Genomic DNA, 56,354 nt, shown 5'->3' on the forward strand with positions numbered 1-56,354 from the left:
TCGCGCTCGGTCACTTGCTTGACCGCTTCGATCTTGAATTCTTCGGGGTAACGCTGGTTGCTCATGGCACCTCCTAATGGGCCTCAATTATGAGGCTCGGAGGTCTCTAGGGAAGCGGGGCCTATTCAGGCATCCATCGCCGTGGAGCCACACTGGGCAGGGTTTCCGTGAACTCAATCTATCTCACTGATGCCGGTGAGGTTTGCTTTATCGACGTCCTGAACAACCATAGCGCTGGCGACGACATCGACCTCATCACCTCGTTGTTTAAACCCTTGGTCGACACTCTTCATTTGGAAATCTCCGGAAGCAACGATGCAGAAGGGCAGACGGCCTCAGAGCGCTTATCGCACTTGATCGCAAACCTGATGAGCGAGGGAGCTTCAACTGCACTTGCTGCGGCAGAAGCTCCTTTTGAGGCTGAGCCAGGTGCAGTTCTCGATAATCGTTATGAATTAGTCGAGCAGGTCGATGAGGATGCATTCTCAAGCATCTGGCGGTCTCGTCACGTCGCTGGACGCTTCGATTGCGCGGTTCAGATCTATGACGATGCAGATGAAGTTTGGGAGCTGGTGGCTGATCAATATCATCAGCTCGCTCAGATTTATCATCCTGCACTGGAGCGGGTATTCGATCTTGCTCGAATTCCCAGTACCGATGCTTATTTCATCAGTCGAGCATGGGCGAGTGGTGAGACGCTCTTTGACCAAGCGTCTATCAGTGCCGACGAGTTCCGGCACTGGCTGGAGCAATTACTCGCGGGGCTTGGCTATCTACACAGGCTGGGGTTCACCCATAGGAACATAACCCCGCTCAACATACTCGTGGATGGTGTCAGAGCTACCTTGGTCGGCATGAGTTCCCTGCCAGCCGAAGATCGTCGAATGGGTGATCTTCGATACAAATCTCCAAGTGTTATCGAACAGGGCTGGTCTGCTTTTGCAGATTTGTACGCGCTTTGGGCTTCATTGCTGGATGGCCTACAACCCGGCGTATTGAAGCAAGCAGGGGGCGATCTTGAGCGTGCGATACAGCAAGTCACTCACCCTGCACTGAATGATGGCCTGAAGGCCAAAGTAGCAAAGCTGCTGCACGAAGGCACTGCGTTCCATGCTGATGATTACGTTGCATGGTTTGGGCTGGATATCACTGCCCAGCAGACCAAAGATCTACCCGACGCGTTTGCCAAAAAATGGGGTATCAGCAAGGGCTACATGACGTTCTTGGTTGTGGACATGTTGAACGATCAACGACCCCGCATTCGTAGCCAATGGGTTATCGATGCGTTGAGAACCAGGCGTATACCGGGAAACAAAACCAACAAAGCCTCGATGAATTCGACCTTCAGCAGGATGAAATCAGCCGGAATCGTTGAGGAGCACAAGACCAAGCACCGCCTGACTGAAGCCTTCTTGGCCGACTGGAACACCGGCCAGTAGCGGCTTCAAGCTAAGCAAAAAGCCCCTGCGGACTCGCGTCAGCAGGGGCTTCTATTTTTAGGCTATCGCCAAATTACTTTGACCGAACCGCTTAACTTTGGCCGAAAGGGCAAATAACTTTGTCCACCTCCAGCAGGGTGGCAGGGTGGCAGGGTGGCAGGGTGGCAGGCACATCAGCATGCGGTTCGTTTTAAAGAAGCCGCAAGCGTGTCGCATCGTACTGCCCATCAAGTCATCACTGATGGGTGATGCCCTTTTGATTGGCATAAATTGAAGCGCCCTAGCCGCCCCGCCGAATCTCCCAGAATTCGTCCACGCCAAAACGAGATTTATCGCCTCTTCCTTGTAGCTTCACTACACAGCTCGCCTATGGGTGGTTGTGTGGCTATGCCTAAAAGCCTGATCTACAAAGAAAAACCCCGGCGCTAGGCCGGGGTAGTGACAGAAATTGTCATGACAATAACTCGTTAAATCATGCCAATTAACCTGCCCGTCGACAACCGGATCAGAAGTCCAGGTTGGATACCGCCAGGGCGTTGGTCTCGATAAAGTCACGACGCGGCTCTACCGCATCACCCATCAGCGTGTTGAAGATCTGATCAGCTGCGATCGCATCCTCGATACGCACCTTGAGCATACGGCGCACTTCAGGGTCCATGGTGGTTTCCCAAAGCTGATCCGGGTTCATCTCGCCCAACCCTTTATAGCGCTGGATGCTGTGGCGCTTGGTGCTTTCAGCCATCAGCCAGGCCAGCGCATCCTTGAAGGTAGTGACCGCTTTCTTGCGCTCGCCACGCTGCACATAGGCACCTTCTTCCAGCAGGTTGTTGAGCTGATCGCCCAGGCTGGTAACGGTCTTGTAGTCGTTACTGGCAAAGAAGTCGCGGTTGAAGATGATGTAGCTGGATACCCCATGGGAGACCAGTTCAACCTGCGGCAGCCAGAGGTGACGTTCCTGATCTTCATGCAGGCTGGTTTTGTATACCAGGCCGGATTTTTCCATCCCCTTGAGACGACCATCGAGCAGGCCCAGCCATTGTTCCATGGCGGCTTTGTCGGCCAGTTGCTCGGTCTCTACGCGCGGGATGTGGACGAAGTGTTCAGTCAGTTCGATCGGGTACAGACGCGACAGACGCTTGAGGGTTTTCATCACCAGGCGGTAATCATTGACCAACCGCTCCAGCGATTCACCGGACAGACCCGGCGCACCTTCATTGACGTGCAGGCTGGCCTCTTCCAGGGCCGACTGCGTCATGTACTCATCCATGGCGTCGTCGTCCTTGATGTACTGCTCCTGCTTGCCTTTCTTGACCTTGTACAGCGGCGGTTGAGCAATGTAGATGTAGCCGCGCTCAACCAGCTCCGGCAACTGACGGAAGAAGAAGGTCAGCAGCAGAGTGCGGATGTGCGAACCGTCGACGTCGGCGTCGGTCATGATGATGATGTTGTGGTAGCGCAGCTTGTCGATGTTGTACTCATCGCGGCCGATGCCACAGCCCAGGGCGGTGATCAGGGTGCCAACTTCCTGGGAGGAAATCATCTTGTCGAAACGGGCTTTCTCGACGTTGAGGATCTTGCCCTTGAGCGGCAGAATCGCCTGAGTCTTGCGGTTACGGCCCTGCTTGGCAGAACCGCCCGCGGAGTCCCCTTCCACAATATAGAGTTCGGAAAGGGCAGGGTCTTTCTCCTGGCAGTCAGCCAGTTTGCCCGGTAGGCCGGCGATATCCAGCGCGCCTTTACGGCGGGTCATTTCGCGGGCCTTACGCGCTGCTTCACGAGCACGCGCAGCGTCGATCATCTTGCCGACTACGGCCTTGGCTTCGTTGGGGTTTTCCAACAGGAAGTCGGAGAAGTACTTGCCCATTTCCTGCTCGACTGCAGTTTTCACTTCGCTGGAAACCAGCTTGTCCTTGGTCTGCGAGCTGAATTTAGGGTCCGGCACTTTTACCGAAATGATCGCGGTCAGGCCTTCACGAGCATCGTCACCCGTGGTGGCGATTTTGTGCTTCTTGGCCAGACCTTCCTGCTCGATATAGGCATTCAGGTTACGCGTCAACGCTGAACGGAAGCCGGCGAGGTGAGTACCACCATCGCGCTGCGGAATGTTGTTGGTGAAGCACAGCAAGTTCTCGTTGAAGCTGTCGTTCCACTGCAGGGCGACTTCTACCCCCACACCGTCGTCACGCTGCACGGTGAAGTGGAACACCTGGTTGACCGCAGTCTTGTTGTGGTTGAGGTATTCAACGAAGGCACGCAGACCACCTTCGTACTTGAACAGTTCTTCCTTGCCGCTGCGTTCATCCTTGAGCAGGATGCCGACACCGGAGTTGAGGAACGACAGTTCGCGCAGACGCTTAGCCAGAATATCCCAGCTGAAATGGATATTGGCGAAGGTCTCTTCGGATGGTTTGAAGTGGATCTGCGTACCGGTGGTGTCACTGTCGCCAACCGTGGCAATGGGTGCTGTGGGCACACCATGCACATAGGTCTGCTCCCAGATCTTGCCACTGCGGCGGATGGTCAGAACCAGTTCCTTGGACAGCGCGTTAACCACGGAAACACCCACACCGTGCAGACCGCCAGAAACCTTGTAGCTGTTGTCGTCGAACTTACCGCCTGCGTGCAGGACGGTCATGATCACTTCAGCAGCGGAAACGCCTTCTTCCTTGTGGATATCCACCGGAATACCGCGACCATTGTCACGCACGCTGATCGATTCATCCGGGTGGATGGTGATGGTGATTTCACTGCAATGACCGGCCAAGGCTTCGTCAATCGAGTTATCGACCACCTCGAACACCATGTGGTGCAGACCGCTGCCATCGTCGGTATCGCCGATGTACATACCAGGCCGCTTGCGTACGGCATCCAGGCCCTTAAGGACCTTAATGTTATTGGAGTCGTACGTTTGGTTTTCGCTCATGCCTTCACTCCCGGTGGTCGTGGGTCTGGGTGATGCCACCATGTTCCACGTGGAACATGGCAACTGGCGTATCCGTGCGCCAGCCTTCCCTCAACAATTCATGGTCTACACAGGTGATAAACACCTGGCAGTGCAAGTCTTCCAACAATCGACACAACGCACGACGGTGCTGCTCATCCAGTTCTGACGGCAAGTCATCCACCAGATAAATGCATTGGCCGTGCTTGGCCTGATTCACTAAATGCCCCTGGGCAATGCGCAGGGCACATACAACCAACTTCTGCTGCCCACGCGAAAGTATCTCGGCGGCATTGTGCGCTCCCAAACGCAACCTGAGATCAGCACGTTGGGGCCCTGCCTGGGTATGGCCCAGTTGCTGATCACGGGAGAGGGTAGAGGCGAGTACTGTGTTCAACTCACGCTCTTTATCCCACCCGCGGTAGTAGCTGAGGGTCAGCCCCTCCAGCTCAACCAACTCGTTCAGGGTACGCTCGAAAACCGGTTTCAAGGCCTGAATATAGGCGCGTCGATAACCGTCAATTTCGTCGCTGGCCAGGCATAACTCTCGGTCCCAGGCCGCTTGCGAAGCGGCGTCAAGTGTACCATGCCGCAGCCATGAGTTCCGCTGACGAAGGGCCTTCTGCAGGCGCTGCCAGGCTGGGAGAAAACGAGGTTCCACGTGGAACACTCCCCAGTCGAGAAACTGCCTACGAATCTTCGGTGCACCTTCGAGCAAACGGAAACTATCTGGATTGATCAACTGCAGCGGCAGCGTCTCAGCAAGCTGCGCAGCGCTGCGCGCATTCTGCCCATCGATACGAATCTGAAACTCACCCTGACGATCCCGTGAAATCCCCAGGTTACTTTGCCGGCCATCCGCTAACTGCACCTGACCGAAAATCGTGCAAGCCGTCTGCTCGTACTGAATGACCGGAAGCAAGCGTGTGCTGCGAAACGAACGGGCCAAACCCAACAGGTGAATGGCTTCGAGCAGGCTGGTTTTACCGCTGCCGTTGGCGCCGGAGAGGATATTGATACGCGGGGAGGGGGAGAGGGTCACCGGGTGCAGGTTACGCACCGCGGTGACGGTAAAGCGAGTAAGGGACATTCAGTGGTTACAGACGCATCGGCATAACAACATAAGAAGAGTCGTCGTTGTCCGCTTCCTGTACCAGGGCACTGCTGTTGGCATCGGAGAGGATCAGACGCACCTGGTCGGTGGTCATCACACTCAGCACGTCGAGCAGATAGCTGACGTTGAAGCCAATCTCCAACGCGCTGCCGTTGTAATCCACCGCAATTTCTTCTTCGGCTTCTTCCTGCTCCGGGTTGTTGGCCTGAATTTTCAGCAAGCCAGATTCCAGTTGCAGGCGGATACCACGGTATTTCTCGTTGGACAGAATCGCGGTACGGCTGAATGCTTCACGCAAGCCCTGACGGTCGGCGACCACCAGCTTGTCGCCACCACGCGGCAACACTCGCTCGTAATCCGGGAATTTGCCGTCGACCAGTTTCGAGGTGAAGGTGAACTCGCCAGTGGTGGCACGGATATGGTGCTGACCGAGAACGATGCTGACGCTGCCGTCCTGCTCTGTGAGCAAGCGGGCCAGTTCAAGAATACCTTTGCGCGGCACAATAACTTGATGCCGTTCGACCTGTTCAATGGCTGCCTCCATCGAGCACATGGCCAGACGGTGACCATCGGTAGCCACCGCACGGAGGATGCCGGTCTGTACTTCCAGCAGCATGCCATTGAGGTAATAGCGCACGTCTTGCTGCGCCATGGCAAAGCTGGTGCGCTCGATCAGGCGACGCAGCCGGCTTTGTACCAGGCTGAAGGTCAGCGAGCCTGGGCCTTCCTCAACTGTCGGGAAATCATTAGCGGGCAGGGTGGACAGGCTGAAGCGGCTGCGGCCGGCTTTGACCAGTAGCTTCTGCTCGTCGATACGGATATCGATCAGCGCGTCAGACGGCAGACTTTTACAGATGTCCATCAGCTTGCGCGCCGGTACGGTGATCTCACCCGGCTGCGCAGGCTCTTCCAGAGTCACGCGACCGACCAACTCGACTTCCAGGTCGGTACCGGTCAGCGACAGCTGCTGGCCTTCGACCACCAAGAGCACGTTAGAAAGAACCGGCAAGGTCTGACGGCGTTCCACGACGCCGGCGACCAGTTGCAGAGGTTTCAACAAGGCTTCGCGTTGAATGGTGAAATGCATGGTCTAGTCCCTTGCCTAGTGGAGTTGCGTATTAAGTAGTCAGCGTACGCAGCAAATTCTTATAGTCCTCGCGGATGTCCGCGTCGGATTCTTTAAGTTCAGCAATCTTACGGCATGCATGCAATACCGTTGTGTGATCGCGGCCGCCGAAGGCGTCACCAATTTCCGGCAGGCTGTGGTTGGTCAGCTCTTTCGACAACGCCATGGCCACCTGACGCGGGCGCGCGACTGAACGCGAGCGGCGCTTGGACAGCAGATCAGAAATCTTGATCTTGTAATACTCGGCCACGGTGCGCTGGATATTGTCGATGCTGACCAGCTTGTCCTGCAGGGCCAACAGGTCCTTGAGCGACTCGCGGATCAACTCGATGGTAATGTCCCGGCCCATGAAGTGCGAGTGGGCGATGACACGCTTCAACGCGCCTTCCAGCTCACGCACGTTGGAGCGAATGCGCTGGGCAATAAAGAAGGCCGCATCATGCGGCAGATCGACTTTGGCCTGATCGGCCTTCTTCATCAGAATCGCCACGCGGGTTTCCAGCTCCGGCGGCTCGACGGCTACCGTCAGCCCCCAACCGAAGCGTGACTTGAGTCGTTCTTCCAGGCCTTCGATTTCTTTCGGGTAACGGTCGCTGGTAAGAATCACCTGCTGACCACCTTCGAGCAAAGCGTTGAAGGTATGGAAGAACTCTTCCTGGGAGCGCTCTTTTTTGGCAAAGAATTGAATGTCATCGATCAGCAGCGCATCCACCGAACGGTAGAAGCGCTTGAACTCGTTGATCGCGTTCAGTTGCAAGGCCTTGACCATGTCCGCGACAAAGCGCTCGGAATGCAGGTACACCACCTTGGCATTCGGATTCTTCGCAAGCAGGTGATTACCCACCGCATGCATCAAGTGGGTTTTCCCCAAGCCCACGCCACCGTAAAGGAACAGCGGGTTGTAACCGTGCTTGGGATTGTCCGCCACCTGCCAGGCTGCCGCGCGGGCCAACTGGTTGGATTTACCTTCGACGAAGTTATCGAAGGTAAAAGTGCGGTTCAGGTAGCTGGTGTGCTTCAGGCCACCTTCTACCTGCACTGTGCGTTCAGTACGCACTGGCGCTTGCTGACTGGCCGCACCGGCCATGGAGTCGAAGCTTGCGCGCGACGGCTCACTGCCAGCGCCGTTCGCAGCCAAACCGGCAGGCGGAGTCGGCGTATCCAACGAAGGTACTGCCGGAGTAGCTACAGGTGCTGCTGCACGCGGGGCGCTGCTGCGTTTACTGCCTATTAATAAGGAAAGATCCGGAACCAGACCATTGGTCCGTTCCGTGAGCAGCTCAAGCAGGCGACTGAGGTATTTCTCATTGACCCAATCAAGAACAAAACGATTGGGCGCATATACGCGAAGCTGATCGCCTTCGGCTTCGACCTGCAGTGGGCGGATCCAGGTGTTGAATTGCTGAGCAGGCAGCTCATCGCGCAAAAGCTCGACGCACTGTTGCCAAAGTTCCACAGACACGGACATCCCCTAAAATCGAAAGGCGCGAGGCAAAAAACAGCCGTCATTGTAGCTGTCGAGGGTCGAGTTATCCACATGTAAGCATGCGTAGGCACAAGGAAAATCAAGGTCTTATCATGCATGTCAGTTATCCAACACCACAGCTAAAGGCTGTGGATAACCAAACCTAAGCTCTAGGGATAAGCCCGGGTAAAAACCAGTGGACAACCCTGCTGTGGGTAAAATTGCATTTCATCCTCAGCTTGTGCGCGGTTTCCACACAGTTGCAGCACCTCTTTCTGACAGACTTACCCTTGGAGATAAGCCTTTAAAACCGTGGCCTTCAGGTACTTATGCACAGAACCTGACATAGCTAATAGCTTCTAACGCTACTAAACATCTTTAAATATTCTCTTCTTTATATTTCTTTATTCAGGAAAAGCCTGGTTGGAAATTGACCTGACCCTCGGGTTTCTCTAGAATTGCCGGTCTCTTAAAACGGGGGCCATTCCGGCCCGTAGTCGACCACCCAGGTACCGCACCATGAAACGTACTTTCCAACCCAGCACTATCAAACGCGCTCGCACCCACGGTTTCCGTGCTCGTATGGCCACCAAGAACGGCCGTGCTGTCCTGTCGCGTCGCCGCGCCAAGGGCCGTAAGCGTCTCGCCGTCTAAATTTCGGTCTTGTGGTGAGTCGAGACTTCAGTCGGGAAAAGCGTCTGCTAACTCCCCGGCAATTCAAGGCAGTCTTCGACTCCCCTAGCGGCAAAGCTCCAGGCAAAAATGTCCTGCTGCTGGCGCGCAACAATGAGCTGGATCACCCCCGTCTGGGCCTGGTGATTGGCAAGAAGAGCGTCAAGCTCTCGGTTGAGCGCAATCGTCTGAAACGCCAGATCCGCGAATCGTTCCGCCTGAACCAGGACAATCTGGTTGGATGGGACATCGTGGTGGTTGCGCGTAAAGGCCTTGGTGATCTGGAAAACGTCGAACTGGCCCGCCAGTTTGGCAAGCTCTGGAAACGCCTCGAACGCAGCAAGCCAAGCCCGGAAGCCGTCGCAATACCCGGGGTGAACGACAGTCCCCATGCGTAAACTGGCTTTGCTTCCCATCCAGTTCTACCGCTACGCCATCAGCCCCTTGATGGCCAGCCACTGTCGTTTCTACCCAAGCTGTTCTTGCTACGCGCTTGAAGCCATTGAACATCATGGTGTCATGCGCGGTGGCTGGTTGACTCTGCGTCGGCTTGGCCGCTGTCACCCGTGGAATCCCGGTGGCTACGATCCGGTTCCCTGCGCGAAAACCTCCCGTTCCTCTTCGATGGCCAAATAATCATGGATATTCAACGCTCGATCCTGATCGTCGCCCTGGCAATCGTGTCCTATATGATGGTTCTCCAGTGGAACCAGGACTACGGTCAAGCTGCCCTGCCGACAGAAATTGCCGCGACCAGCAGCACCGTGCCTGGTTTACCGGATACTCCTGCTGCGACTTCAACCTCAGCTGGCAGCGACGATATTCCGAGCGCCACAGCTGTTGTTGAACCCAGCGCCATCAGTGCCGCACCTGCTGCTGCCAGCGATGAGCTGATTCGCGTCAAGACCGATGTGCTGGACCTGGCCATCGACCCGCGCGGTGGTGATGTGGTGCAACTGCGTCTGCCGCAATACCCACGTCGTCAGGATCGCCCGGACGTGCCGTTCCAGTTGTTCGACAACGGTGGCGAACGCACCTACCTGGCACAGAGTGGCCTGATCGGCAGCAATGCGCCGGACAAATCCAGCGGTCGTGCACTATGGAGCAGCGAGCAGAAGAACTATGCACTGGTCGACGGCCAGGATCAGCTGCAGGTTGATCTCAAGCTCAGTGAAGACGGCGTCAATTACATCAAGCGCTTTACCTTCAAGCGTGGTTTGAACGCTGAGTGTTCGGCCAAAGAGCAGCAACAGAAGAAACCTGGCTGCATTGATCCGTCTTCCTATCAGGTAACTGTCAGCTATCTGATCGACAACCAGAGCGGTCAAGCCTGGAGCGGCAACATGTTTGCCCAGCTCAAGCGCGATGGCAGCGACGATCCGTCCTCCACCACCGCCACCGGCACCGCGACTTACCTCGGTGGTGCGCTGTGGACTGCCGAAGAGCCGTACAAAAAAGTGTCGATGAAAGACATCGACAAACAAGCCTTCAAAGAAACCGTTCAAGGAGGCTGGGTTGCCTGGCTACAGCATTACTTCGTCACTGCTTGGATCCCAAGCAAAGACAGCACTAACCAAGTACAGACCCGCAAAGACAGCCAAGGCAACTACATCGTCGGTTTTACCGGCCCGGCCATTCAGGTTGCTGCCGGCGCTCAGGGTGAAACCAGTGCAGTTCTGTATGCCGGCCCGAAACTACAAGGCCATCTGAAGACGCTGTCCCCAGGTCTTGAGCTGACTGTCGACTACGGCATCCTGTGGTTCCTGGCTCAGCCGATCTTCTGGCTGCTGGAAGTTATCCACAACCTGCTCGGTAACTGGGGCTGGTCGATCATCGTCCTGACACTGATCATCAAACTGATCTTCTTCCCGCTGTCCGCTGCCAGCTACAAGTCAATGGCGCGCATGCGTGCCGTTGCCCCGAAACTGGCACAGCTGAAAGAGCAGTTCGGTGACGATCGCCAGAAAATGTCCCAGGCGATGATGGAGCTGTACAAGAAAGAGAAAATCAACCCGCTGGGCGGTTGCCTGCCAATTCTGGTGCAGATGCCAGTATTCCTCGCCCTGTACTGGGTGCTGCTGGAATCGGTAGAAATGCGTCAGGCGCCATGGCTGCTGTGGATCACCGACCTGTCGATCAAGGATCCGTTTTTCATCCTGCCGATCATCATGGGCGCCACCATGTTTATCCAGCAGCAGCTCAACCCAACACCGCCGGACCCGATGCAAGCCAAGGTGCTGAAAATGATGCCAATCATCTTCACCTTCTTCTTCCTCTGGTTCCCTGCCGGTCTGGTGCTGTACTGGGTAGTCAACAACGTCTTGTCGATCGCTCAGCAGTGGTACATTACCCGCAAGATCGAAGCTGCAACCAAGGCTGCCAACGCCTGAGTCGTACAGGCTTCTAAGCTGTAACAAACGCCCCTTTTCAGGGGCGTTTTGCTATGCCCTATTCAGGAGTGCCACATGCAAACCGTCGCCGAAACCATTGCTGCCGTTGCCACCGCCCAGGGCCGTGGAGGGGTAGGCATCGTGCGGGTGTCCGGGCCATTGGCCAATCAATTGGCGCAGGCAATCTGTCAGCGCGAACTGCAACCGCGCTATGCCCACTACGGGCCGTTCTTCGCCGATGCCAAGCAAGTAATCGATGAAGGCTTGGCCCTGTACTTTCCCGGGCCTAACTCCTTCACCGGTGAAGATGTGCTGGAACTGCAGGGCCATGGCGGCCCAGTGGTGCTCGACCTGCTGCTGCGTCGCTGTGTACAACTCGGCGCACGTCTGGCGCGACCCGGCGAGTTCAGTGAGCGCGCTTTTCTCAATGACAAGCTCGACCTGGCTCAGGCCGAGGCAATTGCCGACCTGATCGAAGCCAGTTCCGAGCAAGCCGCGCGCAATGCCCTGCGCTCACTGCAAGGCGAGTTCTCCCGTCGCGTACATGGTTTGACTGAGCGGCTGATCAGTCTGCGTATCTATGTCGAAGCGGCCATCGATTTTCCCGAAGAAGAAATCGACTTTCTCGCCGATGGCCATGTGCTGGGTCTGCTCGAGGGGGTGCGTACCGACCTCGCCGGTGTGCTGCGTGAAGCCGGCCAGGGCGCACTGCTGCGCGATGGTATGACCGTGGTGATTGCCGGCCGGCCAAATGCCGGCAAGTCCAGCCTACTCAATGCCTTGGCTGGACGTGAGGCCGCTATCGTTACCGAGATCGCTGGTACCACCCGTGACGTGCTACGCGAACATATCCATATCGATGGCATGCCACTGCATGTGGTGGACACCGCCGGCTTGCGTGACACCGAGGATCAGGTCGAACGCATCGGCGTCGAGCGTGCGCTGAAAGCTATTAGCGAAGCTGATCGCATTCTGCTGGTGGTAGATGCTACCGCGCCGGAAGCCGATGATCCCTTTGCCCTGTGGCCAGAATTTCTTGACCAACGACCTGATCCGGCCAAGGTCACCCTGATTCGCAACAAAGCAGACCTAACAGGCGAATCCGTGGCGCTGGAGGTGTGCAATGACGGCCACGTCACCATCAGCCTGTCAGCTAAATCTACAGAGGGCCTGGATCTGCTGAGGGAACATCTGAAAGCCTGCATGGGCTATGAACAGACCTCAGAGAGCTGCTTTAGCGCCCGCCGGCGTCACCTGGAAGCCCTGCGACAGGCGGCCGCTCATCTTAAGCACGGCCATGCCCAGCTAACCCTGGCCGGTGCTGGCGAACTGCTGGCTGAAGACCTGCGCATGGCCCAGCAGGCGCTTGGAGAAATCACCGGCGCGTTCAGTTCCGATGACCTGCTGGGACGAATCTTTTCCAGCTTCTGTATCGGCAAATAACCTCGCTTAGACAGGTAGGATGGGTTAGCGGCGAGACCGTTGAGCCTGGCACCACTGCCCATTCCACCGCCGCGTACCCCATCAGCTGCACAATATTTCTGATGGGTTGCGGCGCATCAAATCCTGCGCCGCATTCGCAATTCCTCCCTGCGGCTAAGCCATCCTACGTCCTGAAATCCCAACTTATGCCATCCAGGCAGGTCTTCACTTGCGCGTAATTGGTACGTCCAGCCATTCATTGGCTCACCTAAGCCCTGTGGAAAACCCGGCCTAAGCCCTGCCTATAACCCGGTGACAAAACAGAGGATAACCGCTGCTGTGGATAACCATAGGTTTCATCCACAGCTTGCGTACGGCAACTGAACAGGCAGGCGTCAGGATCAGCACAGACTTTTTAAACACTGAAAGCCTTTAATTTATTGGTCTGTAGCAATCTATCCACAGAAAAGCTGTTGCTAAGTAATAAACATATAAACAAGGCTTTATAAAAATTCATTCATTTATTCTTTATTAACCGACACACCTACACAGCCCTTTGCCAGCTGGCTATTTTTTGTGCAAAAGGCTTCATTCACACTGGCTTAGTCCCTATACTTGCCGCCTTTCCAGCTTTTCATCCCAAAAGCCCCCCAATTCTCAACAGGCACGAGGTGCGTGGTGGATTTCCCTTCCCGTTTTCAGGTGATCGTCATCGGTGGTGGCCATGCCGGTACCGAAGCCGCATTGGCGGCAGCACGCATGGGTGTCAAAACCCTGCTGCTGACCCATAACGTGGAAACCCTTGGGCAGATGAGCTGTAACCCCGCTATTGGCGGTATCGGCAAAAGCCATCTGGTCAAGGAAATCGACGCCCTCGGCGGTGCCATGGCTGAAGCCACCGACCGCGGTGGCATTCAGTTCCGCGTGTTGAACAGCCGCAAAGGTCCGGCAGTGCGCGCCACCCGCGCTCAGGCCGACCGTGTGCTTTACAAAGCCGCAATTCGCGAAACCCTGGAAAACCAGGCCAACCTGTGGATATTTCAGCAAGCAGCTGATGACCTGATCGTCGAAAACGCCGAAGTCAAAGGTGTAGTCACCCAGATGGGCCTGCGTTTCCTCGCAGATTCCGTGGTGTTGACCACAGGCACCTTCCTCGGTGGACTTATCCACATCGGTCTGCAGAACTACTCCGGCGGTCGCGCCGGTGATCCGCCTTCGATTGCACTAGCGCATCGTCTGCGTGAGTTGCCGCTGCGCGTTGGTCGTCTGAAAACCGGTACGCCGCCACGCATCGATGGTCGATCGGTGGATTTCTCGGTGATGACCGAACAGCCAGGCGATACACCGACACCGTTGATGTCGTTCCTCGGTCGCGCCGAGCAGCAGCCACGCCAGATCAGCTGCTGGATCACCCATACCAACGCGCGCACCCACGAAATCATTGCGGCCAACCTCGACCGCTCGCCGATGTATTCCGGCGTGATCGAAGGTGTTGGTCCGCGCTACTGTCCGTCGATCGAAGACAAGATCCACCGCTTCGCCGACAAAGACAGCCATCAGGTATTTATCGAGCCCGAAGGCCTGAATACCCACGAGCTGTATCCGAATGGCATTTCCACCTCGCTGCCGTTCGATGTGCAGCTGCAGATTGTGCGCAGCATTCGCGGCATGGAAAACGCGCATATCGTGCGTCCCGGCTACGCCATCGAGTACGACTATTTCGACCCGCGTGATCTCAAGTACAGCCTGGAAACCAAGGTGATTGCCGGGTTGTTCTTCGCCGGGCAGATCAACGGCACCACCGGTTACGAAGAAGCCGGTGCGCAAGGTTTGCTCGCGGGCTGTAACGCTGCGCTGCGCGCCCAGGGCAAAGACAGTTGGTGCCCGCGTCGCGATGAGGCTTACATTGGCGTGTTGGTCGATGACCTGATCACCCTGGGTACCCAGGAGCCGTACCGCATGTTCACCTCGCGCGCCGAATACCGGCTGATCCTGCGCGAAGACAATGCCGACCTGCGCCTGACCGAGAAAGGCCGCGAGCTGGGTCTGGTCGATGATGTGCGCTGGGCCGCCTTCGAAGCCAAGCGTGAAGGCATCATTCAAGAAGAACAGCGCCTGAAAAGCACATGGGTGCGTCCGGGGACGCCCCAGGGTGATGCGATTGCCGAGCAGTTCGGTACACCGCTGACCCATGAGTACAATCTGCTCAACCTGCTTTCGCGTCCGGAAATCGATTACGCCGGGCTGGTGGCTATCACCGGTGGTGGTGCGCAAGATCCACAGGTGGCCGAACAGGTCGAAATCAAGACCAAGTACGCCGGCTATATCGACCGCCAGCAGGACGAAATTGCCCGCCTGCGCGCCAGTGAAAACACTAAGTTGCCGAGCGATATCGACTATGCGGCGATTTCCGGGCTGTCCAAGGAAATCCAGCACAAACTCGGCAACAGCCGCCCGGAAACCTTGGGCCAGGCCTCGCGGATTCCCGGAGTCACCCCAGCGGCGATTTCCTTGCTGCTGATCCACCTGAAAAAGCGCACTGCCGGTCAGCAGTTGGAGCACAGCGCCTGATGTCGTTGGTCACCGCACGCCATGCCGAAGAACTCAGCCAGGGCGCTCTGGAGCTGGGTGTTGAACTCAGCGCACAGCAGCACGAGCAGTTGCTCGCCTATCTGGCCCTGCTGATCAAATGGAACAAGGCCTACAACCTCACTGCGGTGCGCGACCCGGATGAAATGGTCTCGCGCCACCTGCTCGACAGCCTGTCGGTGGTGCCTTTCGTCGCCGAGCGCGGTAACAGCTGGCTGGACGTCGGCAGTGGCGGCGGTATGCCAGGCATTCCGCTGGCCATTCTGTTTCCCGAGCGGCAGTTCACCCTGCTCGACTCCAACGGCAAGAAGACCCGCTTCCTGACGCAGGTGAAACTGGAGCTGAAACTGGCCAATCTGCAAGTTATCCACAGCCGGGTTGAAGAGTTCCGACCCGACGTGTCGTTTGCTGGCATCTGCTCACGGGCGTTCAGTTCGCTGGAGGACTTCAGCAACTGGACTCGTCATCTCGGCGACAGCAATAGCGAGTGGCTGGCGATGAAAGGTGTGCACCCGGATGACGAACTGCAGGCCCTGCCATCGGACTTCCGTCTCAGCAGCACTCATGTCCTCAAGGTTCCCGGTTGCCAAGGTCAGCGCCATCTGTTGATACTGCGTCGCTCGGTCTAGGGGGAACGGCAGCATGGCTAAGGTATTCGCAATCGCTAACCAGAAAGGCGGTGTGGGCAAAACCACCACCTGCATCAATCTGGCTGCCTCGCTGGTGGCGACCAAGCGCCGTGTGCTGCTGATCGACCTCGACCCCCAGGGCAACGCAACCATGGGCAGTGGTGTGGATAAGCATGCGCTGGAGCATTCGATCTACGACGTGCTGATCGGCGAATGCAACCTGGTCGATGCCATGCAGTTTTCCGAGCACGGCGGTTACCAATTGCTGCCTGCCAACCGCGACCTGACCGCCGCAGAAGTCTCGCTGCTGGAAATGAAAATGAAGGAAAGCCGCCTGCGTTATGCATTGGCGCCGATCCGTGAAAATTATGATTACATCCTCATCGACTGCCCGCCGGCGCTGTCGATGCTTACGGTCAACGCCCTGGTGGCTGCCGACGGGGTGATCATCCCCATGCAGTGCGAGTACTACGCACTGGAAGGTTTGTCCGATCTGGTCAACAGCATTCAGCGCATCGCCGAGTTGCTCAATCCCAATCTGAAGATCGAAGGTCTGCTGCGCACCATGTATGACCCGCGCATCAGCCTGACCAACGATGTCAGCGCCCAGCTCAAGCAACACTTTGGCGACAAGCTTTATGACGCGGTCATTCCGCGTAACGTGCGCCTCGCCGAAGCGCCGAGCTTCGGCATGCCGGCGTTGGTGTATGACAAGCAATCTCGTGGTGCGCTTGCCTACCTGGCTCTGGCTGGCGAAGTGGTGCGCCGCCAGCGTGCTAGCGCCCACACTGCAACCGCATAAGGAAATACCCATGGCTGTGAAAAAACGAGGACTGGGACGCGGTCTGGATGCCCTGCTGGGTGGCAGCAGCGTCAGCGCGTTGCAGGAAGAAGCCGCGCAGGTCGACAGCCGTGAACTGCAGCACGTGCCTCTGGATCTGATCCAGCGCGGCAAATATCAGCCGCGCCGTGACATGGATGCCACAGCCCTGGAAGAACTGGCCGCCTCGATCAGGGTACATGGCGTGATGCAGCCCATCGTGATCCGTCCGATTGGCGGCGAGCGTTTCGAGATTGTTGCAGGTGAACGCCGCTGGCGTGCCAGTCAGCAGGCCGGCCTGGACAGGATTCCAGCCATGGTTCGCGAATTGCCGGATGAAGCTGCCATTGCCATGGCGCTGATCGAGAACATCCAGCGCGAAGACCTCAATCCAATTGAAGAAGCGGTGGCCCTGCAGCGCTTGCAGCAGGAGTTCGAGCTGACCCAGCAGCAGGTCGCCGATGCTGTGGGTAAGTCGCGGGTGACCATCAGCAATCTGCTGCGCCTGATCGCCCTGCCGGAAGAGATCAAGACCCTGCTGTCCCATGGGGATCTGGAAATGGGCCATGCCCGTGCCCTGCTCGGATTACCTGCCGAACAGCAGACTGAAGGTGCGCGACACGTTGTCGCACGAGGCCTCACGGTACGTCAGACCGAAGCCCTGGTTAGGCAGTGGCTGAACAGCAAAGACAAGCCTGCGGCAGTGGCTAAAACCGACCCGGACATCACCCGTCTGGAACAGCGCCTGGCCGAGCGCCTGGGCTCGCCGGTGCAGATCAAGCATGGTCAGAAGGGCAAAGGGCAACTGGTGATCAGCTACAGCTCGCTGGATGAACTGCAGGGTGTCCTGGCCCACATTCGCTGAAACAATTGCGCATGTAGCGACTAGTCGGAAATCACTACCCGGCAGTTGAATGGGGGGGGAAGCCCCCCTATACTCTGCGCGCATTTCGTCGGCACAAAGTATGCCAAGTTATTGATTTCAAGGTGCCGACGCCCGAGTTCAGCTTTCAGGAAAACAAGATGGACGTTCGCACGCCGAATCGCCTGCCCTTCCATCGCCTTGCTGTTTTCCCGGTACTGCTGGTGCAACTCCTGGTTCTGCTGCTTCTGGCCCTGGTGTTATGGCAGTGGCAAGGCGCAGTAGCCGGTTACTCGGGGTTGTGTGGTGGCCTGATTGCCTGGCTGCCAAATCTGTATTTTGCCCACAAGGCGTTCCGTTTCAGTGGAGCGCGGGCTGCTCAAGCCATCGTCCGGTCTTTTTATGCCGGTGAGGCGGGCAAACTGGTTTTAACGGCAGTGCTGTTTGCACTGACCTTTGCAGGTGTGAAACCTCTGGAACCGCTGGCTGTATTTGGCGTGTTCTTTCTGACCCAGTTGGTCAATTGGTTTTCGCCCCTGCTGATGAAAACAAGACTTTTAAGACCTTAGCGCTCGAGGGATATATGGCAGCAGCAGAAACCGCTTCGGGTTATATCCAGCACCACTTGACCAACCTGACCTACGGTCAGCACCCGGTCAACGGCTGGAGTTTTGCCCACACCGCTAAAGAAGCTCAGGAAATGGGCTTCTGGGCATTTCACGTAGACACCCTGGCAGTCTCTGTCGTGCTGGGCCTGATCTTTATTCTGCTGTTCCGTGCCGCTGCCAAGCGTGCCACTTCCGGGCAACCGGGCAAGCTGCAGAACTTTGTTGAAGTGCTGGTTGAGTTCGTTGACGGCAGCGTCAAGGACACCTTCCACGGCCGCAACGCCCTGATCGCCCCGTTGGCCCTGACCATCTTCGTCTGGGTCTTCCTGATGAACTTCATGGACCTGGTACCGGTGGACTGGTTGCCGATGCTGGCTGCCAAACTGGCTGGTGATCCGCACCTGTACTTCCGCGTCGTGCCGACCACTGACCCGAACGCCACCCTGGGCCTGGCCCTGTCGGTATTCGCCCTGATCCTGTACTACAGCATCAAGGTCAAAGGCATTGGCGGTTTCATCGGCGAGCTGACCCTGCACCCGTTCGGCAGCAAGAACATCGTGGTTCAGGCGCTGCTGATTCCGGTCAACTTCCTGCTTGAGTTCGTCACCCTGATCGCCAAGCCGATTTCCCTGGCACTGCGACTGTTCGGCAACCTGTATGCCGGCGAGCTGATCTTCATCCTCATCGCGATCATGTTCGGCGGCGGTCTGCTGCTCGGCGCGCTGGGTGTTGCCCTGCAGTGGGCGTGGGCGGTGTTCCACATCCTGATCATCGTGCTGCAGGCGTTCATCTTCATGATGCTGACCATCGTCTACCTGTCGATGGCGCACGAAGACAACCACTAAGAGCGCTTAGGCGCTCGCAGTGGACGCCCGCAAGGGCAACCAGAAGTACCGATTTGCTTTACTGCTTTACCTTAGAAAACCTTAACCAATACGACATAAAAAGTCGGGAGGAAAGATGGAAACTGTAGTTGGTCTGACCGCTATCGCTGTTGCACTGCTGATTGGCCTGGGTGCCCTGGGTACCGCCATTGGTTTCGGCCTGCTGGGCGGAAAATTCCTGGAAGGCGCTGCGCGTCAGCCGGAAATGGTTCCGATGCTGCAAGTGAAAATGTTCATCGTCGCTGGTCTGCTCGACGCCGTGACCATGATCGGTGTTGGTATCGCACTGTTCTTCACCTTCGCTAACCCGTTCATCGGTCAAATCCCAGCCTAATCGACTCTTTCGAGTTGATTAGCTGGATAGACAACGAACGAGCGAGGTGTTGGCGTGAACATTAATGCAACCCTGATTGGCCAGTCCGTTGCCTTCTTCATCTTCGTGCTGTTCTGCATGAAGTACGTGTGGCCTCCGGTCATTGCGGCTTTGCAAGAACGTCAGAAGAAGATCGCAGACGGCCTGGACGCTGCTAGCCGTGCGGCTCGTGACCTGGAGTTGGCCCAAGAGAAAGTGGGTCAGCAACTGCGCGAAGCCAAAAGCCAGGCAGCCGAGATCATTGAGCAAGCCAAGAAACGCGGTACCCAGATCGTCGACGAAGCCCGTGAACAGGCCCGCGTCGAAGCTGACCGTGTGAAGGCTCAGGCTCAGGCCGAGATCGAGCAGGAAATCAACGGTGTCAAAGACGCGCTGCGTGCCCAACTGGGTAGCCTGGCCGTTAGCGGTGCCGAGAAGATCCTGGGCGCATCTATCGACCAAAACGCGCATGCGGAGCTGGTTTCCAAACTGGCAGCCGAAATTTAAGCGAGGGGCGCGATCATGGCAGAACTGACCACGCTGGCCCGACCTTACGCTAAGGCTGCTTTCGAGTACGCCCAGGCCCACCAGCAACTGGCCAATTGGTCAGCCATGCTCGGCCTGGCTGCAGCGGTGTCGCAAGACGACACCATGCAGCGCGTGCTCAAGGCTCCGCGTTTGACGTGTACAGACAAGGCCACCACCTTTGTCGAGGTGTGTGGTGACAAGTTCGACGCCCAGGTACGCAATTTCATTCATATCGTCGCTGAAAACGATCGTCTGGCCCTGTTGCCACAGATCGTTGAACTGTTCGAGCTGTACAAGGCCGAGCAGGAAAAGTCGATTGATGTGGACGTTACCAGTGCCTTCGCATTGAGCGATGAACAGCAAGACAAACTCGCCAAGGTTCTCAGTGCACGGCTCGGCCGAGAAGTGCGTCTGCACGCCGCGGAAGATGCCACCCTCATCGGTGGTGTTGTGATCCGCGCCGGCGACCTGGTTATCGATGGCTCAGTTCGCGGCAAAATCGCGAAGCTGGCCGAAGCATTGAAATCTTGAGTTTGAAGGGGCAGCAGAGCTATGCAGCAACTCAATCCTTCCGAAATTAGTGAAATCATCAAGGGGCGTATCGAGAAACTCGATGTCGCCTCTCAAGCCCGTAACGAAGGCACCATCGTGTCCGTCTCCGACGGTATCGTGCGCATTCACGGTCTCGCCGATGTGATGTACGGCGAAATGATCGAGTTCCCGGGCAGTGTCTACGGTATGGCACTGAACCTGGAGCAAGACTCCGTAGGTGCTGTAGTGCTGGGTGCTTATACCACCCTCGCCGAAGGCATGAGCGCCAAGTGCACCGGTCGCATCCTCGAAGTTCCGGTTGGTCCGGAACTGCTGGGCCGCGTCGTTGACGCACTGGGCAACCCAATTGACGGCAAAGGCCCGCTGAACAACGTCGCTACCGACGCTGTTGAAAAGGTTGCGCCGGGCGTGATCTGGCGTAAGTCGGTCGACCAGCCGGTACAGACCGGTTACAAGTCGGTTGACGCCATGATCCCGGTTGGCCGTGGCCAGCGTGAGCTGATCATCGGTGACCGTCAGATCGGTAAAACCGCTCTGGCCATCGACGCCATCATCAACCAGAAAAACAGCGGCATTAAGTGCGTCTACGTAGCTGTTGGTCAGAAGCAATCGACCATCGCCAACGTGGTACGCAAGCTGGAAGAAAACGGCGCGCTGGCTAACACCATCGTTGTCGCGGCTTCCGCTTCCGAATCCGCTGCACTGCAGTTCATTGCACCGTACGCCGGTTGCACCATGGGCGAATACTTCCGCGACCGCGGTGAAGACGCGCTGATCGTTTATGACGATCTGTCCAAGCAAGCAGTGGCCTACCGCCAGATTTCCCTGCTGCTGCGCCGTCCGCCAGGCCGTGAAGCCTACCCAGGCGACGTGTTCTATCTCCACAGCCGTCTGCTGGAGCGCGCATCGCGCGTTTCCGAAGAGTACGTCGAGAAGTTCACCAATGGCGCTGTGACTGGCAAAACCGGTTCCCTGACCGCTCTGCCGATCATCGAAACCCAAGCTGGCGACGTTTCCGCGTTCGTTCCGACCAACGTGATCTCGATCACCGACGGCCAGATCTTCCTGGAATCGGCCATGTTCAACTCGGGTATCCGTCCTGCGGTCAACGCCGGTATTTCGGTATCCCGCGTGGGTGGTGCTGCACAGACCAAGATCATCAAGAAGCTCTCCGGTGGTATCCGTACCGCTCTGGCTCAGTACCGTGAACTGGCGGCATTCGCCCAGTTTGCTTCTGACCTGGACGAAGCCACCCGTAAGCAGCTTGAGCACGGTCAGCGCGTTACCGAGCTGATGAAGCAGAAGCAATATGCGCCGATGTCGATCGCTGACATGTCGCTGTCGCTGTATGCCGCCGAGCGTGGTTTCCTGGTCGATATCGAAGTCGCCAAGATTGGTGCATTCGAGCAGGCCCTGATTGCTTACTTCAACCGGGATCACGCCGCACTGCTGGCGAAGATCAACGAGAAGGGTGACTTTAACGACGAAATCGACGCTGGCCTGAAAGCCGGTATCGAGAAGTTCAAGGCCACCCAAACCTGGTAAGCCGCAGCGGGGGCCGCGAGGTCTCCGCTTGCTAACCCGATAGGTGTCAAATGGCAGGCGCAAAAGAGATTCGCAGCAAGATTGCGAGCATCAAAAGCACGCAGAAGATCACCAGCGCCATGGAAAAGGTGGCGGTCAGCAAAATGCGCAAGGCACAAATGCGCATGGCTGCTAGCCGTCCCTATGCGGAGCGTATCCGCCAGGTTATTGGTCATCTGGCCAACGCCAACCCGGAATACCGTCATCCGTTCATGATCGAGCGCGAAGTTAAGCGTGTAGGTTATGTCGTGGTGAGCTCGGACCGTGGTCTGTGTGGTGGTCTGAACACCAACCTGTTCAAGGCTCTGGTCAAGGACATGGCGAGCAATCGCGAGCAAGGCGTGGAGATCGATCTCTGCGTGGTTGGCAGCAAGGGTGCGGCATTCTTCCGCAACTTTGGTGGCAACATCGTTGCTGCGATCAGCCACCTGGGCGAGGAACCGTCGATCAATGATCTGATCGGTAGCGTCAAGGTAATGCTCGATGCCTACCTCGATGGTCGCATCGATCGTTTGTCCGTGGTCTCGAACAAGTTCATCAATACCATGACGCAAAAGCCGACAGTGGAGCAGTTGATTCCGCTGGTGGCTGATCCGGATCAGGATCTCAAGCATCACTGGGATTACCTGTACGAACCCGACGCCAAACAGCTGCTCGACGGCTTGATGGTGCGTTACGTGGAGTCGCAGGTGTATCAGGCGGTGGTTGAGAACAATGCGGCTGAACAAGCGGCCCGGATGATCGCGATGAAGAACGCCACCGACAACGCTGGCGATCTGATCAAAGACCTGCAGTTGGTTTACAACAAGGCACGTCAAGCAGCGATCACCCAGGAAATTTCGGAAATCGTCGGCGGCGCTGCCGCGGTTTAAGCACGGTTCAAATATTCAGAGGAACCAAAGATGAGTAGCGGACGTATCGTTCAAATCATCGGCGCCGTTATCGACGTGGAATTCCCGCGTGATCAAGTGCCGAGTGTTTATGAAGCGCTGAAAGTAGACGGCGCCGAAACCACCCTGGAAGTTCAGCAGCAGCTGGGCGACGGCGTGGTACGTACCATTGCAATGGGTTCGACCGAAGGCCTCAAGCGTGGCCTGAATGTCGGCAGCACTGGCGCAGGTATCCAGGTACCGGTTGGGGTGAAAACCCTGGGCCGTATCATGGACGTGCTGGGCAACCCGATCGACGAAGCTGGCCCGATTGGCGAAGAAGAGCGTTGGGGCATTCACCGTGCCGCGCCTTCCTATGCTGAACAAGCTGGCTCCAACGAGCTGCTGGAAACCGGCATCAAGGTTATCGACCTGGTTTGCCCGTTCGCCAAGGGCGGTAAAGTCGGTCTGTTCGGTGGTGCCGGTGTAGGCAAAACCGTAAACATGATGGAACTGATCCGTAACATCGCCATCGAGCACAGCGGTTATTCCGTGTTCGCCGGTGTGGGTGAGCGTACTCGTGAGGGTAACGACTTCTACCATGAGATGAAGGACTCCAACGTTCTCGACAAGGTAGCCCTGGTTTACGGTCAGATGAACGAGCCACCAGGCAACCGTCTGCGCGTAGCACTGACCGGCCTGACCATGGCCGAGAAGTTCCGTGACGAAGGCCGTGATGTTCTGTTCTTCGTGGACAACATCTACCGTTACACCCTGGCCGGTACCGAAGTATCCGCACTGCTGGGCCGTATGCCTTCCGCGGTGGGTTACCAGCCGACCCTGGCCGAAGAAATGGGCGTTCTGCAAGAGCGTATTACTTCGACCAAGACCGGTTCGATCACTTCGATCCAGGCCGTATACGTACCTGCGGACGACCTGACCGACCCAAGCCCGGCGACCACCTTCGCCCACTTGGACGCCACCGTTGTACTGTCCCGTGACATCGCTTCCCTGGGTATCTACCCAGCGGTTGATCCACTCGACTCGACGTCGCGCCAGCTGGACCCGATGGTTATCGGCCAGGAGCACTACGACACCGCTCGCGGCGTGCAGTACGTACTGCAGCGCTACAAAGAGCTGAAGGACATCATCGCGATTCTGGGTATGGACGAACTGTCCGAAGCAGACAAGCAACTGGTATCCCGTGCTCGTAAGATCCAGCGCTTCCTGTCCCAGCCGTTCTTCGTGGCCGAAGTCTTCACCGGTTCGCCAGGCAAGTACGTTTCCCTGAAGGACACCATTGCTGGCTTCAGCGGCATTCTGAAAGGTGACTACGATCACCTGCCAGAGCAGGCGTTCTACATGGTTGGCAGCATCGAAGAAGCTGTCGAGAAAGCGAAGAAACTGTAATCACCCGTGCGCCCGGCAACGGGCGCTTACGGTCTGCCGATACGCGTAGTAGTGTGTAGGCAGATCGATACGTGAGGTTAGACATGGCTATGACAGTCCATTGCGACATCGTCAGCGCAGAAGGCGAGATCTTCTCCGGTCTGGTCGAGATGGTGATTGCGCACGGTAACCTGGGTGATCTCGGTATCGCTCCAGGCCACGCGCCGCTGATCACCGACCTCAAACCGGGTCCGATTCGTCTGGTCAAGCTGGGTGGCGAAGCCGAGGTGTTCTACATCTCCGGCGGCTTCCTCGAAGTTCAGCCGAGTGTGGTGAAAGTTCTCGCCGATACCGTGCAGCGTGCTGCCGATATCGATGAAGCTGCTGCTCAGGAAGCCCTCCGGGCTGCCGAGAAAGCCTTGAATGAGAAAGGCGCGGAGTTCGACTACGGTTCCGCTGCTGCTCACCTGGCCGAGGTCGCGGCTCAGCTGCGTACCGTTCAGCAGTTGCGCAAGAAGTTCGGCGGTTAATTCCGGCGCTTCATCGCAAACGAGTAAAAGGGTAGCCTTGGCTACCCTTTTTCTTTGCCTGCTGTTTTTACCTTTTCAGTGGGTCGGGCTAGGGATTTAGCCCGCCTTCGTCTGCCTGGAATCTGCTCTTATGTCGCTCGATATCGTTATCCTCGCCGCCGGCCAAGGCACCCGTATGCGTTCCGCCTTGCCGAAAGTCCTGCACCCGGTTGCCGGCAAATCCATGCTTGGTCATGTGATCGACACGGCCCGTCTGCTGAAACCGCAAGGCATTCATGTGGTGATTGGTCATGGTGCGGAGCGGGTGCGTGAGCAGCTGGCGGCGGATGACCTGAATTTCGTGCTGCAGAGCGAGCAGCTTGGCACTGGTCATGCTGTGGCCCAGGCGTTGCCGGCATTGAGCGCCGAGCGTGTGCTGATTCTTTACGGCGATGTGCCGCTGATCGAAGTGGAAACCCTGCAGCGTCTGCTGCAACAAGTCAGCGAACAACAGCTTGGTCTGTTGACCGTTAACTTGAACGATCCAACCGGCTATGGCCGTATCGTCCGCGATGAGCAGGGCGTGGTGAAGGCCATCGTCGAGCACAAGGACGCCAGCGCTGAACAACGCCTGATCCGTGAAGGCAACACTGGCATCCTCGCCGTGCCGGGGAAAAAACTCGGCGATTGGCTCGGTCGTCTGTCCAACAGCAACGCCCAGGGCGAGTACTACCTCACCGACGTGATTGCCATGGCGGTGGCCGATGGTCTGGTCGTCGCTACTGAGCAGGCGGCTGACGAGATGGAAGTGCTGGGTGCCAACGACCGCATCCAGCTGTCGCAGCTGGAGCGTCACTATCAATACCGCGCCGCGCGTCGGTTGATGGTGCAGGGCGTGACCCTGATCGATCCGGCGCGTTTCGATCTGCGCGGCGAAGTCACGGTAGGCCGTGATGTGTCGATCGATATCAACGTGATCCTCGAGGGCCAAGTGCTGATCGAAGACGGTGTGCAGATCGGCCCGAACTGCGTGATCAAGAACTCGGTCCTGCGCCAAGGCGCCATCGTCAAAGCCAACAGCCATCTGGAAGGGGCTGAAGTGGGCGAGGGTGCCGATTGCGGTCCATTCGCCCGCCTGCGTCCGGGCTCGGTACTGGGCGCCAAAGCCCATGTGGGTAACTTCGTCGAACTGAAGAACGCCAAAATGGGCGAGGGTGCCAAGGCCGGGCACCTGAGCTACCTGGGCGACGCCGAGATCGGTGCGCGCACCAATATCGGCGCTGGCACCATCACCTGCAATTACGACGGCGCCAACAAGTTCAAGACGGTTCTGGGCGAGGACGTGTTTATCGGCTCCAACAGCGCCCTGGTTGCGCCGGTGACGCTGGGTGATCGCGCCACCACCGGTGCCGGTTCGGTGATTACCGGCGACGTGCCGGATAACACCCTGGCCGTTGGCCGCGCCAAGCAGCGCAATATCGAGGGCTGGAAGCGCCCGACCAAGAAGAGCTGATGGAGTTGGCAAGGACGCCGCTACGCAAACGCTGGATAATCCCGGCGCTGTTTCTGATCTGGGCCATGCTGCCGGAATGGCCGCAGATCCCAGTGCAGGGCGCCAGTAATCGGGACTGGCATCCGCGCACCTTCTGGTTCGAGCCCTGGGGCCGCTCCGGCGTGCACAAGGGCATCGATATTTTCGCCAAACAGGGCACGCCAGTGCTTTCTGCCAGCTATGGCGTGGTGCTGTTTCGCGGTGAGATCGCGCAGGGCGGCAAAGTGGTGCTCGCCCTGGGGCCGAAATGGCGCATGCATTATTACGCCCATCTAGACACCATCGATGCTTACCCTGGCCAACCGCTGTTGGCCGGCAGTGTGCTCGGCACGGTGGGCGATACGGGTAACGCGCGAGGCAAACCGGCGCACCTGCATTACTCGATTGTCAGCCTGTTGCCGCTGCCTTGGCGGGCGGACGAGTCGACCCAAGGCTGGAAGAAGATGTTCTATCTCGACCCGAGCCAGCTTCTGCCAACCCGCTGAAATGGCTTGAGCACACATCGCCAGATGTCGATTCCCGCTTGACGGACAAGCTTCATTAGGTTTTGATTCGCGCCATTATCTTTCGAATCGAAACTTAGAATGTCGAAACGCAACACTCCGCAACGTCGACACACCATTCTTGCCCTGCTCGCCGAGCAAGGTGAGGTGAGTGTGGATGAGTTGTCGAAAGCCTTCGCCACTTCGGAAGTGACCATTCGCAAAGACCTCGCTGCTCTGGAAAAGAACGGCTTGCTGCTGCGCCGCTACGGCGGTGCTGTGCCGATGCCGCAGGAGCTGATCAGCGATATCCAGCCGATCTCCCAGTACAAGCAGGCCATCGCCCGCGCGGGCGTGGCGCGCATTCGTGAACATGCGCGGATCATTATCGACAGTGGCACCACCACCGCGGCGATGATCCCGCAGCTTGGCCACAAGCCCGGTCTGGTGGTGATGACCAACTCGATGAACGTGGCGCGTGCCATCAGCGAGCTGGAGCACGAGCCGGTGCTGCTGATGACCGGCGGCACCTGGGACCCGCATTCGGAATCCTTCCAGGGCCAGGTCGCCGAGCAGGTGCTGCGTTCGTATGACTTCGACCAGCTGTTTATCGGTGCCGATGGCATCGACCTGACCCGTGGCACCACCACCTTCAATGAATTGCTCGGCCTGAGCCGGGTCATGGCCGAGGTGGCCCGCGAAGTGGTGGTGATGGTCGAGAGCGACAAGATCGGCCGCAAGATTCCCAACCTGGAGCTGCCCTGGAGCAGCATCCATACCCTGATCACTGACGAACGCCTCAGCCCTGAGGCTCGTGAACAATTAACCGAGCGCGGCATCAAGCTGATCTGCGCGGCTGTTGAAGCTTAAGGAGAAGATTATGTGTGGCATCGTAGGCGCAGTCGCTGAACGTAATATCACCGCTGTGTTGGTTGAAGGCCTCAAGCGTCTGGAATACCGCGGCTATGACAGTGCCGGTGTGGCGCTGCTGACCGAGCAGGGCAGTCTCGATCGCCGCCGTCGTGTCGGCAAGGTCAGCGAGCTGGAAAGCGCGCTGAGCACTGAACCACTGGCCGGTCGCTTAGGAATAGCCCACACCCGCTGGGCTACCCACGGTGCGCCGAGCGAGCGCAATGCCCATCCGCACTTCTCCGGCCATGACCTGGCGGTGGTGCACAACGGCATCATCGAGAACCACGAAGAACTGCGCAGCGAGCTCAAGGGCCTGGGCTACGTGTTCAGTTCCGACACCGACACCGAGGTGATCGTGCACCTGCTCGATCACATCCTCAAAGCGCAAACAGACCTGACTGCTGCGCTGAAACAGGCGGTCAAGCAACTGCACGGCGCCTATGGCCTGGCGGTGATTAGCAGCAAGCAGCCGGATCGCATGGTCGCCGCGCGCAGTGGCAGCCCACTGGTGATCGGCCTGGGTCTGGGCGAAAACTTCCTTGCCTCCGATCAGCTGGCTCTGCGTCAGGTCACCGACCGTTTTATGTACCTGGAAGAAGGCGATATCGCCGAGATCCAGCGCGACAGCGTGCAGATCTGGGATGCCTCCGGCCAGTCGGTGACGCGTGAGAGCGTGCAGTACCACGAAGGTGCCGAGGCCGCCGACAAGGGCGAGTACCGCCACTTTATGCTCAAGGAAATCCATGAGCAGCCCAAGGTCGTGCAACGCACCCTGGAAAGCCGCCTGGGTTCCGACCACGTTCTGGTGCAGGCTTTCGGCCCGCAGGCTGCCGAGCTGTTCGCCAAGGTGCGCAACGTACAGATCGTTGCCTGCGGCACCAGTTACCACGCCGGCATGGTCGCCCGTTACTGGCTGGAAGGTCTGGCTGGCATCCCTTGCCAGATCGAAGTAGCCAGCGAGTTCCGCTACCGCAAGGTGGTGGTACAGCCGGACACCCTGTTTGTCAGCATCTCCCAGTCCGGCGAAACCGCCGACACCCTGGCCGCACTGCGCAACGGTAAGGAGCTGGGCTACCTGGCCAGCCTGGCGATCTGCAATGTCGGCATCAGCTCACTGGTGCGCGAATCTGACCTGACTCTGCTGACCCAGGCTGGCCCGGAAATCGGCGTGGCCTCGACCAAGGCCTTTACCACCCAGCTGGTGGCATTGATGCTGCTGACCCTGGCCCTCGGGCAGGTGCGTGGCACCCTGGATAAAGCCCTACAAGCCGAGCTGGTAGAAGAGCTGCGCCGTCTGCCAACCCGCCTGGGCGAAGCCCTGGCCATGGACAGCGTGGTGGAGAAAGTCTCCGAGCTGTTCGCCGAGAAGCACCACAGCCTGTTCCTCGGCCGTGGCGCGCAGTACCCGGTGGCGATGGAAGGCGCGCTCAAGCTCAAGGAAATTTCCTATATCCACGCAGAAGCCTACCCGGCTGGCGAGCTCAAGCACGGCCCGTTGGCGCTGGTGGACAGCGATATGCCAGTAGTCACCGTGGCACCGAACAACGAGCTGCTGGAAAAGCTCAAATCCAACCTGCAGGAAGTGCGCGCCCGTGGCGGCGAGCTGGTGGTGTTTGCCGATCAGCAGGCCGGCATGAGCAATGGCGAGGGCACCCACGTGGTGAACATGCCGCATATCCACGACGCCCTCGCGCCGATCCTCTACACCATTCCGCTGCAGCTGCTGTCCTACTATGTTGCCGTGCTCAAGGGCACCGACGTTGACCAGCCGCGCAACCTGGCCAAGAGCGTAACGGTTGAGTAAGCAGGCACCAGCTGATGCGTCGTGAAGACATAAGGAGCAAGCAGGCCCAGGGCTTGCTCCTGGATATCCATGTCATCGCCAACCCGTCTAATACCCGGGAGTGGATCGTGCTGTTGAAGAAAGGCGCAGGCACCAGCTTCTTTCTGGTCGATGACCAGGAGCAGGTGGAGTCCTTCGCCGACCTCAATGGCCTGATTGACGAGCTGCGTTTACTCGGCATCAAGGCTGCTGAAATCCATCTCTAGGGGCTGCTGATCTGCACAGATCACGCTGCTCGGAGGGCCGTTTCTGGTTTGTGTGAGTGCGCAGATCAGCCCTGGCACTGATTGCCTTTGCCCTTTGGGAAGCCTGAGAGGGCATTTTCCTTCAATACAGCGCATTGCGCGGCTGTCAGCCTGACGCTTCCTTTGGTTGTGCTGACAGGTGTGTGATGAATACGCTGTTTTATTCCATGGCGGGTTTTGCCCTCGCTGCTTCGATCTCTCCCGGCCCGGTCAACCTGCTGGCGCTCAGCGCTGGCGCGAGCCATGGACTGCGTAGCAGCATGCGCCATGTCACCGGGGCGACATTCGGTTTTACCGCCTTGTTGTTGGCCATGGGCCTGGGTTTGCAACAGCTGTTGCAGCAGTGGCCGGCGCTGACGCAATGGGTGGCCTGGTTTGGCGTCGCCTTTCTGCTGTACATGTCCTACGGTCTGGCCCGGGCGGACGGGCAGCTGAGTGGCAACGACGCGCAGCAGCGCCCGTCGCTGTTCAAGGGCGCGCTGATGCAGTGGCTTAACCCCAAGGCCTGGCTGGCCTCGATGGCAGGCATGGGCGCCTATGCGGCAGATGGTGATCTGTTGCGGGTGGGGCAGTTCGCGGCCTTGTATTTCGTGATCTGTTATCTGTCGATCAGTTGCTGGGCGCTGGCCGGGGTTTACCTGCGCCAGTATCTGGAGAATCCGCTGTACCTGCGCTGGTTCAATCGCGTCCTGGCCTTGCTGCTGGTGCTGTCGGCGCTTTATCTGCTGGTCTGATCAGGTGCGGCGGTATTGTCCGGGGGTGGCGGCGAGCAGCTGTTTGAAGGTGCGCTGCAAGTGCGCCTGATCGGCAAAGCCGGCGTCCAGCGCCACCTCGGCAATCGACTCGCCACGCTTCAGCCCGGCCTGGGCCACTTGCACACGGCAGTTGAGCAGGTAGGCATGCGGGGTCATACCGTAGTGTTGGCGGAAACTGCGAATCAGGTAGGAGGGCGACAGCTCGGCGGCGCTGCAGATGTCTTCCAGCTTGAGCGTCTGGGTGCAGTGCGCGCGGATAAAGTCTGCGGCCAGACGAATACGCGGGTTGTCCTCGCGCAGAGGAGCCGGTGCGGGGGCCAGGCGCTGTTGCAGGGTGCTGAAATAGTCGATCAGGGCGCACTCTTTGCGCAGATGATCCACCGATGCCGCGTTGAGCAGGTCGTACAGCTGATTGAGGCCGTTGAACAGTTCAGGGTCGCGACTGAGGATGGCAGAGAAGGGCTGCAGGGGCTGGTTATGGCTGAAGCCCAGTTGGTGTTGCAGGTCGCCCAGCCAGGTGGTGTCGATGTAGAACATACGATACGACCAGGGCTGCCCGTCCACGGGGTTGCAGGCATGCACGTCACCTGGGTTCATCAGCACCAGCGTGCCGGCGGCGACTTGCTCGCGCGCCTTTTCATTGAGGTAGGTGCTGCGGCCTTGGGTGATGGTGCCGATCGAAAAACACTCATGGGAATGCTTGGCGTAGCACAGCAGGCGGCCATCGAGGGCTTCGCGCGTTTCCACGAAGGGCAGCGCGGGGTCGCGCCAGAAGCGTGGGGTGGTGGCCTGTTGCTCAGTGCTCATCATGCATACCTGGTTAAATCGGCGTGCCGCCAGCGCTGACTATAGCGGCCGCTGGCACTTGTTCAAACAGTCGAGCGGCTGCGCACTGCGCGGCGCGGTGCTTTGTCTTACCATGCCGGCTCCGCCTTGTTGCGAGCCACGCATGTCTGCCTTTCTGCTGCGTTACCGCGTTGCCCTGATCGTCCTGCTGATTCTCCTCGGCCTGCTGGCGAGCATCTGGCTGGCCGGGCGTTATGCCGAGCAGCGCGCCTGGCAGGAGCGTAGCGTGGAGGCGCGTGGGCAGTTGCAGCTGTATGCGCAATCGATCCACACCCTGGTTGAGCGCTTCCGCTCGGTGCCCGAGGTGCTGGCGCTGGACAGCGATATCAAGTCGCTGCTGCGTGCGCCTACCGACAGTCTGCTGCGCAGCACACTCAACGAGCGCCTGGAGCAGCTCAACAGCGCCGCCGGCTCCAACGTGCTGTATCTGCTTAACGACAAGGGCGAAACCCTGGTGGCCAGCAACTGGCGCGACTGGAGTAGTTTTGTCGGCAACAACTACGCCTTTCGTCCGTATTTTCAGGATGCCGTGCGCCAGTCTGCCGGGCGCTATTTTGCCGTGGGCGTGACCACCGGCATCCCTGGTTATTTCCTCTCCCATGCGGTGCGCGATGACGACGGCACGGTGCTCGGCGTGCTGGTGGTCAAGCTGGAGCTGGAAGAGCTGCAACGTGAATGGGCCAGCCAGCCCGGCGTGCTGCTGGTGGCCGACAGCTACTCGGTGGTGATCCTCAGCAACCGCCCGGCCTGGCGTTTTCTCGCCCTCGACAGCTTGAGTGAGCAGGCCCGCGCCGAATTGGTGGAGGTGCGCAAATACGCCGAACAGGCGTTGCAACCACTGCCCAGCACGCTGCGCCGGCAGATCGACAGCGCCAGCCAGTGGCGCCGGGTCGAGGGCCCGGACGGCCCGCGTGACTACCTCTGGCAGCGCCAGCCGCTGGATGACGAAGGCTGGACCCTGCACCTGCTGCACGAGCCGAAAACCCTGGTCGACAGCGTGCGCAGCTATCGCCTGGCCGCCGCCGGGGTGTGGATGACCCTGGCGTTTCTGCTGCTTTACCTGGCCCAGCGGCGCAAGACTCAGCGGCTGCAAGCCGGTATTCGTGAGCGCCTGGAGCGTGAGGTGGCGCTGCGCACCGCCGAGTTGCGCGAGGCACAGGAAGGCCTGGTGCATGCGGCGAAGATGGCGGCGCTGGGGCAGATGTCGGCGGCCATGGCCCATGAAATCAACCAGCCACTGACCGCCATGCAGATGCAGCTGGGCAGCCTGCGTTTGCTGCTCGACAGCGGCCGTCAGGACGACGTGCGCGAAGGGCTGCAGCGTATCGATGGTCTGCTGCAGCGTATTGCCGGGCTTACCGGCCACCTGAAAACCTTCGCCCGCAAAAGCCCGGCGGGGCTGAGCGAGCGTCTGCGTTTGAGCGATGTGCTGGAGCAGGCCCTGCAACTGCTGGCGCCGCGTCTGCGCAGCGAACAGGTGCAGCTGCACAGTGAGATCGACAGCGAGGCGCGGGTGCTGGGCGATGCCATTCGCCTGGAGCAGGTGCTGCTCAACCTGCTGAACAACGCCCTGGATGCCATGGCGGACAGCACCGTGCGGCAGTTGCAGATTCGTATCGAGCGGCAGGCCGAGCAGTGCCTGCTGAGTATCGCCGACAGCGGCGGCGGTATCGCCAGCGAGGCGCTGGAGCATGTGTTCGAGCCGTTCTTTACCACCAAGCCAGTGGGCGCCGGCTTGGGCCTGGGGTTGGCGGTGTCCTACGGCATCGTCCGTGAACTGGGCGGCAGCCTGGAGGCGGCCAATAGTGAGCAGGGCGCGGTGTTTATTCTGCGCCTGCCGGCAGCGCCGAATGCGTAGTGCGGGTTATTTCCCGGATTTTATCCGGGCTACACTGCCCGCCGATTTAAAGAGGGGGAGGTGATATGACCGGGCACGTGATAGTCGTCGATGATGAAGCCGCCATCCGTGAGGCAGTGCAGCAGTGGCTGGAGCTGTCCGGTTTTAGCGTGCACAGCTGTGCCACGGCGCAGGCCGCGCTGGCGCTGGTCGAGCGTGATTACCCCGGCATCATCATCAGCGATGTGCGCATGCCCGGCACCGATGGTCTGCAGTTGCTCGACAGCGTGCTGGAGCGTGACCGCGACCTGCCGGTGATTCTGATCACCGGGCACGGCGATGTGCCGATGGCGGTGCAGGCGCTGCGCCAGGGCGCCTACGACTTTATCGAAAAGCCCTTTACCCCCGAACGCCTGCTCGACAGCGTGCGCCGCGCCCTGGACAAGCGCCGCCTGGTCTGTGAAAACCGCCAGCTGCGTCAGCAGTTCGCCCTCAAGGACCATATCGAGGCGCAGCTGCTCGGCGTGTCAAAGCCAATGGAAACCCTGCGTCGGCAGATTCTCGAACTGGCCGGCACTTCGGTAAATATCCTCCTGCGCGGTGACACCGGCAGCGGCAAGGAGCGGGTTGCCCGTTGCCTGCATGATTTCAGCAACCGCGCCGGCAAGCCGTTTGTCGCGCTGAACTGCGCGGCGATTCCCGAGCACCTGTTCGAGAGCGAGCTGTTCGGCCATGAAAGCGGTGCGTTTACCGGCGCCCAGGGCAAGCGCATCGGCCGCATCGAACATGCCGACGGTGGCACGCTGTTCCTCGATGAGGTGGAAAGCCTGCCGCTGGCCCAGCAGGTCAAGCTGCTGCGCGTGTTGCAGGAGAAAACCCTGGAGCGCCTGGGTTCCAACCGCAGCATCCAGGTCGACCTGCGGGTGATCAGTGCGGTCAAGCCGGACCTGCTCGATGAAGTCAAAGCTGGGCGTTTCCGTGAAGACCTCTACTACCGGTTGAATGTCGCCACCCTGCGCATTCCGCCGCTGCGTGAACGCCGTGAAGACATTGCGCTGCTGTTCGAGCACTTCGCCAACCAGGCTGCGCAACGCCATGGCCGCGAGACACAGAGCCTGCCGCCCAGCGAGCTGACCCGGCTGCTCGGGCACGACTGGCCGGGCAACGTGCGCGAGCTGATCAACGCCGCCGAACGCCACGCCCTGGGTTTGAGTGGTGGGGTGGAAAGTGGTGATCTGCCGCAGCAGTCACTGAGCGAGCAGATGGAGGCTTTCGAGGCGCAATGCCTGCACCGCGCGCTGCAACACTGCCAGGGCAATATTGCCGAGGTGATGACGCTGCTGCAGCTGCCACGCCGCACCCTCAATGAGAAGATGCAGCGCCATGGCCTGCAGCGCAGCAGCTATCGGCCAGCCGGCAGCAGCGACGAAGATTGATAGCCGTAGCCCGGATCTAGGCTGGGTCGGGGCGCGTAGCTGACGCTGTTTTCATCCACCATGGCAGTCGGCGGAATTTCGCTTATTTCGGTTCTTGCGCTGGCGGATATCCGCTTATTGCAACCGTCAGGATGGCTGCGTTGGTCAGGCTAAAGGCTCTAGCACGGGCTTTTCCCTCACTGGCACGGCATCTGCTATAGCCCTTGTCAGCCAGGCACTCGATTGCCCGGGCATCGATAAGAACGACAAGAGGTGAATCCCATGTACTGCCCAGCCGCACTGGCGCGTCTGTCGCGTCCCACCGCAACGCCCCACCTTTTGTGCGTCCGGCCTATGCCGCACGTGAGCGTCTGCTCCTTTCCGCTATCGCACTAGTCCCTGACGCAGCCCGCCAGCGGGCGCGTCGTCATGAAACCTCTGCATAAAGCCATAACAACGACGGAGATTCTTCCATGCGAATGACCAAACGTTTCAGCCTGTTTGCCGCTGCCGCCGCCTTGACCGCGAGCACTGCGGTACTCGCCGCGCCGACCTTTATCAACGTACTCACCGGTGGCACCAGCGGCGTGTACTACCCGATCGGCGTGGCCCTGTCGCAGCTCTACGGCAACGGCATCGACGGCGCCAAAACCTCGGTGCAGGCGACCAAGGCCTCGGTGGAAAACCTCAACCTGCTGCAAGCCGGTCGCGGTGAACTGGCCTTCGCCCTCGGCGACTCGGTAGCCGATGCCTGGAATGGCGTGGAAGACGCAGGCTTCAAGGCGCCGCTGAGCAAGCTGCGGGCGATTGCCGGCACCTACCCGAACTACATCCAGATCGTTGCCAGCAAGGAATCCGGTATCACCACCCTGGCGGATCTGAAAGGCAAGCGCATCTCCGTCGGCGCGCCGAAATCCGGCACCGAGCTCAACGCCCGCGCCATCTTCAAGGCTGCAGGCTTGAGCTATGAAGACATGGGCAAGGTGGAGTTTCTGCCGTACGCCGAGTCGGTTGAGCTGATCAAGAACCGTCAGCTGGATGCCACCCTGCAGTCCTCGGGCCTGGGCATGGCGGCGATTCGCGACCTGGCCGCGACCCTGCCGATCACTTTCGTGGCCATCCCGGCCGAGGTCACCGCGAAGATCGACAACGCCGCCTACCTGGCTACAGCGATTCCAGCCGGCACCTATGACGGTCAGGACAGTGATGTACCAACGGTGGCCATCACCAACATTCTGGTCAGCCATGACGGCGTGTCCGATGAGGTGGCCTACCAGATGACCAAGCTGATGTTCGACAACCTCGAGCGCCTGGGCAACGCCCACTCCGCGGCCAAGGACATCAAGCTGGAAGGCGCCGCCAAAGGCCTGCCGATCCCGCTGCATCCGGGTGCCGAGCGCTTCTACAAGGAAGCTGGCGCGCTGTAAGGCTGCTGAAGGGTTAACCCTGTAGGTTGGCGCTGTGCGCAGCGCCAACCGCTCCAGAACATGAGCTAGAGCTGCGAATAAAACCGGCGTGCGCGTCACGGCAGGTTTTGTTGGCGACTCTTGTGCTGGCAACGTTGTAGTGAGGGCATCTGCTCCATGAGTGACCACAATCAAGGCCTTGCCGCCAACCCAGGCGACTGGCCGAAAGCGCTGTTCTATGTCGCGCTGCTGTTCTCGACGTTTCAGATCATCACCGCGGCCTTCCACCCGGTATCCAGCCAGATTCTGCGTGCCGTGCATGTGGGCTTTCTGCTGCTGGTGGTGTTTCTCTGCTTTCCCGCCCGTGGCAAGGCGCAGCCCTGGCAGCCGTTGGCCTGGCTACTGGGCCTGGCCGGCATGGCCACAGCGTTTTACCAGTGGTACTTCGAAGCCGACTTGATTCAACGTTCCGGCGATCTGACCCAGAGCGATATGGTGGTCGGCCTGGTGCTGATCGTGCTGGTGTTCGAAGCCGCGCGACGGGTGATGGGCATTGCCCTGCCGATCATCTGCGCGCTGTTTCTCGCCTACGGCCTGTTCGGCCAGTACCTGCCGGGCGATCTGATGCACCGTGGCTACGGCATCGATCAGCTGGTCAACCAGTTGGCCTTCGGCACCGAAGGGCTGTACGGCACGCCGACTTACGTGTCGGCCACCTACATCTTCCTGTTTATCCTGTTCGGCGCGTTCCTTGAACAGGCCGGGATGATCAAGCTGTTCACCGATTTCGCCATGGGTCTGTTTGGCCACAAGCTCGGCGGCCCGGCCAAGGTCTCAGTGGTGTCGTCGGCGCTGATGGGCACCATCACCGGTTCGGGGGTGGCCAACGTGGTCACCACCGGCCAGTTCACCATCCCGCTGATGAAGCGCTTCGGCTACAAGCCGGCGTTTGCCGGCGGCGTGGAGGCCACCTCGTCGATGGGCAGCCAGATCATGCCGCCGATCATGGGTGCGGTGGCCTTTATCATGGCCGAGACGATCAACGTGCCGTTCTTCGAGGTGGCCAAGGCCGCGCTGATTCCGGCGCTGCTGTACTTCGGTTCGGTGTTCTGGATGGTTCATTTGGAGGCCAAGCGCGCCAACCTGCAGGGCCTGCCGAAAGACCAGTGCCCGAATCCCTGGACCGCGATCAAAGAGCGCTGGTACCTGCTGATTCCGCTGTTCATTCTGATCTACCTGCTGTTCTCCGGGCGCACGCCGCTGTTCTCCGGCATGGTTGGCCTGGCCCTGACCGCCATCGTGATTCTCGGCTCGGCGATCATTCTGCGGGTATCGTCCAAGGTCATGCGCTTTGCCTTCTGGATTGCCCTGGGCGTGCTCTGCGCCGGCTTCTTCCAGCTCGGTATCGGCGTGGTGTTTGGCGTGGTCGCGCTGTTGGTCGCGGTGTGCTGGTTTCTCAAGGGCGGCCGCGACACCCTGACCATCTGCCTGCACGCGCTGGTCGAAGGTGCACGGCATGCCGTGCCGGTGGGCATCGCCTGCGCCCTGGTGGGGGTGATCATCGGCGTGGTGTCGCTGACCGGGGTGGCCTCGACTTTCGCCGGCTATATCCTCGCCATCGGCCAGGACAACCTGTTCCTCTCCTTGGTGCTGACCATGCTCACCTGCCTGGTGCTGGGCATGGGCATCCCGACCATTCCCAACTACATCATCACCAGCTCGATTGCCGCGCCGGCGCTGCTGGAACTGGGCGTGCCGCTGATCGTGTCACACATGTTCGTGTTCTATTTCGGCATCATGGCCGACCTTACGCCACCGGTGGCGCTGGCCTGTTTCGCAGCCGCACCGATTGCCAAGGAGAGCGGGCTGAAGATCAGCCTGTGGGCCATTCGCATCGCCGTAGCCGGGTTTATCGTGCCGTTTATGGCGGTGTACGAGCCGGCGCTGATGCTGCAGGGCGACAGCCTGCTGGCCACCCTTTATGTGGTGCTCAAGGCGGTGGTGGCGATTGGCATCTGGGGTGCGGTATTTACCGGTTACCTGCAGGCCAAGCTGAGTTGGTGGGAACGCGCGCTGGGTTTTGCCGCTGGTGCCAGCCTGATTCTGGCTACGCCTATGAGTGACGAGATCGGCTTCGCCCTGGCGGCGTTGTTTATCGCCCAGCACTTCTGGCGCGCGCATCGCGCCCAGGTAGCGGCGGCGTGATCGGCCTGTGTCTGGGTTTGGCCGGTGCGGTGTGGGCAGAAGTGCCCACACCGAGCTTTACCCTGGCCTGGACGCACAGCATCGAGAAGATTCGCTGGGAAGAGGATTACCGCGTCACGCCTGAGGGCTTGCTCCTTGGCGAGGCACGGGTCAAGGGTTCCGGGGCCGGTATGGAGATTCCAGACGGCGCCGAACTGCGCGAGGGCAGCTGGCATTACCAGCGTCAGCTACCGCCCTTGCAACCCCTGCGTTTGGGGCGAACCCCCGAGGCAGGGGATTATCAACTGTGTTTCAACCAGCGTTGCCACTCGATGAGTGAATGGCTCGGCCCGCCACAAGCGACCCAGCCGGCGTTGGAACTCTGGAGCTGTGAGCAAAGCTCCCCGGCCGCTTCGGCGGCAGGCCAGGACGACGGTTAAGAAGCTGTTTACGATCTTGCGAGCTAGAGCCATGCAAGGCAAAAACAGGCGAGGAAGCGGAGTGTACGAGCTGTACATGAGCATTCCGAGCCTGTTTTTAACGCAGCAGGGCCGACGCGCAGCAGATCATAAATAGGTTCGAGGCGGCGTCCGCTCCCGGGCCACAAGCCTTGGCGTAAAAAGAGGAGAACCCCCATTTGGCGATGCCGGTGGGGGTTTTGTTCATATGTAGGTTGGTGTTGAGCGTAGCGAAGCCCAACTGAAGCGTTTCGATAGCATTCTGTAGGAGCCAGCTTGCTGTGGTTCGGCACTCCGATGATCCTTGCAGAGCTAAAGCATCGCCAGCAAGCTGGCTCCTACAAAAAATCGCCTGGAGCAATTTTTGACGTCGTCTGCGACGGTCCCGCAGGGGTTGCCGCCAGGGATGGCGGGCCACAAATCTGCGGGCACTCCAACAAGCAGGAAGCCGATGAACACCATCACCTATTACCTGGATATGCAGCACCCCGAGCAGATCCGCGCCAAGCCGCTGCCCGCCGAACTGAGCGTGGTGGAATGCCAGCTCAAGCAGTTTCAGCTCAACCGCTTTCTCTACCAGCTGGTTGGTGAGCCCTGGCAATGGACCGACAAACTCAGCTGGAGCGACGCGCAGTGGCGCGAGTTGATCGAACAGTCCAACCACCGTACCTGGGTGGCCTATCACCAGGGCGCGATTGCTGGCTATTACGAGCTGCTGCGTGATGCCGACGGCGCGGTGGAGATTCTCTATTTCGGCCTGGTCGAGGCCTTCTTCGGTCAGGGCTTTGGTGGCCCGCTGCTCACCCACGCGCTGCAATCCGCCTGGGCCTGGCCGGGCACCACCAAGGTCTGGGTGCACACCTGCAGCCTCGATCATCCCAGCGCGCTGGCCAACTACCAGGCGCGTGGCCTGCGCATCTACCGTGAAGAGGTCGAGGCGGACGCTTCCTAAGAGGGTCTACGCTTGCAGGGTCGCCCACTTGATTCAGGAGCCGCTTATGCGCCGCGCCCTCCGTAATCCCATGCTCCTCAGCCTCTGCCTGCTACCCGCCCTGGCCAACGCGCTGGACATTCAGCCCGGCCTTTGGGAAATCAGCTCGAACAAAATGCAGGTCGGTGGCCAGGCCGTGCCGGGGATGGAGCAGATGCTCGAACAGATGAAAAACCTGCCGTCCGAGCAACGCCAGATGATGGAGCAGATGCTGGCTCAGCAAGGCGTTCAGTTGGGCGACAAAGGCGTGCGCATCTGCATGAGCGCAGAACAGATCAAGGCTCAGCAGATCCCCATGCAAGACCCCGAATCCGGCTGCAGCAATGAAATCACCGAACGCAGCGAGCAGCTGTGGAAATTCCGTTTCAGCTGCCCCAACGGCCAGGGTGAAGGCGAAACGCGCTTTGTCAGCGACAAGGAATTCACCTCAACGGTCAACGGCACCTTCGATGGCCAGAGCAGCAGCATGCAAAGCCATGCGCGCTGGGTGGCGGCGGATTGCGGTGCGTTAAAGCCCTAACAAGTCGCTGAAGAGCTCCCCGCTGTCAGCGCCCGCCGAGTGGGTTGGCGATGCCGTGGCGTTCCTTGAGGGTCTTCACCAGATCGGCCTGGCTGGTGAGGAAGGCATTGAACTGTTCGATCACCTGCGGGTGATGGATGCTCGACAGGTAGTAGTGGTCATCCTGATAGGGCAGTTTGGGGTCGAACACCAGTGCATCATCTGCGGCATGGTTGTACAGCTGGTGCCGCACCACCTGTGGGTTGAGATAGACGCCATCGACCCGGTCGCTCATGGCCATGGCCAGCAGCGACTCGATCTGGTTGGCCTGGATCAGGATGATGCGCCCGGCCTTGATGTCATCCAGATAGGGCCAGGGGGTGAAGCCGCGTTGAGTGCCGAGCCGGCGCAAGCGCTGTTTGCCCTGACCAAGAAACTGCGGTTTGACCAGCACACCATCCACCGCCGCAGCGGCGGCCTGGCTGTAATGCAGGTGATGGCCCTGCTTGATGTCGGCGTTCCAGCGAGGGTTGTCGGGGTACTTGAACGCCACCCGATCATTGAGAAAGTCACTCAGCAGACGCCGCACAGGCAGTGGCTGGTAGATGAATTGATGGCCCTGGTACGCGGCAAAGGCGTCCAGCAGGTCGCGACCATAGCCCAGGTACTGGCCGTCTTGTACGTCGGAGTAAGGTCTGTAGGGCTGCAATTCGACCCCGACCGTAAAGGTCTCGGCCCGTGCTGGCGCGGCGAGGCTGAAGGACAGGCAGGTCAGCAGGGTCAGCAGTGCTCTCATCAACGACATCTCGAACAACGACCCCGAGCAGGCCATAGGCAAACCATAGCTAATTGCCTCGTTCAGCGGGAGGTAACGTGTCGATAAAGTCTGACCAGATAGATGGAAAAACGCCCCGTTGGTGAGCGCCAATGGCCGCCAATACTGGCGTTGCGCCTGCATGTATCGGCTCAGGCTGTTACCCTGTACCCCGCAGCCGCCGGCTTGGCGGCTGTACGAGTAGGGCAATCCCGTCCTCGTGCGCGTAAAGCGTGCCACACGTCAAAGGAGCACCCAATGGGGCAGAAACCTTCGTCTGACACGACCCCGCAACCAGAAGCGGTAACTCTGGACGGCATCCCGGCACCCACCGGCGACGCCAATCTGATCGACACCGACTACGTCATCGGTCAGGACAATATCCAAGGCCAGTTTTCATTCAGCCTGGATATTCACGGCAAGGTCTTCATCATCTCGGCGGTCACCGCCATCCTGTTTGTGGTGTTGACCATGGCCCTGCAAAGCCAGGTCGAACCACTGTTCAGCGCCCTGCGCAACTGGCTCACCCACCACCTGGCCTGGTTCTTTATCGGCGCCGCCAACATCTTCGTGCTGCTCTGCCTTGGCCTGATCGTCTCGCCGCTGGGCAAGGTACGCATCGGCGGCATGGACGCAAAGCCGGACTACTCCTACCTCGGCTGGTTCTCCATGCTGTTCGCCGCCGGTATGGGTATTGGCCTGATGTTCTATGGCGTCTCCGAGCCGATGTCGCACTTCAGCGCGGCCATGGGCGGTGTCAGCGTCGGTGAGGATGGTCTGCGTACCGACTGGGCACCGCTCGGCGGCGCCGCCGGCAATGCCGAAGAGGCGATACGCCTGGGCATGGCCGCGACCATCTTCCACTGGGGCCTGCATCCCTGGGCGATCTACGCGATTGTCGCGCTGTCGCTGGCGCTGTTCTCCTTCAACAAGGGCCTGCCGCTGTCGATCCGCTCGATCTTCTACCCGATTCTCGGTGAGCGGGTATGGGGCTGGCCGGGGCATATCATCGATATCCTCGCGGTGTTCGCCACCCTGTTCGGCCTGGTCACCTCCCTCGGCCTGGGCGCGGAGCAGGCGGCGGCGGGCATGGAATACCTGTTCGGCATCACTTCCAGTGACACCAGCAAAGTGCTGCTGATCATCGCCATTACCATCATCGCCCTGGTCTCCGTGGTGTCCGGCCTGGACAAGGGCGTCAAACGCCTTTCCGAGCTGAACATGGGCCTGGCCATGGCCCTGCTGCTGTTCGTGGTTATCGCCGGGCCGACCCTGGCTATCCTCACTGGCTTCTTCGACAACCTTCTGGCCTACCTGCAATACCTGCCCGCGCTGGCCAACCCCGTCGGCCGCGAAGACGCCAACTTCAGCCAGGGCTGGACGGCCTTCTACTGGGCCTGGTGGATCAGCTGGTCGCCGTTCGTGGGCATGTTTATCGCCCGCGTCAGCCGTGGTCGCAGCGTGCGCGAGTTCCTGGTTGCCGTCTTGCTGGTGCCGTCCCTGGTCTCGGTGCTGTGGATGACCGCCTTTGGTGGCACGGCGATCAACCAGTTGCTGGTCGACGGCTTTACCGGCGCGCAGGAGGCGGGCCTGGAACTCAAGCTGTTCAGCATGCTCGGTGAGATGCCGCTGGCCAGCATCACCTCGCTGATCGGCATCGTGCTGGTGGTGGTGTTCTTTATTACCTCGTCGGACTCCGGCTCGCTGGTGATCGACACCATCACCGCCGGTGGCAAGGTCAACTCGCCCGTACCGCAACGGGTATTCTGGGCCAGTATCGAAGGCGTCATCGCTATCGCTCTGCTGCTTGGCGGCGGCTTGGTGGCCTTGCAGGCCATGGCGGTGTCGACCGGTTTACCGTTCACCATCGTGCTGTTGGTGGGCTGTATTTCCATCGTCAAAGGCCTGATGAGCGAACCGCGCTGACCGCTGTTGGCAGGTAGTACAAGAGCGCGCCTTTGGGCGCGCTTTTTTATGCCTGGGATTTGTGCCGCTTGGCACCTGTAGGAGCGGCGGGGACGCCTAGTTCCATGGCCGCGATGCTTTTCACCCCTCGCCCGCTTGCGGGAGAGGGGCCGGGGGAGAGGGCGCTTTTACTGTTCGGCACACCACCGTATGCGCTGATGTTTCGTGTTGCGCCCCCTCGGGCGCCTCACTTTTCTTTGCTCGTGCAAAGAAAAGTAAGCAAAAGAAACACGCCCCGGCATCCGGCCCTGCCTGCGGCAGGGTTCGTGAGCAGAATCATTGCTCCAGGGGCCCGCTGCGAAGGGCCATCCCTGGCCCATCGCAGCTCTCGCGGCATCCATGCCGCTCAACCCCTTCCACAACGATTCTGTTCACCCTTCTGACGGAGGATTTGGCGCGCGTCTGCACGATCGGAGTTACTAAACTAGAAAACTAAGATTGGTGAGTATCGCAGTGCTCAACCTACGCGGCCCGACCCATCCTACGATGCTGCTGTCGCGGCTAAAGCCCCTCCCACAATTAGCCGGCATCGCTGGCTAAAAGGCCTAGGCCTCAACTCCACAATTCCCCAACCGACGTATCCGCCGCATAGTGCGTCGCCACCTGTGCCTGCAGCAGCTCGGCAGTGGCCAGCGCATCGGTCAACGCATGGTGCGCTTGGTACAGCGGCAGGTTGTAGCGCAGGCGGCTGTCAGCCAAACGGATCGACACCGGGTGGCGGCCTAGCAAGCGGCCCAGCCAGCCTGGCTGGCGCTTGGGATACAGGCGCGCCTCCAGCTGCATGGTGTCGATCACCGGGAACTGCAAACCCTCACCCAGCTGCTGAAGCAGCGCCTGGTCGAGAAAGCTGCGCTCGATGTTGCGGTAGTGCACCACCATCACCTTGCCGGCCATGGCTGTCAGCAGCTCGTCGAGGATTTGCTCTAAGCGCGGCGCGTGGCGGATGTCGGAGTGGGTGATGTGGTGAAAGGTCACCGACTCGCCGCTCAGCTCGCTGGCCGGTTTGACCACCCAGTAGCGCGCTGCGCCGCAGCGGATGCGTTGCAGGTTGAAGGGCAGCAGGCCGAGGCTGACGATGGCGTGCTGGTTGGCGTCCAGGCCGGTGGTCTCCACGTCCAGGGCCAGTAGCGGCACCTGTTCCAGCGGGGTGTCGGCGGTTACGCAGCCGGCCCGGTAGAAGGCTTGCAGGCGTGGGTCGCGGGCGCTGCTGGCGAGTTCGGCAAAGCGCGCGACCCAGTCCAGTGCTGTGGCGGTCACAGGGTTTTACCTGGTTGTGCGGGGTAGCGGAAGCGCAGGAATTTCTGCGCGTTGCTGAGCACGCCAAAGGCTTCCTTGAGGGTGTGCCGTTCGCTGGCGGACAGCGTTGCCGGTTCGATGTAGTTGCCTGGCGGGCGCCCTTCGGCCACGGCCAGGGCTTGGTGGCGCACCCGCACCAGGCTGAGAAATTCCAGGGCGTAGCGCAGCTGGCTGATGGCTTCGGGCTGCAGCAGTTTGGTTTTGCCGATGGCGTCCAAGCGCTCCAGGGAGTTCTGCGCTTTGCTGCCGCAGGCCAGGGCGTGCACCCGGATCAGGTCGGTGAGCGGCGCGGTGCCACGGCCCTTGAGGTTGATGATGTGCTTCTGCTGGCCGTCGGTTTCCATCACAAAGGTGCGGAAGAAGCCCAGTGGCGGCGTGCGGTTGAGGGCGTTGCGCGCCAGGGCGGCGAGGAAGGCCGGGTTGCTGCTGGCTTTCTGCGCGAGCAGGTCTTTGAGGTTTTCCACCAGTTCTACCTCGCCATACACGCCGTCGAGGTCGAAGAAGATGCAGCTGTTGAGCAGGGTTTGCGGCTTGGGTTGGTCGATCCACTGCTGGAAGTAGCCGCGCCAGACGCTCAGCGGCTGCCGCCATTGGGCGTTGCTGGCCATGATGCCGCCCTTGCAGTAGCTGTAACCGCAGGCGGCCAGGCCGTCGCTGACGAACTGGGCGAGGGCGGCGAAGTAGGCATCGTGTTGCGCCGGATCGAAGCGGTCATCGAGCACCAGGGCGTTGTCCTGATCAGTCACCAGCAGCTGTTCATCACGGGCCATGGAACCGGCGACCATAAAGCAGTAAGGCACCGGCGGCGGGCCGAGTTGCTGTTCGGCCAGTTCCAACAGGCGCTGGGTAAAGGCGCGGCCGATGCCGGCCATGGCGCTGCCGACCATATGCGCGGTGGCCTGTTCGTTGACCATGCGCACGAAGGTGCCGCGCAGGTCGGCCAGCAGGCTCTGCAGGCCGGCGACATCCGTTTGGTTGAAGATCGAGTTGACCAGGTACAGGCTGCTCTGCGACTCGTAGCGGATGATGTCGCTGAGGTTGATCAGGCCTATCGGCCGACGCCGCTGCATCACCGGCAGGTAGTGGATGTTATGGCGCAGCATGCACAGCATGGCGTCGAATACGCTGTCATCCGCCTGAACGGTGATGGGATTTGGCGACATCACCTCGCTGACCGGCGTGGCGCTGTCCAGCCCAACGGCGAGCACACGGGTGCGCAGGTCGCGGTCAGTGAGGATGCCGACCATGCCGGCCGAAGATGCGCTGTCGTCGACGATCACCAGGGAGGACACGCTCTGTTCGGTCATCAGCTGCGCGGCCTGCTGTACGGTGGTGTGCGGTGCCGCGCTGACCGCCTGGCGGGAGATCAGTTTGCGCACCTTGAGCTGGATCAGCTCGCTGGCCTGGCCCTGGCTTTCCACCGCAGATTTGAGCCGCGACTGGCCTTCGGCCTCGACGAATTCGGCAAAGCCGTCGTGCTCTTCGCACAGCTGGGCGAACAGCGTGGCGGGGATAAAGTAGATCAGGCTGTCTTCAATCGCCCGCGCCGGGAAGCGCACCTTGTTGCTGCGCAGCAGGCCGGCCTGGCCGAAGATGTCGCCCTCGCTCAGGCGGTTGTACAGCGCGCCGTTGCGTCGGTAGATTTCCACCGCGCCGCTGCGTACATAGTGCAGCTCGTGAATCGCCGCGCCGTACAGCAGGATGTCGCTGCCGGCCTTGAAGTAGGCCACCTCGATCTGCCGGGCGATGGCGTCCAGGCTGGCGTCTGGCAGGGCATCGAAGGGCGGGAAACGCTGCAGGTGATCGCGGATTTCCAGTAACTCGATCTGCATGGGGTGCCTCGTAGTGGCTGGCCCTAGAGGATACGGCGATTGCTGGGGGCTGTCCGCTTTGCTGGCGTTACCGGGTGTGCCGGCAGGCGCGGGCGACACCGGCTATGGTGTGAAGTGGTGGCGGATAGCGCAGGCGTTCATTCGGTTTTCTCAAGGAGTGGCTATGCAAGGGGTGGGATTCTGGGTGGTGCTGGCGCTGCTGGTGGCGCTCGCCGGGTTGACGATTTATTACTACAACCGCCTGGTGTTCAACCGCGCGCGGGTGGCCGAGGCGTGGAGCGGTATCGACGTGCAGCTCAAACGCCGCGCCAGCCTGATTCCGGCCCTGGTCGAGTGCGTGCGCCAGTACATGAAGTACGAGCAAGGCACGCTTGAGGCGCTGGTGCAGGAGCGTATGCGCGCCGTGCAGCTGGCCGATTCGCCGCTGGGCGAGCGGGCGCCGGTGGAGGCGCACCTGGGCACGCAGCTGCGCCAGTTGTTTGCCTTGATCGAGGACTATCCGACGCTCAAGGCCGATGGTCAGTTTCTCGATCTGCAGCGCAACCTCACCGAGGTCGAGAACCATATCCAGATGGCCCGGCGTTACTACAACGGCGCGGTGCGCGAGCTGAATGTGCTGGTTGAGTCGGTGCCGAGCAACCTGGTGGCGCGGCCCTTTGCCTTTACTCAGGCGGAGTACTTCAGCCTGGATGACCCGCGTGACGCTCAGTCGCCAAAAATGGAGTTTTGACATGCTGCGAGCGCTGCGTTTTGCCCTGTTGAGCCTGTGTCTGCTGCCGTTGTGGGCTGTTGCGGCTGAGGTAATTGAAGACTTTGCCGTGACCCTGCAGGTGCAGGTGGACGGCAACCTGCTGGTGACCGAACGGATTACCGTGCAGGCCGAGGGTGAGCAGATCAAGCGCGGTATCTATCGCGATCTGCCGGTTACCTACAGCCTGCCCATGGGCCTGCTGCAGAGCAGCCCGATCACCTTGCTCGGGGCGAGTCGCGATGGCCAGGCGGAGCGTGTGCGGGTTGAGCAGAACGGCACCTGGGTGCGCTATTACCTCGGCTCGGCCGACCATCTGCTGCAGCCGGGGCGTTATCAATACGAGTTGCGTTACCGGGTTGAACGGCAGTTGTTGCACCACGCGGATTCGGATGAGTTGTATTGGAACGTTACCGGTAATCAATGGGTGTTTCCGATTCTGCGGGCCTCGGCGGAGGTCAAGCTGCCTGCCGGTGCACGGATAGGTGATCTGGCCGCCTATACCGGGGCCGATGGTGAGCAGGGCGAGGCCTATGCGGTGCTCGAGCAGCGCGACGACTATCTGCGCCTGGTCACTACCCAAGCTTTGCCGGCTTACCACGGCCTGACCGTGGCAGTGGACTGGCAAGCCGGGCTGGTGACCCGTCCAGGTGTACTTGAGCGTGCTGGCAACTTGTTGCGTGACAACCTTGGCCTGCTGCTCGGCGCGCTGTTGCTGATTGGTTTGCTGCTGTTTTACCTGCGTGCCTGGGACCGGGTTGGCCGTGATCCGCAGAAAGGCCTGATCATTCCGCTGTTCGAGGCACCGCAAGGCATGAGCCCGGTGCAGGCCGGCTACCTCTGGCATCGCGGTTTCAAGGGGCATTTTCAGGACGCCCGTGCGTTCAGCGTATGGCTCACCGATATGGCCATCCGCAAGTATCTGCACCTTGAAGAAACCCGCAGCGGAGCTTTTAGCCTGGCGCGCGGTAAAGGCACCGGTGATCTCAGTGAAGAGGATCGCGAGGTGCGCAAGCGTCTGTTTCCGGCCAACAAGGAAGGCATTGCGCTGAAACTGGGCAGCGACTATGAGCCGCGCTTGGCCGATGCTCTGGCCGGCATGAAAAGCCAGCTGCAGCAGCAGGGCAGCGCCTGGTTCAGCAACAACCGCGGCATCTGGACCTGGGGATTGATCTGGGCGCTGGTCGGCTGCCTGGTAACGCTGCTGGTCGATGCACGTAGTGAAGATGACGTGGCCACTAGCCTGGCCGGTATGGTGTTCTCTGTGGGGTTTGGTGTGCCGGCGTTTTTCGTACTCTACCTGGCCAAGCATCAACCCAGCTGGGGCAAGGGCATTTTCCTGGGGTTTTTCGGCCTGCTGTTTGCGTTGCCGGTGCCGATTGGCCTGCTGATGCTTGCCGAGGCTAGTGCCTGGCCGGCACTGGTGCTGCTGTGTGCATATGTGCTGCTGGTGCTGCTGTTTTTCTACCTGCTACCGGCCCCCACGTTGCTGGGACGGCAATTGCTCGACGGGTTGGAAGGCTACCGCGACTACCTGCAACTGGCGGAAAGCGACGCACTGGCCCTGGCCGGCAATGCGCCAGCGATGAGCATTGCGCTGTACGAGAAACACCTGCCTTACGCCATGGCCCTGGGCGTCGAGGACAAGTGGAGTGCGCGCTTCAGCACGGCCCTGGCCAACGGCCTGATCGATCCGGCGCAGCGTGACTATCAACCCGACTGGTACCACAGCCGCAGCAGTTTCAGCACCCCGCTGGCCATGAGCACCGCTCTGGCTGCCGGGCTAAGCAGTGCCACTGCATTGGCCTCATCGCCACCGTCGAGCAGTTCATCGGGCGGTGGTGGCTCATCCGGCGGCGGCTCGTCAGGCGGTGGCGGTGGTGGCGGGGGAGGCGGCGGCTGGTAGGGTGCCAAATGCTGTTGTAGACGCGGGCTTGCCCGCGATCACAGTCAATCCAACAACATCGCGACCAAGGCCGCTCCTAGCGAGATGGCTTTACGCCGTCTGATTGTCAGCAACCCCACAGGACTAGGGCTTGCGGGTTTCCTGCAGCTTGGCCAGCAAGGCTTCGCTTTTTTCCAGCTGCTCGGCTTCGCTGAGCTGCGGGTTTTCCAACACGCTGTCGAGTTGTGCAATCAGCTCGCTCTGTCGGTTGATCCGCTCATCGAGTTTTTCCAGCTTGCGCTGGTTGAACCAGCTCCAAAGCGCCAAGGCGCAGGCGGCCAGCACCACGGCTGTCAGCACGATAATCGTCAGGGTATTCATTGCGGCTCCAGGGTTTTGCGCATCAGCATGCGCGGCAAGGTAACAGCGCCGCGCGTTACCGTCTGTGCCTGCTGCACAGAAAAGCCCTGGCTGGCAAAAAATGCCTGGGCCACCAGGCTGGCCTCGGTAAACAGCTCGCGCACCCCCGCCGCGCGCAAGCGTTGCTCGGCAGCGGCATACAAGGTGCTGGCCACACCCTGGCGGGTATAAGCGGGCGCGCAGTACAGCAGGTCGATATGGCCATCCAGGCTAAAGCCAATAAAACCGGAGATAACATGGTTATCTTCGGCGATAAGTAATTCAAGTGACGATAAACGTGTTTTCCATGCTGGTATGTCTGCAACGGCTGGTGCCCAGGCCTGGCGCTGCGCAGCGTCGTAGTGCGCTGTGCTCAGCTGACTGACTGAAGCCTGAAACAGCTCAACCAGGGTTGCCAGGTCATCAGCCTGGTAAGCGCGAAGGTCGAAGCTCGGCGGTGGTGGTGTTGCGCGCATGCGGCGATCCCTGTTGCACTGGTAAGCCGGCAGGGTAGCGTTGACTTGGGGCGGGGTAAATCATCGCCAGTTGCAGCGGCTCTCCGCCACTGCATCGTGGGCGTGCAGACTTTCTGCGTGCACCACGCGCAGTTGAAAGGCGCGGAAACCCGCGTGTTCGCGCAAGGCACTGTGTAGGCGGCGGGCGGCGTCTTCGCAGAACATCAGGTTTTGCCCGTTGGCCAGGGCGAAAGCCTGTTCATCGGCGCGCTTTACCGCCGTTTGCACGGCTGTGCCGAGGGCCTGCTCGGCGCTGTCGATCAGCGCAACCAGCGGCAATTCCACGCTGTCGCTGTGCAGGCGAACCTGCAATGTGGCGTAGCTGCGCTGGCTGTGCGGCGTGGCGACGATGCCTTGGGGCGAGCCGAGCCAGGCCAGCAGTTGTGCGTGGTCCAGCGGCTGGCCGGCGAAATCCTCGACAAAGCGCTGCTGAATCAGCTGGCGCGCCAGGGCAGCGGAGCACGGGCAGGTCGAGGAATAGGCCACCTCTACCTGTAGTTCCACGTGAAACCTCCATGAATCCTGGCGTGCGCGCACTTCGAAGGGGTAAGCCTTCCATCCTGCCAGGGGGCTGACCAGTGCCGGGCGGCTGAGCAACGCCTCACCGCGCAGGGCAATCGACGCCTGTTGCGACAGGTCCTGGTGGCTGTGCAGAAACTCGTTCAGCAGTTGCTGCAGCGTCGTCGTGTTCAGTTCGCAGTGTTCCAGCCCATGCAGCGCCAGGTACAGGCGCGACATATGAATGCCACGGGCATTGCCATCATCCAGGCTGACTCCGACATCCGCGTAGGCCTGGATGCGCTGCCCAGCCAGGTTGATTGGCAGCGCGATGCCTTGCATGCCAACCCAGTCGAGGGTGTGTTCATGGGCAGGCGTTTGCGCGGCTATGTCCGGCAGGGTCAGTGCGTTCATCAGAAATCAGCGCTCGGTTATGGGTTTAAATGTTATGTTATAACAATTGCAACACAAAACCAGTGAATCCTGACGATGACCGAAACGCTGCTTACCCACGCCGAACTGCTCGCTCAGCCGGCGGATGACTATATGAACGCCGCGCAACAGCAATTCTTCCGCACGCTGCTGCTCAGCCAGCGCGATGAACTGCAGAACCGCATTGCCGAGGAGTTCGAAACCCTGCGCGAACGCGAAACCAGCAGCGACCCCGCCGATATCGGCAGCGCCGAAGAACAGCGCCAGTGGCAACTGCGCCTGCTGGAACGGGAAAAGAAGCTGCTCGACAAGATCGATGAAGCCCTCGACCGCCTGGCCCGCGGCGAATACGGCTGGTGCGTCGAGACCGGCGAGCCGATTGGCCTCAAACGCCTGTTGCTACGGCCCACTGCGAGCCTGTGCATCGAAGCCAAAGAGCGTCAGGAACAACGCGAAAAACACCTGCGCCACACCGAACAATGATGGAGCCTGCAACCATGACCAATCGCCTTCCCGTAACCGTGCTGTCCGGCTTTCTCGGTGCCGGTAAAAGCACCTTGCTCAACGCCATCCTGAAAAACCGCCAGGGTTTGAAAGTGGCGGTGATCGTTAACGATATGAGCGAGATCAATATCGATGGCAGCGAAGTTCAGCGTGATGTCAGTCTGAACCGCGCCGAAGAAAAGCTCGTGGAAATGAGCAACGGCTGCATCTGCTGCACCCTGCGCGAAGACTTGCTGGAAGAAGTCGGCCGCCTGGCCCGTGATGGCCGTTTCGACTATCTGCTGATCGAATCCACCGGGATCAGCGAGCCGCTGCCGGTGGCCGAGACCTTCACCTTCCGTGGCGAAGACGGCCAGAGCCTGGCCGATGTGGCGCGTCTGGACACCATGGTCACGGTGGTCGACGGGGTGAACTTTCTGCGCGACTTCCATGAGGCCGAGAGCCTGGCCAGCCGTGGCGAAACCCTCGGTGAAGAGGATGAGCGCTCAATCACTGACCTGCTGATCGAACAGGTGGAATTCGCCGATGTGCTGCTGATCAGCAAGATCGACCTGATCAGCAGCCATGAGCGCGAGGAGCTGATGGCCATTCTCAAGGGCCTCAATACCCACGCCGAAATCGTGCCGATGGCCATGGGCGCTGTGCCGCTGGAGAAGATCCTCAACACCGGTCGTTTCGACTTCGAGCGCGCTGCTCAGGCGCCGGGTTGGCTCAAGGAACTGCGCGGCGAACACATCCCGGAAACCGAGGAATACGGCATTGCCTCCACCGCTTACCGGGCGCGCAAGCCGCTGCATCCCGAGCGTTTCTTCAATTTCATCAACCGCGAATGGACTAATGGCCGTCTGCTGCGCAGCAAGGGCTTCTTCTGGTTGGCCAGCAAGTACCAGGAGGCCGGCAGCTGGTCCCAGGCGGGAGGTCTAATGCGCCATGGTTTTGCCGGGCGCTGGTGGCGCTTTGTGCCCAAGGCGCAGTGGCCACAGGATGAGGAAGGCCTGCAGGCGATCATGAAAAACTGGCAAACCCAGACCGGTGACTGCCGCCAGGAGCTGGTATTTATAGGCCAGAACATCGACTTCGCCCTGCTCACCGCCGAACTGGATGCCTGCCTGCTCACCGAGGCGGAAATGGCCCTCGGTGTTGATGCCTGGCGTGCACTGCCCGACCCGTTTGGCCCCTGGCATGAGGAGGCGGCCTGATGCTCGCGCAGGTGTTGCGTCAGCCGCTGCAGCAGGTCAGCAGCGAGCAGATTGATGTATTCGGCGAAGTGCTGCGTGATGAGGTCAATCTGGCGCTTTGGCAGCGTCAGCTACCGCCGCAGATCAGCGATTTTGCCAACGCCCTGCTGGCTCAGGGCGAGCCGCTGAGCCAATCCATGGTGCTGGAGTTGGCCAACCCGGAGAGTGAGGCGAACCTGAGTGGCCTGGTGGATGGTTACAGCGACCTGCCGGGCCAGGCGGCCTTTTTGCAGGACGTCAGCTGGCTGGTCAGCGCCTTCGCCTGCCTGTTCGACGCCAAACGCATCGGCCTGCGCCTGCGTATTCTCGACAAGGCCATGTGCCCGCGCTTTCACGTCGATCACGTGCCGGTGCGGCTGATTTCCAGCTATGCCGGGGTCGGCAGCGAGTGGCTGGCAGAAGGCGTGATGGCGCGCCGCCGCTTGGGCGATCCGGCAGCGGAGCCCAGCGATTCGAGTCTGATCCAGCGAGCCGAGGCCGGCCATGTGCTGCTGGCCAAGGGCGAAAAATGGACGGGTAACGAGGGTGGCGGGCTGATTCACCGCTCGCCGCAACCGCCGGACGGTGAGCGGCGTTTGTTGCTGACGCTGGACTGGCTGGCTTGAATTTCAGGCAAAAAATAGGCTGCGTAGAAAGCAGCCTTAAGCACTAGAAAGCATGCCGGCGCGTGACCCGGCATGCAGGGGTGAGGTACCCGGAACTACTAGAACATAGGCATGGTTACGCTTTGATGACGGCTAACGCGCCATCCACACACCCTTGCTCTGCTTTTCGCAGAAAGGCTTGAGGTAGGTGGCATCCGTGGCCACGCCGTAGTAGTGCACATCCTGCTGATAAGGCGTGCCGCCCACGGTGGCGTTACGGCATACGCCAAAGGCGCCCATCGGGCATTGCTCGACAAATTCCACCTCGACCTTCTGGCCCTGCAACTGCGGCTGACAGAAGCCAGTGCGGAACAGGTTGGGCGGGATGCTGCGGTTCTGCTGGCAGACTTTTACATCCAGGCGTTCGGCCTGGCTATGCACCACACAGGCCTCGCCCCAGGCCAGGCCGGACAGTGTGAACAGGCTCAGCAACAGAAAAACACGCATTGACCGACCCCCAAAAAAATATGCCGGCGACTCTAGCATGCTGCTTTTATTCAGTCTGCGCCCCGTACCGGGGTTCTCCCCAGGCCGGCAAACCCTCACCATAGGCCCATGCTGAAAAATATCCCTACCCACCTGATCGCCGGCCCCCTGGGTGCCGGCAAGACCAGCCTGATTCGCCATCTGCTGGCGCAGCGCCCTGCGCATGAACGCTGGGCGCTGCTGATCAATGAATTCGGCCTGATCGGCCTGGATGCCGCGCTGCTGACCACGGACGACGACGGCGTGGCCCTCGGTGAAGTGGCGGGTGGCTGCCTGTGTTGCGTCAACGGCGTGCCGTTTCAGGTCGGCCTGAGTCGGCTGTTGCGCAAGGCCAAACCGGATCGCCTGCTGATCGAGCCGTCCGGCCTCGGTCATCCACTGCAACTGCTGGAGCAACTGGGTGCAGCGCCTTGGACTGGCGTGCTGGCTGTGCAGGAGCCGCTGCTGGTGCTGGACGCGCAGGCCCTGGCGGCGGGTGAGGCGCTGCCGGAGAGTCAGCAGGCGACGCTTGGCCACGCCGGGCTGCTGCTGTTGAACAAGGCCGAAGGGCTGGATGACGCCACCCAGGCGCGCATTCAGCTGCAACTGCCCGCGCGGCCGATTTACTGGACCCGTCAGGGCGCCTTGCCGCTCTCAGAGTTGCCCGGTTTTAGCGCCCAGGCCGAGAGCGCGGGCACGCTGGATAATCTGCCCAGCGGCAGCGCGCCGTTGCCGCAACTGTGGCGCAGCCCAAGCGAGCCGATTTGCCAGGTGCAACAGCAGGTCGAAGGCTGGAGCATCGGCTGGCGCTGGCACCCCAGTCAGCAGTTCGAGTTGCTGCGCGTGCAGCAGTGGCTTACCAGCTTGCCCTGGTGCCGCGCCAAGCTGGTGCTGCACAGCAACGCCGGCTGGCTATCCGCCAACGCCCTGAACGGTGAGGCGCTGCACTGGCAGAACAGCGAATGGCGCAAGGACTCGCGGTTGGAGCTGATCTTTAGCGAGGCGCAGGAAGTGTCGGCGTTGCAGGCCGGGTTTGCCGCCTGTGTATTAGCGCCAGATCATTTCGGCCAGGCTGCCGAATAGCAGAATCAGCACAGCCAGGGCGCTGATACGCATAGCTAGAGGTGAGGTGAGCCACTGTAGCACCTGCTGTTTGGGGGCTTCGCGCAGTGCATGCCACTCTTGATGGAACACCGGGTCGATGCGCAAGGCAAATAGCCTGTCACGGTACAACAGGTGACGTGCGTGGCGCATCTGGCTGTAAAGCGGCAGGCGAATGGCAAAGTGCAGTTCACCGTCTGCGGCGCGTCCCATGGCCAGTACATGGCAATCAATGCCGGCGCTGCTGAGCTGCTCTTGCAGGTGCTCGATAAAGCCGGCGTGGCTGGATTCCAGTAAAACAAACACCCTTACGTCCTCCCTGATAGGTTTGCGATCAGCATGCCGGAGTCAGATAGAACTGACGAGTCGTCTGGTTACGCTGATAATTCCGGTTAATGAATTCACGCAAGGCACGCCCATGCACGTTCTTCCCTGGTCACACGACAGCAGCGCCGGTTTCACCTTGCGTGGCTGGTATACGCCGCCTACAGGCAAACCTGTGTTGCACTTTCTGCATGGCAACGGCTATTGCGGGCGGGTGTATACGCCGATGCTGGCACTGTTGGCCGAGGATTTCGACCTGTGGCTGTGCGATGTGCAGGGTCATGGCGAGAGTGATCATGGTGGACGCTTCCATGGCTGGAACCGCAGTGCCGAGCTGGCGGTAGAGGCGTTTACCGCTGGACGTGAGCGTTTTGCCGATGCCCCGGCTTATGCGCTGGGCCACAGTTTCGGCGGGGTGTTGACCAGCTTGATCCTGGCGCGCCATCCCGAGTTGTTCCAGCGCGCGGTATTGCTCGACCCGGTGTTGTTCAGCCCGGCGATGATCGGGGTGATGGCGTTGTCCGATGTGGTGGGCTTGAGCCGGCGCACCACCCTGGCCAGCAAGGCACTCAAGCGCCGTAGCAGCTGGCCGGACCGCGCCGCTGCGCATACCGCGCTGCATGGCCGCGGGATGTTTCGCGGTTGGACCGAAGAAGCCTTTGCCGCCTATATCCAACATGCCTTGAAAGACAGCGACAAGGGCGTCGAGCTGTGCTGCCGGCCGAGTCGCGAAGCCGACATTTTCAGCTCTTTTCCCAAGCGCTTGTGGCCGTCGCTGGGCAAAGTCACCACCCCGACCCAGGTGCTTTATGGTGAGCGCAGTTACCCCTTTGTGGCCAAGTCGGTGGCCCGTTGGTGCGCCAGCAATGGGCATGTCAGTGGCCATGTAGTGCCCGGCGGGCACTGTTTTATGCAGGAACAACCGGCCGAGAGCGCTGCCCGTGTGGCGAGCTTTCTGTTGCAGCGCAACTGAGTGCTGAGCCATGGCCTGCCGCGAGGATGTCTGGCTGGCGCTGTCCGAGCTGTGGCTGGACACTGAACTGGATCAGTCAGCGCTGCGTCAGATCGCTGTAAGGCTGCGCGCCAGTGGCCTGAGCCGCCGTGAGCTGCAGCATATCTACCACTATGAAGTGGCTCCGCAGGTCTGGCTCAACCATTGGGTCGTGGCGGGTGTGTGGGATGCATTCGAGCCGAACTGGTTGCTGGCGGGTTGCCGGCTTCATCAGCAGGGTGGCCGCTGGCATCGGTTGAAGTGCCGTGTGCTGCGGGGGCCAATGACCCATGGCTGTCGGGTCGAGTGGCAACAGGTACTGGCGTTCTTGGCCGAGGCGGGTGTCAGGCTCTAGTGACGGGTGTTGTTGTCCGGTTCCTGATGCAGTGCGCGCCACTGCTGCATTTCGATCACCTGAGCGCTGGGTGGCGGCTCACGCAATGGGTGGGCAGCCAATTCGATGCGCCCCAGGTGCTTGCCGAATAAGGTGATGCTGCCTTCATGCCGCTGTTCGCCGGTTACCGTAAATTCGAA

At 60.0% G+C, this 56,354-nt stretch carries 55 protein-coding genes (1 of these 55 running past the window's edge); 41 read left to right on the plus strand and 14 right to left on the minus strand.

The window, feature by feature from the left end:
• Positions 1–167 precede the first annotated feature (167 nt).
• Positions 168–1,439 carry a protein kinase domain-containing protein gene (locus tag IOD17_RS00005; RefSeq protein WP_233683076.1) on the plus strand — a complete coding sequence of 424 codons (1,272 nt, stop codon included), beginning with the start codon at positions 168–170 and terminating at the stop codon, positions 1,437–1,439.
• A gap of 505 nt (positions 1,440–1,944) precedes the next feature.
• On the opposite strand, the gene gyrB is transcribed toward IOD17_RS00005, so the two are convergent.
• From gyrB to dnaA, 4 genes are read right to left on the minus strand one after another with little or no spacing between them, the layout of a single operon-like run.
• Entirely contained in the window at positions 1,945–4,362 is a 2,418-nt protein-coding gene (gyrB, locus tag IOD17_RS00010; protein WP_233683077.1) for a DNA topoisomerase (ATP-hydrolyzing) subunit B, read from the minus strand.
• A 4-nt stretch (positions 4,363–4,366) separates the two neighbouring features.
• On the minus strand, positions 4,367–5,470 hold the full coding sequence (gene recF / locus IOD17_RS00015; protein ID WP_233683078.1) for a DNA replication/repair protein RecF: 1,104 nt from the start codon (positions 5,468–5,470) through the stop codon (positions 4,367–4,369).
• Between the two features lie 7 nt (positions 5,471–5,477).
• Positions 5,478–6,581 carry a DNA polymerase III subunit beta gene (gene dnaN / locus IOD17_RS00020; RefSeq protein WP_233683079.1) on the minus strand — a complete coding sequence of 368 codons (1,104 nt, stop codon included), beginning with the start codon at positions 6,579–6,581 and terminating at the stop codon, positions 5,478–5,480.
• 31 nt (positions 6,582–6,612) lie between these two features.
• Positions 6,613–8,082 (minus strand): chromosomal replication initiator protein DnaA, encoded by a 1,470-nt coding sequence (gene dnaA, locus IOD17_RS00025; protein ID WP_233683080.1) that lies wholly within the window; start codon positions 8,080–8,082, stop codon positions 6,613–6,615.
• 522 nt (positions 8,083–8,604) lie between these two features.
• On the opposite strand from dnaA, the gene rpmH reads away from it, so the two are divergent.
• From rpmH to IOD17_RS00145, 24 genes are all read left to right on the plus strand, one after another.
• Positions 8,605–8,739 (plus strand): 50S ribosomal protein L34, encoded by a 135-nt coding sequence (rpmH, locus tag IOD17_RS00030; RefSeq protein ID WP_002551315.1) that lies wholly within the window; start codon positions 8,605–8,607, stop codon positions 8,737–8,739.
• A gap of 11 nt (positions 8,740–8,750) precedes the next feature.
• Positions 8,751–9,155, plus strand: a complete 405-nt coding sequence (rnpA, locus tag IOD17_RS00035) for a ribonuclease P protein component (RefSeq protein ID WP_418904242.1) — start codon at positions 8,751–8,753, stop codon at positions 9,153–9,155.
• Positions 9,148–9,393: a membrane protein insertion efficiency factor YidD gene (gene yidD, locus IOD17_RS00040; RefSeq protein ID WP_233683082.1), complete on the plus strand. Its 246-nt coding sequence runs from the start codon at positions 9,148–9,150 to the stop codon at positions 9,391–9,393. Before rnpA ends, yidD begins: the two co-directional genes overlap by 8 nt.
• 2 nt (positions 9,394–9,395) lie before the next feature.
• Positions 9,396–11,147, plus strand: coding sequence for a membrane protein insertase YidC (gene yidC, locus IOD17_RS00045; protein ID WP_233683083.1), 1,752 nt, complete (start codon positions 9,396–9,398; stop codon positions 11,145–11,147).
• A gap of 75 nt (positions 11,148–11,222) precedes the next feature.
• Positions 11,223–12,590 carry a tRNA uridine-5-carboxymethylaminomethyl(34) synthesis GTPase MnmE gene (gene mnmE, locus IOD17_RS00050; protein WP_233683084.1) on the plus strand — a complete coding sequence of 456 codons (1,368 nt, stop codon included), beginning with the start codon at positions 11,223–11,225 and terminating at the stop codon, positions 12,588–12,590.
• A gap of 657 nt (positions 12,591–13,247) precedes the next feature.
• The gene (gene mnmG / locus IOD17_RS00055; protein ID WP_233683085.1) at positions 13,248–15,140 is read left to right on the plus strand and encodes a tRNA uridine-5-carboxymethylaminomethyl(34) synthesis enzyme MnmG; all 1,893 of its coding nucleotides are present in this window, start codon (positions 13,248–13,250) and stop codon (positions 15,138–15,140) included.
• The gene (gene rsmG / locus IOD17_RS00060) at positions 15,140–15,787 is read left to right on the plus strand and encodes a 16S rRNA (guanine(527)-N(7))-methyltransferase RsmG (protein WP_233683086.1); all 648 of its coding nucleotides are present in this window, start codon (positions 15,140–15,142) and stop codon (positions 15,785–15,787) included. The genes mnmG and rsmG overlap by 1 nt, the downstream gene beginning before the upstream one ends.
• 13 nt (positions 15,788–15,800) lie before the next feature.
• Positions 15,801–16,589, plus strand: coding sequence for a ParA family protein (locus IOD17_RS00065; RefSeq protein ID WP_233683087.1), 789 nt, complete (start codon positions 15,801–15,803; stop codon positions 16,587–16,589).
• 10 nt (positions 16,590–16,599) lie between these two features.
• Positions 16,600–17,472 (plus strand): ParB/RepB/Spo0J family partition protein, encoded by an 873-nt coding sequence (locus tag IOD17_RS00070; RefSeq protein ID WP_233683088.1) that lies wholly within the window; start codon positions 16,600–16,602, stop codon positions 17,470–17,472.
• Between the two features lie 158 nt (positions 17,473–17,630).
• Entirely contained in the window at positions 17,631–18,038 is a 408-nt protein-coding gene (locus IOD17_RS00075) for a F0F1 ATP synthase subunit I (protein WP_233683089.1), read from the plus strand.
• Between the two features lie 14 nt (positions 18,039–18,052).
• Positions 18,053–18,922 (plus strand): F0F1 ATP synthase subunit A, encoded by an 870-nt coding sequence (gene atpB / locus IOD17_RS00080; protein WP_233683090.1) that lies wholly within the window; start codon positions 18,053–18,055, stop codon positions 18,920–18,922.
• 115 nt (positions 18,923–19,037) lie between these two features.
• Positions 19,038–19,295 (plus strand): F0F1 ATP synthase subunit C, encoded by a 258-nt coding sequence (gene atpE / locus IOD17_RS00085; RefSeq protein ID WP_220815806.1) that lies wholly within the window; start codon positions 19,038–19,040, stop codon positions 19,293–19,295.
• Between the two features lie 54 nt (positions 19,296–19,349).
• Positions 19,350–19,820: a F0F1 ATP synthase subunit B gene (locus IOD17_RS00090; protein ID WP_233683091.1), complete on the plus strand. Its 471-nt coding sequence runs from the start codon at positions 19,350–19,352 to the stop codon at positions 19,818–19,820.
• A gap of 15 nt (positions 19,821–19,835) precedes the next feature.
• Complete coding sequence (locus tag IOD17_RS00095; protein WP_233683092.1) at positions 19,836–20,372, plus strand: F0F1 ATP synthase subunit delta; 537 nt, start codon at positions 19,836–19,838, stop codon at positions 20,370–20,372.
• Positions 20,373–20,393: 21 nt separating this feature from the next.
• Positions 20,394–21,938 carry a F0F1 ATP synthase subunit alpha gene (atpA, locus tag IOD17_RS00100; protein WP_233683093.1) on the plus strand — a complete coding sequence of 515 codons (1,545 nt, stop codon included), beginning with the start codon at positions 20,394–20,396 and terminating at the stop codon, positions 21,936–21,938.
• A 50-nt stretch (positions 21,939–21,988) separates the two neighbouring features.
• A complete protein-coding gene (gene atpG / locus IOD17_RS00105; RefSeq protein ID WP_160013934.1) occupies positions 21,989–22,849 on the plus strand; it encodes a F0F1 ATP synthase subunit gamma in 861 nt (286 codons plus the stop codon).
• 30 nt (positions 22,850–22,879) lie between these two features.
• Positions 22,880–24,256, plus strand: coding sequence for a F0F1 ATP synthase subunit beta (gene atpD, locus IOD17_RS00110; protein ID WP_233683094.1), 1,377 nt, complete (start codon positions 22,880–22,882; stop codon positions 24,254–24,256).
• An 83-nt stretch (positions 24,257–24,339) separates the two neighbouring features.
• Entirely contained in the window at positions 24,340–24,765 is a 426-nt protein-coding gene (locus IOD17_RS00115) for a F0F1 ATP synthase subunit epsilon (protein WP_160013932.1), read from the plus strand.
• 130 nt (positions 24,766–24,895) lie between these two features.
• Positions 24,896–26,257: a bifunctional UDP-N-acetylglucosamine diphosphorylase/glucosamine-1-phosphate N-acetyltransferase GlmU gene (glmU, locus tag IOD17_RS00120; RefSeq protein WP_233683095.1), complete on the plus strand. Its 1,362-nt coding sequence runs from the start codon at positions 24,896–24,898 to the stop codon at positions 26,255–26,257.
• The gene (locus IOD17_RS00125; protein ID WP_233683096.1) at positions 26,257–26,781 is read left to right on the plus strand and encodes a M23 family metallopeptidase; all 525 of its coding nucleotides are present in this window, start codon (positions 26,257–26,259) and stop codon (positions 26,779–26,781) included. The genes glmU and IOD17_RS00125 overlap by 1 nt, the downstream gene beginning before the upstream one ends.
• Before the next feature lie 99 nt (positions 26,782–26,880).
• Entirely contained in the window at positions 26,881–27,648 is a 768-nt protein-coding gene (locus tag IOD17_RS00130; protein ID WP_233683097.1) for a DeoR/GlpR family DNA-binding transcription regulator, read from the plus strand.
• Between the two features lie 10 nt (positions 27,649–27,658).
• Entirely contained in the window at positions 27,659–29,494 is a 1,836-nt protein-coding gene (gene glmS / locus IOD17_RS00135) for a glutamine--fructose-6-phosphate transaminase (isomerizing) (RefSeq protein ID WP_233683098.1), read from the plus strand.
• 14 nt (positions 29,495–29,508) lie between these two features.
• Positions 29,509–29,739 (plus strand): hypothetical protein, encoded by a 231-nt coding sequence (locus IOD17_RS00140; RefSeq protein ID WP_233683099.1) that lies wholly within the window; start codon positions 29,509–29,511, stop codon positions 29,737–29,739.
• A gap of 185 nt (positions 29,740–29,924) precedes the next feature.
• Complete coding sequence (locus IOD17_RS00145) at positions 29,925–30,512, plus strand: LysE family translocator (protein WP_233683100.1); 588 nt, start codon at positions 29,925–29,927, stop codon at positions 30,510–30,512.
• On the opposite strand, the gene IOD17_RS00150 is transcribed toward IOD17_RS00145, so the two are convergent.
• Entirely contained in the window at positions 30,513–31,340 is an 828-nt protein-coding gene (locus IOD17_RS00150) for an AraC family transcriptional regulator (protein ID WP_233683101.1), read from the minus strand.
• 142 nt (positions 31,341–31,482) lie between these two features.
• Here IOD17_RS00150 and IOD17_RS00155 point away from each other — a divergent pair, with 142 nt between their 5' ends.
• The 7 genes from IOD17_RS00155 (at position 31,483) to IOD17_RS00185 (ending at position 40,190) form a co-directional block, all read left to right on the plus strand.
• Entirely contained in the window at positions 31,483–33,237 is a 1,755-nt protein-coding gene (locus IOD17_RS00155; protein ID WP_233683102.1) for a sensor histidine kinase, read from the plus strand.
• 65 nt (positions 33,238–33,302) lie between these two features.
• On the plus strand, positions 33,303–34,652 hold the full coding sequence (locus IOD17_RS00160) for a sigma-54-dependent transcriptional regulator (RefSeq protein ID WP_233683103.1): 1,350 nt from the start codon (positions 33,303–33,305) through the stop codon (positions 34,650–34,652).
• Between the two features lie 452 nt (positions 34,653–35,104).
• Positions 35,105–36,058, plus strand: a complete 954-nt coding sequence (locus tag IOD17_RS00165; protein ID WP_233683104.1) for a TAXI family TRAP transporter solute-binding subunit — start codon at positions 35,105–35,107, stop codon at positions 36,056–36,058.
• Positions 36,059–36,214: 156 nt separating this feature from the next.
• On the plus strand, positions 36,215–38,242 hold the full coding sequence (locus tag IOD17_RS00170; RefSeq protein WP_233683105.1) for a TRAP transporter permease: 2,028 nt from the start codon (positions 36,215–36,217) through the stop codon (positions 38,240–38,242).
• Positions 38,239–38,661 carry a DUF1850 domain-containing protein gene (locus tag IOD17_RS00175; RefSeq protein ID WP_233683106.1) on the plus strand — a complete coding sequence of 141 codons (423 nt, stop codon included), beginning with the start codon at positions 38,239–38,241 and terminating at the stop codon, positions 38,659–38,661. Before IOD17_RS00170 ends, IOD17_RS00175 begins: the two co-directional genes overlap by 4 nt.
• A gap of 469 nt (positions 38,662–39,130) precedes the next feature.
• Complete coding sequence (locus tag IOD17_RS00180; protein ID WP_233683107.1) at positions 39,131–39,631, plus strand: GNAT family N-acetyltransferase; 501 nt, start codon at positions 39,131–39,133, stop codon at positions 39,629–39,631.
• A gap of 46 nt (positions 39,632–39,677) precedes the next feature.
• Entirely contained in the window at positions 39,678–40,190 is a 513-nt protein-coding gene (locus IOD17_RS00185; RefSeq protein ID WP_233683108.1) for a DUF3617 domain-containing protein, read from the plus strand.
• Between the two features lie 25 nt (positions 40,191–40,215).
• Here IOD17_RS00185 and IOD17_RS00190 read toward each other — a convergent pair whose 3' ends face one another.
• A complete protein-coding gene (locus IOD17_RS00190; RefSeq protein WP_233683109.1) occupies positions 40,216–40,965 on the minus strand; it encodes a hypothetical protein in 750 nt (249 codons plus the stop codon).
• A 276-nt stretch (positions 40,966–41,241) separates the two neighbouring features.
• On the opposite strand from IOD17_RS00190, the gene IOD17_RS00195 reads away from it, so the two are divergent.
• Positions 41,242–42,909, plus strand: coding sequence for a BCCT family transporter (locus tag IOD17_RS00195; protein ID WP_233683110.1), 1,668 nt, complete (start codon positions 41,242–41,244; stop codon positions 42,907–42,909).
• A 591-nt stretch (positions 42,910–43,500) separates the two neighbouring features.
• Here the strand turns inward: IOD17_RS00195 and IOD17_RS00200 are convergent.
• Positions 43,501–44,205, minus strand: a complete 705-nt coding sequence (locus IOD17_RS00200; RefSeq protein WP_233683111.1) for a 3'-5' exonuclease — start codon at positions 44,203–44,205, stop codon at positions 43,501–43,503.
• The gene (locus IOD17_RS00205) at positions 44,202–46,076 is read right to left on the minus strand and encodes a DUF294 nucleotidyltransferase-like domain-containing protein (RefSeq protein ID WP_233683112.1); all 1,875 of its coding nucleotides are present in this window, start codon (positions 46,074–46,076) and stop codon (positions 44,202–44,204) included. The genes IOD17_RS00200 and IOD17_RS00205 overlap by 4 nt, the downstream gene beginning before the upstream one ends.
• A 163-nt stretch (positions 46,077–46,239) precedes the next feature.
• Between IOD17_RS00205 and IOD17_RS00210 the strand changes: the two genes are divergently transcribed.
• On the plus strand, positions 46,240–46,806 hold the full coding sequence (locus IOD17_RS00210) for a LemA family protein (RefSeq protein WP_233683113.1): 567 nt from the start codon (positions 46,240–46,242) through the stop codon (positions 46,804–46,806).
• A 1-nt stretch (position 46,807) separates the two neighbouring features.
• Entirely contained in the window at positions 46,808–48,730 is a 1,923-nt protein-coding gene (locus IOD17_RS00215) for a DUF2207 domain-containing protein (protein ID WP_233683114.1), read from the plus strand.
• Between the two features lie 123 nt (positions 48,731–48,853).
• Here the strand turns inward: IOD17_RS00215 and IOD17_RS00220 are convergent, their stop codons facing one another.
• The 3 genes from IOD17_RS00220 to folE2 are packed head-to-tail and all read right to left on the minus strand — an operon-like array spanning position 48,854 to position 50,535.
• Positions 48,854–49,090 (minus strand): hypothetical protein, encoded by a 237-nt coding sequence (locus IOD17_RS00220; protein ID WP_233683115.1) that lies wholly within the window; start codon positions 49,088–49,090, stop codon positions 48,854–48,856.
• Positions 49,087–49,584, minus strand: coding sequence for a GNAT family N-acetyltransferase (locus tag IOD17_RS00225; protein ID WP_233683116.1), 498 nt, complete (start codon positions 49,582–49,584; stop codon positions 49,087–49,089). The genes IOD17_RS00220 and IOD17_RS00225 overlap by 4 nt, the downstream gene beginning before the upstream one ends.
• A gap of 60 nt (positions 49,585–49,644) precedes the next feature.
• On the minus strand, positions 49,645–50,535 hold the full coding sequence (gene folE2 / locus IOD17_RS00230) for a GTP cyclohydrolase FolE2 (protein ID WP_233683117.1): 891 nt from the start codon (positions 50,533–50,535) through the stop codon (positions 49,645–49,647).
• Positions 50,536–50,610: 75 nt separating this feature from the next.
• Between folE2 and dksA the strand changes: the two genes are divergently transcribed.
• The 3 genes from dksA to IOD17_RS00245 are packed head-to-tail and all read left to right on the plus strand — an operon-like array spanning position 50,611 to position 52,900.
• A complete protein-coding gene (gene dksA, locus IOD17_RS00235) occupies positions 50,611–51,036 on the plus strand; it encodes an RNA polymerase-binding protein DksA (RefSeq protein ID WP_233683118.1) in 426 nt (141 codons plus the stop codon).
• Positions 51,037–51,050: 14 nt separating this feature from the next.
• On the plus strand, positions 51,051–52,256 hold the full coding sequence (gene zigA, locus IOD17_RS00240; RefSeq protein ID WP_233683119.1) for a zinc metallochaperone GTPase ZigA: 1,206 nt from the start codon (positions 51,051–51,053) through the stop codon (positions 52,254–52,256).
• Positions 52,256–52,900, plus strand: coding sequence for a DUF1826 domain-containing protein (locus tag IOD17_RS00245; RefSeq protein WP_233683120.1), 645 nt, complete (start codon positions 52,256–52,258; stop codon positions 52,898–52,900). The genes zigA and IOD17_RS00245 overlap by 1 nt, the downstream gene beginning before the upstream one ends.
• Positions 52,901–53,032: 132 nt before the next feature.
• On the opposite strand, the gene IOD17_RS00250 is transcribed toward IOD17_RS00245, so the two are convergent.
• On the minus strand, positions 53,033–53,386 hold the full coding sequence (locus tag IOD17_RS00250) for an NADH:ubiquinone oxidoreductase (protein ID WP_233683121.1): 354 nt from the start codon (positions 53,384–53,386) through the stop codon (positions 53,033–53,035).
• 108 nt (positions 53,387–53,494) lie between these two features.
• On the opposite strand from IOD17_RS00250, the gene IOD17_RS00255 reads away from it, so the two are divergent.
• The gene (locus tag IOD17_RS00255; protein WP_233683122.1) at positions 53,495–54,487 is read left to right on the plus strand and encodes a CobW family GTP-binding protein; all 993 of its coding nucleotides are present in this window, start codon (positions 53,495–53,497) and stop codon (positions 54,485–54,487) included.
• On the opposite strand, the gene IOD17_RS00260 is transcribed toward IOD17_RS00255, so the two are convergent.
• Positions 54,452–54,811, minus strand: coding sequence for a hypothetical protein (locus tag IOD17_RS00260; RefSeq protein WP_233683123.1), 360 nt, complete (start codon positions 54,809–54,811; stop codon positions 54,452–54,454). The two genes, IOD17_RS00255 and IOD17_RS00260, sit on opposite strands and share 36 nt — an antisense overlap.
• Before the next feature lie 112 nt (positions 54,812–54,923).
• Here IOD17_RS00260 and IOD17_RS00265 point away from each other — a divergent pair, with 112 nt between their 5' ends.
• Complete coding sequence (locus IOD17_RS00265) at positions 54,924–55,802, plus strand: alpha/beta fold hydrolase (RefSeq protein ID WP_233683124.1); 879 nt, start codon at positions 54,924–54,926, stop codon at positions 55,800–55,802.
• Between the two features lie 10 nt (positions 55,803–55,812).
• Entirely contained in the window at positions 55,813–56,175 is a 363-nt protein-coding gene (locus tag IOD17_RS00270) for a DUF7079 family protein (protein WP_233683125.1), read from the plus strand.
• Here IOD17_RS00270 and IOD17_RS00275 read toward each other — a convergent pair.
• On the minus strand, positions 56,172–56,354 hold the 3' portion of the coding sequence (locus tag IOD17_RS00275) for a DUF3301 domain-containing protein (RefSeq protein WP_233683126.1). 216 nt of this gene lie beyond the right edge of the window; only the last 183 of its 399 coding nucleotides appear in the window; its start codon lies beyond the right edge, outside the window — the gene reads right to left on this strand; it ends in the stop codon at positions 56,172–56,174. The genes IOD17_RS00270 and IOD17_RS00275 overlap by 4 nt on opposite strands.

It is taken from the genome of Pseudomonas anguilliseptica (genome assembly GCF_021375795.1).
GTDB lineage: Bacteria > Pseudomonadota > Gammaproteobacteria > Pseudomonadales > Pseudomonadaceae > Aquipseudomonas > Aquipseudomonas anguilliseptica_A.

What these genes read in the sequence shown, in the direction of transcription:
- IOD17_RS00185 (WP_233683108.1), top strand. Translation starts at nt 39,678, where the DNA reads ATGCGCCGCGCCCTCCGTAATCCCATGCTCCTCAGCCTCTGCCTGCTA.
- IOD17_RS00225 (WP_233683116.1), bottom strand. Translation starts at nt 49,584, where the DNA reads ATGCGCGCAACACCACCACCGCCGAGCTTCGACCTTCGCGCTTACCAG.
- IOD17_RS00095 (WP_233683092.1), top strand. Translation starts at nt 19,836, where the DNA reads ATGGCAGAACTGACCACGCTGGCCCGACCTTACGCTAAGGCTGCTTTC.
- atpB (WP_233683090.1), top strand. Translation starts at nt 18,053, where the DNA reads ATGGCAGCAGCAGAAACCGCTTCGGGTTATATCCAGCACCACTTGACC.
- IOD17_RS00115 (WP_160013932.1), top strand. Translation starts at nt 24,340, where the DNA reads ATGGCTATGACAGTCCATTGCGACATCGTCAGCGCAGAAGGCGAGATC.
- IOD17_RS00155 (WP_233683102.1), top strand. Translation starts at nt 31,483, where the DNA reads ATGTCTGCCTTTCTGCTGCGTTACCGCGTTGCCCTGATCGTCCTGCTG.
- mnmE (WP_233683084.1), top strand. Translation starts at nt 11,223, where the DNA reads ATGCAAACCGTCGCCGAAACCATTGCTGCCGTTGCCACCGCCCAGGGC.
- IOD17_RS00130 (WP_233683097.1), top strand. Translation starts at nt 26,881, where the DNA reads ATGTCGAAACGCAACACTCCGCAACGTCGACACACCATTCTTGCCCTG.
- IOD17_RS00245 (WP_233683120.1), top strand. Translation starts at nt 52,256, where the DNA reads ATGCTCGCGCAGGTGTTGCGTCAGCCGCTGCAGCAGGTCAGCAGCGAG.
- IOD17_RS00195 (WP_233683110.1), top strand. Translation starts at nt 41,242, where the DNA reads ATGGGGCAGAAACCTTCGTCTGACACGACCCCGCAACCAGAAGCGGTA.
- IOD17_RS00265 (WP_233683124.1), top strand. Translation starts at nt 54,924, where the DNA reads ATGCACGTTCTTCCCTGGTCACACGACAGCAGCGCCGGTTTCACCTTG.
- IOD17_RS00205 (WP_233683112.1), bottom strand. Translation starts at nt 46,076, where the DNA reads ATGCAGATCGAGTTACTGGAAATCCGCGATCACCTGCAGCGTTTCCCG.
- atpA (WP_233683093.1), top strand. Translation starts at nt 20,394, where the DNA reads ATGCAGCAACTCAATCCTTCCGAAATTAGTGAAATCATCAAGGGGCGT.
- IOD17_RS00160 (WP_233683103.1), top strand. Translation starts at nt 33,303, where the DNA reads ATGACCGGGCACGTGATAGTCGTCGATGATGAAGCCGCCATCCGTGAG.
- folE2 (WP_233683117.1), bottom strand. Translation starts at nt 50,535, where the DNA reads ATGAACGCACTGACCCTGCCGGACATAGCCGCGCAAACGCCTGCCCAT.
- glmU (WP_233683095.1), top strand. Translation starts at nt 24,896, where the DNA reads ATGTCGCTCGATATCGTTATCCTCGCCGCCGGCCAAGGCACCCGTATG.
- yidC (WP_233683083.1), top strand. Translation starts at nt 9,396, where the DNA reads ATGGATATTCAACGCTCGATCCTGATCGTCGCCCTGGCAATCGTGTCC.
- IOD17_RS00165 (WP_233683104.1), top strand. Translation starts at nt 35,105, where the DNA reads ATGCGAATGACCAAACGTTTCAGCCTGTTTGCCGCTGCCGCCGCCTTG.
- IOD17_RS00270 (WP_233683125.1), top strand. Translation starts at nt 55,813, where the DNA reads ATGGCCTGCCGCGAGGATGTCTGGCTGGCGCTGTCCGAGCTGTGGCTG.
- IOD17_RS00190 (WP_233683109.1), bottom strand. Translation starts at nt 40,965, where the DNA reads ATGAGAGCACTGCTGACCCTGCTGACCTGCCTGTCCTTCAGCCTCGCC.
- IOD17_RS00255 (WP_233683122.1), top strand. Translation starts at nt 53,495, where the DNA reads ATGCTGAAAAATATCCCTACCCACCTGATCGCCGGCCCCCTGGGTGCC.
- IOD17_RS00065 (WP_233683087.1), top strand. Translation starts at nt 15,801, where the DNA reads ATGGCTAAGGTATTCGCAATCGCTAACCAGAAAGGCGGTGTGGGCAAA.
- IOD17_RS00075 (WP_233683089.1), top strand. Translation starts at nt 17,631, where the DNA reads ATGGACGTTCGCACGCCGAATCGCCTGCCCTTCCATCGCCTTGCTGTT.
- IOD17_RS00150 (WP_233683101.1), bottom strand. Translation starts at nt 31,340, where the DNA reads ATGAGCACTGAGCAACAGGCCACCACCCCACGCTTCTGGCGCGACCCC.
- atpE (WP_220815806.1), top strand. Translation starts at nt 19,038, where the DNA reads ATGGAAACTGTAGTTGGTCTGACCGCTATCGCTGTTGCACTGCTGATT.
- IOD17_RS00180 (WP_233683107.1), top strand. Translation starts at nt 39,131, where the DNA reads ATGAACACCATCACCTATTACCTGGATATGCAGCACCCCGAGCAGATC.
- yidD (WP_233683082.1), top strand. Translation starts at nt 9,148, where the DNA reads ATGCGTAAACTGGCTTTGCTTCCCATCCAGTTCTACCGCTACGCCATC.
- IOD17_RS00070 (WP_233683088.1), top strand. Translation starts at nt 16,600, where the DNA reads ATGGCTGTGAAAAAACGAGGACTGGGACGCGGTCTGGATGCCCTGCTG.
- gyrB (WP_233683077.1), bottom strand. Translation starts at nt 4,362, where the DNA reads ATGAGCGAAAACCAAACGTACGACTCCAATAACATTAAGGTCCTTAAG.
- atpG (WP_160013934.1), top strand. Translation starts at nt 21,989, where the DNA reads ATGGCAGGCGCAAAAGAGATTCGCAGCAAGATTGCGAGCATCAAAAGC.
- IOD17_RS00250 (WP_233683121.1), bottom strand. Translation starts at nt 53,386, where the DNA reads ATGCGTGTTTTTCTGTTGCTGAGCCTGTTCACACTGTCCGGCCTGGCC.
- IOD17_RS00215 (WP_233683114.1), top strand. Translation starts at nt 46,808, where the DNA reads ATGCTGCGAGCGCTGCGTTTTGCCCTGTTGAGCCTGTGTCTGCTGCCG.
- IOD17_RS00145 (WP_233683100.1), top strand. Translation starts at nt 29,925, where the DNA reads ATGAATACGCTGTTTTATTCCATGGCGGGTTTTGCCCTCGCTGCTTCG.
- recF (WP_233683078.1), bottom strand. Translation starts at nt 5,470, where the DNA reads ATGTCCCTTACTCGCTTTACCGTCACCGCGGTGCGTAACCTGCACCCG.
- IOD17_RS00220 (WP_233683115.1), bottom strand. Translation starts at nt 49,090, where the DNA reads ATGAATACCCTGACGATTATCGTGCTGACAGCCGTGGTGCTGGCCGCC.
- IOD17_RS00125 (WP_233683096.1), top strand. Translation starts at nt 26,257, where the DNA reads ATGGAGTTGGCAAGGACGCCGCTACGCAAACGCTGGATAATCCCGGCG.
- rsmG (WP_233683086.1), top strand. Translation starts at nt 15,140, where the DNA reads ATGTCGTTGGTCACCGCACGCCATGCCGAAGAACTCAGCCAGGGCGCT.
- IOD17_RS00140 (WP_233683099.1), top strand. Translation starts at nt 29,509, where the DNA reads ATGCGTCGTGAAGACATAAGGAGCAAGCAGGCCCAGGGCTTGCTCCTG.
- dnaN (WP_233683079.1), bottom strand. Translation starts at nt 6,581, where the DNA reads ATGCATTTCACCATTCAACGCGAAGCCTTGTTGAAACCTCTGCAACTG.
- atpD (WP_233683094.1), top strand. Translation starts at nt 22,880, where the DNA reads ATGAGTAGCGGACGTATCGTTCAAATCATCGGCGCCGTTATCGACGTG.
- glmS (WP_233683098.1), top strand. Translation starts at nt 27,659, where the DNA reads ATGTGTGGCATCGTAGGCGCAGTCGCTGAACGTAATATCACCGCTGTG.
- dksA (WP_233683118.1), top strand. Translation starts at nt 50,611, where the DNA reads ATGACCGAAACGCTGCTTACCCACGCCGAACTGCTCGCTCAGCCGGCG.
- zigA (WP_233683119.1), top strand. Translation starts at nt 51,051, where the DNA reads ATGACCAATCGCCTTCCCGTAACCGTGCTGTCCGGCTTTCTCGGTGCC.
- IOD17_RS00210 (WP_233683113.1), top strand. Translation starts at nt 46,240, where the DNA reads ATGCAAGGGGTGGGATTCTGGGTGGTGCTGGCGCTGCTGGTGGCGCTC.
- rpmH (WP_002551315.1), top strand. Translation starts at nt 8,605, where the DNA reads ATGAAACGTACTTTCCAACCCAGCACTATCAAACGCGCTCGCACCCAC.
- IOD17_RS00170 (WP_233683105.1), top strand. Translation starts at nt 36,215, where the DNA reads ATGAGTGACCACAATCAAGGCCTTGCCGCCAACCCAGGCGACTGGCCG.